At 74.3% G+C, this 53,317-nt stretch carries 46 protein-coding genes (1 of these 46 cut by a window edge); 25 read left to right on the top strand and 21 right to left on the bottom strand.

Features of this window, described 5'->3' with window-relative positions:
- The 5 genes from D459_RS0122640 to clpB all read left to right on the top strand — a co-directional run.
- Positions 1 to 500 (top strand): Hsp70 family protein (locus tag D459_RS0122640; RefSeq protein ID WP_026120668.1); only part of this gene is annotated, 500 nt, incomplete at its 5' end.
- Between the two features lie 38 nt (positions 501 to 538).
- Positions 539 to 1,261, top strand: coding sequence for a nucleotide exchange factor GrpE (gene grpE, locus D459_RS0122635; protein ID WP_017595294.1), 723 nt, complete (start codon positions 539 to 541; stop codon positions 1,259 to 1,261).
- A gap of 96 nt (positions 1,262 to 1,357) precedes the next feature.
- Entirely contained in the window at positions 1,358 to 2,518 is a 1,161-nt protein-coding gene (gene dnaJ, locus D459_RS0122630) for a molecular chaperone DnaJ (RefSeq protein WP_017595293.1), read from the top strand.
- Positions 2,519 to 2,523: 5 nt separating this feature from the next.
- Complete coding sequence (locus D459_RS0122625) at positions 2,524 to 2,973, top strand: heat shock protein transcriptional repressor HspR (protein WP_020380295.1); 450 nt, start codon at positions 2,524 to 2,526, stop codon at positions 2,971 to 2,973.
- A gap of 108 nt (positions 2,974 to 3,081) precedes the next feature.
- Positions 3,082 to 5,688: an ATP-dependent chaperone ClpB gene (gene clpB / locus D459_RS0122620; RefSeq protein WP_017595291.1), complete on the top strand. Its 2,607-nt coding sequence runs from the start codon at positions 3,082 to 3,084 to the stop codon at positions 5,686 to 5,688.
- A gap of 61 nt (positions 5,689 to 5,749) precedes the next feature.
- Here clpB and D459_RS0122615 read toward each other — a convergent pair whose 3' ends face one another.
- From D459_RS0122615 to D459_RS0122595, 5 genes are all read right to left on the bottom strand, one after another.
- The gene (locus D459_RS0122615) at positions 5,750 to 6,010 is read right to left on the bottom strand and encodes a type II toxin-antitoxin system RelE family toxin (protein ID WP_017595290.1); all 261 of its coding nucleotides are present in this window, start codon (positions 6,008 to 6,010) and stop codon (positions 5,750 to 5,752) included.
- Positions 6,007 to 6,273, bottom strand: coding sequence for a type II toxin-antitoxin system Phd/YefM family antitoxin (locus tag D459_RS0122610; RefSeq protein WP_026120667.1), 267 nt, complete (start codon positions 6,271 to 6,273; stop codon positions 6,007 to 6,009). The genes D459_RS0122615 and D459_RS0122610 overlap by 4 nt, the downstream gene beginning before the upstream one ends.
- A gap of 85 nt (positions 6,274 to 6,358) precedes the next feature.
- Entirely contained in the window at positions 6,359 to 6,805 is a 447-nt protein-coding gene (locus D459_RS32425) for a helix-turn-helix domain-containing protein (RefSeq protein WP_017595288.1), read from the bottom strand.
- A 180-nt stretch (positions 6,806 to 6,985) separates the two neighbouring features.
- Entirely contained in the window at positions 6,986 to 7,594 is a 609-nt protein-coding gene (locus tag D459_RS0122600; protein WP_017595287.1) for an ATP-dependent Clp protease proteolytic subunit, read from the bottom strand.
- Entirely contained in the window at positions 7,591 to 8,280 is a 690-nt protein-coding gene (locus D459_RS0122595) for a ClpP family protease (RefSeq protein ID WP_040710837.1), read from the bottom strand. The genes D459_RS0122600 and D459_RS0122595 overlap by 4 nt, the downstream gene beginning before the upstream one ends.
- 354 nt (positions 8,281 to 8,634) lie before the next feature.
- Between D459_RS0122595 and D459_RS32420 the strand changes: the two genes are divergently transcribed.
- The 7 genes from D459_RS32420 (at position 8,635) to D459_RS0122560 (ending at position 20,216) form a co-directional block, all read left to right on the top strand.
- Positions 8,635 to 9,612, top strand: a complete 978-nt coding sequence (locus D459_RS32420; protein ID WP_169558467.1) for a DMT family transporter — start codon at positions 8,635 to 8,637, stop codon at positions 9,610 to 9,612.
- Between the two features lie 70 nt (positions 9,613 to 9,682).
- Positions 9,683 to 10,330 (top strand): OB-fold-containig protein, encoded by a 648-nt coding sequence (locus D459_RS0122585; protein WP_017595285.1) that lies wholly within the window; start codon positions 9,683 to 9,685, stop codon positions 10,328 to 10,330.
- A gap of 188 nt (positions 10,331 to 10,518) precedes the next feature.
- Entirely contained in the window at positions 10,519 to 12,537 is a 2,019-nt protein-coding gene (locus D459_RS0122580; protein WP_017595284.1) for a flotillin family protein, read from the top strand.
- A gap of 7 nt (positions 12,538 to 12,544) precedes the next feature.
- Positions 12,545 to 17,563, top strand: coding sequence for a DNA repair ATPase (locus D459_RS0122575; protein WP_017595283.1), 5,019 nt, complete (start codon positions 12,545 to 12,547; stop codon positions 17,561 to 17,563).
- A 141-nt stretch (positions 17,564 to 17,704) separates the two neighbouring features.
- Positions 17,705 to 18,268, top strand: coding sequence for a Uma2 family endonuclease (locus D459_RS0122570; RefSeq protein WP_017595282.1), 564 nt, complete (start codon positions 17,705 to 17,707; stop codon positions 18,266 to 18,268).
- 7 nt (positions 18,269 to 18,275) lie between these two features.
- Positions 18,276 to 19,040 carry a helix-turn-helix domain-containing protein gene (locus D459_RS0122565; protein ID WP_026120665.1) on the top strand — a complete coding sequence of 255 codons (765 nt, stop codon included), beginning with the start codon at positions 18,276 to 18,278 and terminating at the stop codon, positions 19,038 to 19,040.
- Between the two features lie 63 nt (positions 19,041 to 19,103).
- Entirely contained in the window at positions 19,104 to 20,216 is a 1,113-nt protein-coding gene (locus D459_RS0122560) for a winged helix DNA-binding domain-containing protein (RefSeq protein ID WP_017595280.1), read from the top strand.
- 255 nt (positions 20,217 to 20,471) lie between these two features.
- Here the strand turns inward: D459_RS0122560 and D459_RS0122555 are convergent, their stop codons facing one another.
- Complete coding sequence (locus D459_RS0122555) at positions 20,472 to 21,212, bottom strand: TetR/AcrR family transcriptional regulator (protein WP_017595279.1); 741 nt, start codon at positions 21,210 to 21,212, stop codon at positions 20,472 to 20,474.
- 190 nt (positions 21,213 to 21,402) lie between these two features.
- Between D459_RS0122555 and D459_RS0122550 the strand changes: the two genes are divergently transcribed.
- On the top strand, positions 21,403 to 22,839 hold the full coding sequence (locus tag D459_RS0122550; RefSeq protein WP_017595278.1) for a serine hydrolase domain-containing protein: 1,437 nt from the start codon (positions 21,403 to 21,405) through the stop codon (positions 22,837 to 22,839).
- Between the two features lie 22 nt (positions 22,840 to 22,861).
- Here D459_RS0122550 and D459_RS0122545 read toward each other — a convergent pair whose 3' ends face one another.
- From D459_RS0122545 to D459_RS32415, 3 genes are all read right to left on the bottom strand, one after another.
- The gene (locus tag D459_RS0122545) at positions 22,862 to 23,770 is read right to left on the bottom strand and encodes a MerR family transcriptional regulator (RefSeq protein ID WP_017595277.1); all 909 of its coding nucleotides are present in this window, start codon (positions 23,768 to 23,770) and stop codon (positions 22,862 to 22,864) included.
- Between the two features lie 123 nt (positions 23,771 to 23,893).
- A complete protein-coding gene (locus tag D459_RS0122540; protein WP_017595276.1) occupies positions 23,894 to 24,472 on the bottom strand; it encodes a Uma2 family endonuclease in 579 nt (192 codons plus the stop codon).
- 246 nt (positions 24,473 to 24,718) lie between these two features.
- A complete protein-coding gene (locus D459_RS32415) occupies positions 24,719 to 25,666 on the bottom strand; it encodes a helix-turn-helix domain-containing protein (protein WP_017595275.1) in 948 nt (315 codons plus the stop codon).
- Positions 25,667 to 25,838: 172 nt separating this feature from the next.
- Between D459_RS32415 and D459_RS0122530 the strand changes: the two genes are divergently transcribed.
- A complete protein-coding gene (locus D459_RS0122530) occupies positions 25,839 to 26,879 on the top strand; it encodes an NAD(P)-dependent alcohol dehydrogenase (RefSeq protein WP_017595274.1) in 1,041 nt (346 codons plus the stop codon).
- A 243-nt stretch (positions 26,880 to 27,122) separates the two neighbouring features.
- Here D459_RS0122530 and D459_RS0122525 read toward each other — a convergent pair whose 3' ends face one another.
- The 6 genes from D459_RS0122525 to D459_RS0122500 form a co-directional block, all read right to left on the bottom strand.
- Positions 27,123 to 27,671 (bottom strand): TIGR03086 family metal-binding protein, encoded by a 549-nt coding sequence (locus D459_RS0122525; protein ID WP_017595273.1) that lies wholly within the window; start codon positions 27,669 to 27,671, stop codon positions 27,123 to 27,125.
- An 84-nt stretch (positions 27,672 to 27,755) separates the two neighbouring features.
- Positions 27,756 to 29,291, bottom strand: coding sequence for an MFS transporter (locus D459_RS0122520; protein ID WP_017595272.1), 1,536 nt, complete (start codon positions 29,289 to 29,291; stop codon positions 27,756 to 27,758).
- Between the two features lie 129 nt (positions 29,292 to 29,420).
- Positions 29,421 to 30,107: a response regulator gene (locus D459_RS0122515; protein ID WP_017595271.1), complete on the bottom strand. Its 687-nt coding sequence runs from the start codon at positions 30,105 to 30,107 to the stop codon at positions 29,421 to 29,423.
- A gap of 13 nt (positions 30,108 to 30,120) precedes the next feature.
- Positions 30,121 to 30,534, bottom strand: coding sequence for a hypothetical protein (locus D459_RS0122510; protein WP_017595270.1), 414 nt, complete (start codon positions 30,532 to 30,534; stop codon positions 30,121 to 30,123).
- A complete protein-coding gene (locus D459_RS0122505; protein ID WP_017595269.1) occupies positions 30,516 to 30,800 on the bottom strand; it encodes a hypothetical protein in 285 nt (94 codons plus the stop codon). The genes D459_RS0122510 and D459_RS0122505 overlap by 19 nt, the downstream gene beginning before the upstream one ends.
- A gap of 48 nt (positions 30,801 to 30,848) precedes the next feature.
- Positions 30,849 to 32,090 (bottom strand): sensor histidine kinase, encoded by a 1,242-nt coding sequence (locus D459_RS0122500; RefSeq protein WP_017595268.1) that lies wholly within the window; start codon positions 32,088 to 32,090, stop codon positions 30,849 to 30,851.
- A gap of 738 nt (positions 32,091 to 32,828) precedes the next feature.
- On the opposite strand from D459_RS0122500, the gene D459_RS0122495 reads away from it, so the two are divergent.
- The 6 genes from D459_RS0122495 to D459_RS0122470 all read left to right on the top strand — a co-directional run bounded on the left by D459_RS0122495 (position 32,829) and on the right by D459_RS0122470 (position 42,414).
- Complete coding sequence (locus D459_RS0122495) at positions 32,829 to 34,256, top strand: family 2B encapsulin nanocompartment shell protein (protein WP_017595267.1); 1,428 nt, start codon at positions 32,829 to 32,831, stop codon at positions 34,254 to 34,256.
- 6 nt (positions 34,257 to 34,262) lie between these two features.
- Positions 34,263 to 36,512, top strand: coding sequence for a terpene synthase family protein (locus D459_RS37405; RefSeq protein WP_017595266.1), 2,250 nt, complete (start codon positions 34,263 to 34,265; stop codon positions 36,510 to 36,512).
- On the top strand, positions 36,509 to 37,942 hold the full coding sequence (locus D459_RS0122485) for a family 2B encapsulin nanocompartment shell protein (RefSeq protein WP_017595265.1): 1,434 nt from the start codon (positions 36,509 to 36,511) through the stop codon (positions 37,940 to 37,942). The genes D459_RS37405 and D459_RS0122485 overlap by 4 nt, the downstream gene beginning before the upstream one ends.
- A gap of 64 nt (positions 37,943 to 38,006) precedes the next feature.
- The gene (locus tag D459_RS0122480) at positions 38,007 to 39,071 is read left to right on the top strand and encodes a family 2 encapsulin nanocompartment cargo protein polyprenyl transferase (protein ID WP_017595264.1); all 1,065 of its coding nucleotides are present in this window, start codon (positions 38,007 to 38,009) and stop codon (positions 39,069 to 39,071) included.
- A gap of 522 nt (positions 39,072 to 39,593) precedes the next feature.
- Entirely contained in the window at positions 39,594 to 40,850 is a 1,257-nt protein-coding gene (gene ispH / locus D459_RS0122475) for a 4-hydroxy-3-methylbut-2-enyl diphosphate reductase (protein ID WP_017595263.1), read from the top strand.
- Positions 40,851 to 41,061: 211 nt separating this feature from the next.
- The gene (locus D459_RS0122470; RefSeq protein ID WP_017595262.1) at positions 41,062 to 42,414 is read left to right on the top strand and encodes a dihydrolipoyl dehydrogenase family protein; all 1,353 of its coding nucleotides are present in this window, start codon (positions 41,062 to 41,064) and stop codon (positions 42,412 to 42,414) included.
- Positions 42,415 to 43,695: 1,281 nt separating this feature from the next.
- On the opposite strand, the gene D459_RS0122460 is transcribed toward D459_RS0122470, so the two are convergent.
- Positions 43,696 to 45,072 carry a glutamate decarboxylase gene (locus D459_RS0122460; RefSeq protein WP_017595261.1) on the bottom strand — a complete coding sequence of 459 codons (1,377 nt, stop codon included), beginning with the start codon at positions 45,070 to 45,072 and terminating at the stop codon, positions 43,696 to 43,698.
- Positions 45,073 to 45,240: 168 nt separating this feature from the next.
- On the bottom strand, positions 45,241 to 45,549 hold the full coding sequence (locus tag D459_RS0122455) for a DUF6221 family protein (protein ID WP_017595260.1): 309 nt from the start codon (positions 45,547 to 45,549) through the stop codon (positions 45,241 to 45,243).
- 134 nt (positions 45,550 to 45,683) lie between these two features.
- On the opposite strand from D459_RS0122455, the gene D459_RS0122450 reads away from it, so the two are divergent.
- Positions 45,684 to 46,400 (top strand): PhzF family phenazine biosynthesis protein, encoded by a 717-nt coding sequence (locus D459_RS0122450; protein WP_206540791.1) that lies wholly within the window; start codon positions 45,684 to 45,686, stop codon positions 46,398 to 46,400.
- Between the two features lie 194 nt (positions 46,401 to 46,594).
- Here the strand turns inward: D459_RS0122450 and D459_RS0122445 are convergent, their stop codons facing one another.
- The 4 genes from D459_RS0122445 to D459_RS0122430 all read right to left on the bottom strand — a co-directional run bounded on the left by D459_RS0122445 (position 46,595) and on the right by D459_RS0122430 (position 51,175).
- A complete protein-coding gene (locus tag D459_RS0122445; RefSeq protein ID WP_017595258.1) occupies positions 46,595 to 47,998 on the bottom strand; it encodes a dihydrolipoamide acetyltransferase family protein in 1,404 nt (467 codons plus the stop codon).
- Between the two features lie 19 nt (positions 47,999 to 48,017).
- Entirely contained in the window at positions 48,018 to 48,995 is a 978-nt protein-coding gene (locus tag D459_RS0122440) for an alpha-ketoacid dehydrogenase subunit beta (protein ID WP_017595257.1), read from the bottom strand.
- 3 nt (positions 48,996 to 48,998) lie between these two features.
- The gene (pdhA, locus tag D459_RS0122435; RefSeq protein WP_017595256.1) at positions 48,999 to 50,114 is read right to left on the bottom strand and encodes a pyruvate dehydrogenase (acetyl-transferring) E1 component subunit alpha; all 1,116 of its coding nucleotides are present in this window, start codon (positions 50,112 to 50,114) and stop codon (positions 48,999 to 49,001) included.
- Between the two features lie 464 nt (positions 50,115 to 50,578).
- The gene (locus tag D459_RS0122430) at positions 50,579 to 51,175 is read right to left on the bottom strand and encodes a sigma-70 family RNA polymerase sigma factor (protein WP_017595255.1); all 597 of its coding nucleotides are present in this window, start codon (positions 51,173 to 51,175) and stop codon (positions 50,579 to 50,581) included.
- Between the two features lie 320 nt (positions 51,176 to 51,495).
- Between D459_RS0122430 and purS the strand changes: the two genes are divergently transcribed.
- From purS to D459_RS0122410, 4 genes are all read left to right on the top strand, one after another.
- A complete protein-coding gene (gene purS, locus D459_RS0122425; protein ID WP_026120662.1) occupies positions 51,496 to 51,738 on the top strand; it encodes a phosphoribosylformylglycinamidine synthase subunit PurS in 243 nt (80 codons plus the stop codon).
- A 100-nt stretch (positions 51,739 to 51,838) separates the two neighbouring features.
- A complete protein-coding gene (locus D459_RS0122420; protein ID WP_017595253.1) occupies positions 51,839 to 52,255 on the top strand; it encodes an ATP-binding protein in 417 nt (138 codons plus the stop codon).
- Between the two features lie 141 nt (positions 52,256 to 52,396).
- Positions 52,397 to 53,101 (top strand): phosphoribosylformylglycinamidine synthase subunit PurQ, encoded by a 705-nt coding sequence (gene purQ, locus D459_RS0122415; protein WP_026120661.1) that lies wholly within the window; start codon positions 52,397 to 52,399, stop codon positions 53,099 to 53,101.
- Positions 53,098 to 53,317, top strand: partial view of a hypothetical protein gene (locus tag D459_RS0122410; protein ID WP_026120660.1) — the 5' end (the start) only. The gene runs 281 nt beyond the window's last position; only the first 220 of its 501 coding nucleotides appear in the window; it begins with the start codon at positions 53,098 to 53,100; its stop codon lies beyond the right edge, outside the window. Before purQ ends, D459_RS0122410 begins: the two co-directional genes overlap by 4 nt.

The following is a 53,317-nucleotide window of genomic DNA, read 5'->3' as shown; positions in this document are numbered from 1 at the left end:
TCGACGCCAACGGCATCGTCAACGTGACCGCGAAGGACCTGGGCACCGGCAAGGAGCAGTCGGTCACCATCTCCGGCGGCTCGGCGATGTCCAAGGACGACATCGACCGGATGGTCCGCGAGGCCGAGCAGTACGCCGAGGAGGACCGCAAGCGCCGCGAGGAGGCCGAGGTCCGCAACAACGCCGAGTCCCTCGTCTACCAGACCGAGAAGGTCATCAAGGACAACGAGGACAAGATCCCGGCCGAGGTGAAGACCGAGACCGAGACCGCCGTGGGCGAGCTCAAGAAGGCCCTGGAGGGCTCGGACATCGAGGCCATCCGCTCCGCCAGCGAGAAGGTCGCCCTGGCCAGCCAGAAGATCGGTTCGGCGATCTACGGCCAGCAGCAGGCGGCCGACGGCGCCGCCGGCGCCGGTGCCGCGCAGGACCAGGAGGAGCCGGACGTCGTCGACGCCGAGATCGTCGACGAGGACAACGGCAAGCGCGACGGGAACGCCTGACCGGCGGCCGGACTCTTCGAGGCAAGGAGGCGCAGCGAATGGCGCTGCCGGAGAACGGTAACGGCGAGAAGGGGGAAGGGCCGGTGATCCGCGACAAGCGGCGCATCGATCCGGAGACCGGCGAGCTGCGGACCCCGGAGGGGGAGGCGCCGGAGGCGGCCGCCGAGGAGGAGGCCGGCGCCGGCGCCCAGGAGCCGGTGATCGACGCGGAGGCCGTGGCGGCCGTCGAGGCGGACGTCCGGGTCTCCGAGCTCACCGACGACCTCAAGCGGCTGCAGGCGGAGTACGCCAACTACCGCAAGCGGGTCGATCGCGACCGGCAGGCGGTGAAGGAGCAGGCGCTGGCGCAGGTCCTCGGCGAGCTGCTGCCGATCCTCGACGACATCGGGCGGGCCCGCGAGCACGACGAGCTCAACGGCGGCTTCAAGTCGGTCGGGGAGTCGCTGGAGTCGCTGGTCACCCGGCTGGGGCTGAAGAAGTACGCGGACAAGGGCGACGAGTTCGACCCCAACGTGCACGAGGCCCTGACCCTCGTCCCCCAGCCCGGGGTCGAGGTGCCGACGGTGATCGAGGTGTTCCAGCCCGGGTACCTCATCGGCGAGCGGGTGCTCCGCCCGGCCCGGGTGGTCGTGGCGGGCCCCGCCGAGGAGGAGGCCCCCGCCCCCGCCGCGGACGGGGACGCCGCCCCCGAGGGGGAGGCCGCCGCGGAGGAGGAGGCCCCCGGGGCCGGCTCCGCCGACGGCGGGCAGCAGGAGAAGTAGGAGAAGTCCCCCGCCCCGGGCGCATGGCCGCGCCCGGGGCGGGGGACGCCGGTAGCGGGACACAGCGGACTCGGAAGCGGGAGAAGGCACGCGTCGATGAGCACCAAGGACTACCTCGAGAAGGACTACTACAAGGTCCTCGGAGTCTCGAAGTCGGCGTCCCAGGACGAGATCAAGTCCGCCTACCGCAAGCTCGCCCGCGCCAACCACCCCGACGCCAACACCGGCGACGCGCAGGCCGAGGAGCGCTTCAAGGAGATCTCCGAGGCCTACAGCGTCCTGTCGGACGAGAAGCGCCGCAAGGAGTACGACGACGCCCGCTCCCTGTTCGGCGGGTCTTACCGGCCGGGCGGGGGAACCGGTGCGGGCGGATTCGACCTCGGGGACCTGTTCGGCGGGGCCGGCGGCGGGGGGACCGGCACGCCGGGCGGCGGCGAGCGGCTGAGCGACCTGTTCGGCGGGCTGTTCGGCGGGCGGGGCCGGTCCGCGTCCTCGCGGCGCGGCGCCGATGTGGAGACCGAGACCACGCTGACCTTCAACGAGGCGGCCGAGGGCGTCACCCGGTCGTTCGCGCTGAGCAGCGACGCCGCCTGCCCGACCTGCAAGGGCAGCGGCGCCCGGGCGGGCAGCGCGCCGAAGGTCTGCCCCAAGTGCGCGGGCACCGGCCACGAGAGCAAGAACCTGGGCGGCTTCTCGCTGTCCGAGCCGTGCAGCGAGTGCAAGGGGCGCGGTCTGGTCACCGACGACCCCTGCCCGACCTGCAGCGGCAGCGGGCGCGGCAAGAGCACCCGCAGGATTCAGGCCCGCATCCCCGCCGGCGTCTCCGACGGCCAGCGGATCAAGATCGCGGGGAAGGGAGCGCCGGGTGAGAACGGGGGACCGGCCGGAGACCTCTATGTGGTGGTGCACGTGCAGAAACACCCGGTGTTCGGCAAGTCCGGGGAGAACCTGACCATCACCGTCCCGGTGACCTTCCCGGAGGCCGTGCTCGGCGCGGACATCCGGGTGCCCACGATGAACGGGGTGTCGGTCACCGTGAAGATCCCGCCGGGCACGCCCAGCGGGCGGACCCTGCGGGTGCGCGGCAAGGGCTCCCGGCGCCGCGACGGCACCCTCGGCGACCTGCTGGTCACCGTCGAGGTGCAGGTGCCGCAGAACCTCGGGAGCGAAGCCCGCGAGGCGCTGGAGAAGTACCGGGCCGCCACCTCCGACCAGGATCCGCGCCGCGGGCTGGAGGCCCGGGCCAAGGGAGCGTGAACACGATGAACTACGGCGGCGTCGGCGACGACATCCCGGTCTACGTGATCTCGGTCGCCGCCGAACTCTCCGGACTCCACCCGCAGACGCTGCGCCAGTACGACCGGCTGGGCCTGGTCCGTCCGGGCCGGACCTCCGGCCGCGGCCGGCGCTACTCGATGCGCGACATCCGGCTCCTCCGCGAGGTGCAGCGGCTCTCCCAGGAGGAGGGCATCAACCTCGCCGGGATCAAGCGGATCCTGGAGCTGCAGCAGGAGGTGGAGGAGCTCCGGGAGACCGTGTTCCACCTGCACAACGAGCTGGAGGCGGCGCGCAGCGCGGTCGCCCGGCGCGGCGGCGCGCCCCGCCCCAAGGGGGGCGAGCTGATCCCGGTGCGGCGCACCCGGGTGACCATCTTCAACCCCGCGGCGCACCCGGGCCGCCCCCAGGACGGGCAGGGCGACCAGGGCGAGTGACCGGCCCCCTCGGCGGGGCCGGCGCGGCGGCCGGGGGCGCCGGTGCGCCCCGGCCCGGACCGATTTGCACGACCGTTCGATGATTCGCGTGAAGGGGGCGGCGAACAGATGAACTACAAACTCACCACGAAGAGCCAGGAGGCCCTGTCGGCGGCGATCCGCCGGGCCACCGCCGACGGTGCTCCGCAGGTCGAGCCGGTGCACCTGCTCGCCGCCCTGCTGGAGCAGGGCGAGGGGATCATCCGGCCGCTGCTCAAGGAGGTCGGGACCGACCCGGACTCGCTCGCCGGGCGGACCGACCAGGCGCTGGCCGCGCTGCCCAAGGCCAGCGGGAGCACGGTCAGCGCGCCGCAGAGCTCCCGCCAGCTCATCGTCTCGCTGAACACCGCCGCGCAGCGCGCCCAGCAGATGGAGGACGAGTACGTCTCCACCGAGCACCTGCTGGTCGGGCTGGCCGCCGACGGCGGCGAGGCGGCCCGGCTGCTGAACGACGCAGGCGCCACCCCCGAGGCCCTGCTGGACGCCTTCGAGCGGGTCCGCGGCCCGGGGAAGGTCACCTCGCAGAACCCCGAGGAGACCTACCAGGCGCTGGAGAAGTACGGGGTCGACCTGACCGCGCAGGCCCGCTCCGGCGCGCTGGACCCGGTGATCGGCCGGGACACCGAGATCCGCCGGGTGGTGCAGGTGCTGTCCCGGCGGACCAAGAACAACCCGGTGCTGATCGGCGAGCCCGGCGTGGGCAAGACCGCCGTGGTGGAGGGGCTGGCGCAGCGGATCGTCGCCGGCGACGTGCCCGAGTCGCTGCGGGACAAGCGGCTCATCTCGCTGGACCTGTCCGCGATGGTGGCGGGCGCCAAGTACCGGGGCGAGTTCGAGGAGCGCCTCAAGGCCGTGCTCAACGAGATCAAGGAGAGCGACGGCCAGATCATCACCTTCATCGACGAGCTGCACACCATGGTCGGCGCGGGCGCCGCCGAGGGCGCGATGGACGCGGGCAACATGCTCAAGCCGATGCTGGCCCGCGGCGAGCTGCGCATGGTCGGCGCGACCACGCTGGACGAGTACCGGGAGCGGATCGAGAAGGACCCGGCCCTGGAGCGCCGGTTCCAGCAGGTGCTGGTGGGCGAGCCGTCCGCGGCCGACACCATCGCGATCCTGCGCGGGCTCAAGGGCCGCTACGAGGCGCACCACAAGGTGCAGATCGCCGACTCGGCGCTGGTCGCCGCGGCCACCCTGTCGGACCGCTACATCACCGCGCGGTTCCTCCCGGACAAGGCCATCGACCTGATCGACGAGGCCGCCTCCCGGCTGCGGATGGAGATCGACTCCCGCCCGGTGGAGATCGACGAGCTGCAGCGGACCGTGGACCGGCTCAAGATGGAGGAGATGGCGCTGGACAAGGAGTCCGACGCCGCCTCCCGTCAGCGGCTGGAGCGGCTCCGCGCCGACCTGGCCGACCGCCAGGAGGAGCTGAACGCGCTCAACGCGCGCTGGGAGCAGGAGAAGGCCGGGCTGAACCGGGTCGGCGAGCTCAAGACCCGCCTGGACGGCCTGCGCACCCAGGCCGAGCGGGCGCAGCGCGAGGGCGACTTCACCGAGGCGTCCCGGCTGATGTACGGCGAGATCCCCGAGGTGGAGAAGCAGCTGGAGGAGGCGGCCTCGGCCGAGGCCGAGGCGGAGGCCGGCCCGGACGCGATGGTCAAGGACGAGGTCGGCGCGGACGACGTGGCCGACGTGGTCTCCTCGTGGACCGGCATCCCGGTCGGCCGGCTGATGGAGGGCGAGACCTCCAAGCTGCTCCGGATGGAGGACGAGCTGGGCCGGCGGCTGATCGGGCAGCGGGCCGCGGTCGCCGCGGTCTCCGACGCGGTCCGCCGGGCCCGCGCGGGCATCTCCGACCCGGACCGGCCCACCGGCTCGTTCCTGTTCCTCGGCCCGACCGGTGTCGGCAAGACCGAGCTGGCCAAGGCGCTGGCGGAGTTCCTCTTCGACGACGAGCGGGCGATCGTCCGGATCGACATGAGCGAGTACTCGGAGAAGCACTCGGTCTCCCGGCTGGTCGGCGCGCCCCCCGGGTACGTCGGCTACGAGGAGGGCGGCCAGCTCACCGAGGCCGTGCGGCGCCGCCCCTACACGGTGGTGCTGCTGGACGAGGTGGAGAAGGCGCACCTGGAGGTCTTCGACACGCTGCTGCAGGTGCTGGACGACGGCCGGCTCACCGACGGCCAGGGCCGGGTGGTGGACTTCCGCAACACCCTGCTGATCCTCACCTCGAACCTGGGCTCGCAGTTCCTGGTCGACCCGCAGCTGGAGAACGGCGCCAAGCGGGAGAAGGTCATGCAGGTGGTGCAGAACACCTTCAAGCCGGAGTTCCTCAACCGGCTGGACGACGTGATCATGTTCGAGGCGCTGTCCACCGAGGACCTGACCCGCATCGTCGACCTGCAGGTGGACAAGTTGAGCAGGCGGCTGGCGGACCGCCGGCTCGACCTGGACGTCACCGCCGCGGCCCGCGAGTGGCTGGCGCTCACCGGCTACGACCCGGCCTACGGCGCCCGCCCGCTGCGCCGCCTGGTGCAGGCCGCCATCGGCGACCCGCTCGCCAAGGAGCTGCTCTCCGGCGAGCTGGCCGAGGGCGACACCGTCCGGGTGGACCTGGACGAGACCGCCGACCGGCTCACCGTCTCCCGCGCCGAGCAGCCCGCGGGGGTCTGACCCCGGCCGGCACCGGGCAGAGCCGAACCGGGCCGCCTTCCCGACGGGGAGGCGGCCCGGTTCAGTCGTAGATCCCCGAGCGGTGACCGACTTTCATCACCCAGATGATCAGCCGTCCTGCTTCAACGGTGTAGATGACCCGGTAGTCCCCCACTCTGAGCCTGCGCAGATCCGGATCGCCGACCAGTGCGGTGGTGTTGAAACCGAACGGATCACTCTCCAACTCACCCAGTTTGCGCAGGATCTTCATCGCAGTGGCCCGGGGAAGCTTGCGCAGCTCCGCGCGGGCTTCAGGGCGGAAGACCGTCTTGTACCCCGTCATTCCGGCCGCGCCAGCGTTTCCGCCATGACCTCTTCAAGCGGGATTCCCGGCTCGGGGTTGGCCATCCGCTCCCGGACCATGCGGATGATGGCCTGCTCCTCGTACTCCTGGAAGCGGCGGAGCATATCGATCGGAACGACGGCGGCCACCTCTCTCCCGCGCCTGGTGATCACCGTCGGCTCGTCTTCCCTGTCCGCTCGGTCGACGACATCGGCCAAGTGGTCACGGACCTGCCGGATGGACTCGACGGGAATCTCGCTCATGGAACCGATGGTACACATGGACCACTTGGTTCCACGGCCTTTCGCTCCAGAGAGCGCACCATCCGGAAGTACGCCGGGGATCCCCTCAGGCGGCCAGCAGCAGGGCGCGGGGGCCGCCGAAGCGGGCGGCGCCGGCGGACGGGCGGGACGGGATCGCCTCGGCCGAGGCCAGGTCCAGGTGGAGGCCGCCGATCAGGTCGATCAGCCGGAGCCCGAGGGCGCGCCGGATCGCCGCGAGGACCTCGGAGGACGGCTCCTTGCGGCCGCGCTCGACCTCGGAGAGGTAGGGCAGCGACACCTGGGCGGCGTCGGCGACCTCGCGCAGCGTCCGCCCCTGCTCCAGGCGGACCCGGCGGAGCAGCGCGCCGACCGCCTCGCGCATCAGCGGCTCGTCGTCCTGCTCCTCGGACGGCGGCGCGGGCCGGGGAGCCCCGCCGGGCAGGGAGAAGCCGACCGGGAAGCCGCCGGGGCGCTGCTCCGCGCCGTCCTCGGCGGCCTCGTCGAGAACGGGGCGCAGGACGCGCTCGGTCATGGGTGCCTCCGCTGTGCTCGGCGCGGTGCTCGGGTCCGTCGTCCCCCCGACGATAGTTCCGGGCCCCCTCCCCCGCCATGGGGTGCCGCCCCGTTCTGCGCACGGCAGAACGCCCGGGACCGCGCGCACCGCCCCGCCCGCGGGGAGGGGGCCCGCGGGCGGGGCGGTGCGGGACTCGGGTCAGGCGGCGCGGGCCGCCGGGGAGCGGGCCTCGATGATCCCGTCGATCAGGCCGTACTCCTCGGCCTGGGCGGCGGTGAAGATCTTGTCCCGGTCGGTGTCCTCGCGCAGCCGCTCGGTGCTCTGGCCGGTGTGCCGGGCGAGGATGTCCTCGATCTGGGACCGGACCCGGAGGATCTCCGCGGCCTGGATCTCCAGGTCGGCGGCCTCGCCCTGGCCCTCGGTGGAGGGCTGGTGGAGCAGGACCCGGGCGTGCGGGAGCGCGGCGCGCTTGCCCGGCGCGCCCGCCGCGAGCAGCACCGCGGCGGCCGAGGCCGCCTGCCCCATGCACACCGTGGCCACGTCGGAGCGGACGTACTGCATGGTGTCGTAGATGGCGGTCAGCGCGGTGTTCGAGCCGCCCGGCGAGTTGATGTAGAGCTGGACGTCCCGCTCCGGGTTCTCGTGGTCCAGGTGGAGCAGCTGGGCCATCACCACGTTGGCCACCCCGTCGTCGATCGGGGTGCCGATGAAGATGATCCGCTCCGCGAGCAGCCGGGAGAACACGTCGTAGGCGCGCTCCCCGTCCGGCCGCCGCTCCACCACGGTGGGCACGGTGTAGGTGCTCATTCGCCCGCTCCCTTCGCGTCCGCCGCCTGCCGCACCGCCATGCCGACGCCGCCCGGGGCGCCGAAGCCGAACCGGCGCGCGGTGTCCCCGCCGATGTCGGCGACGCTCTCCACCACCTTGTCGATGAAGCCGTACTCCTCGGCCTGCTCCGGGGTGAACCAGCGGTCCCGCCGCTGGTCCTCGGCGACCCGCTCCAGGCTCTGGCCGGTGTGCTCGGCGATCAGCCGCTGCATGGTCTTCTTGGTGTAGGCCAGGTTCTCCGCCTGGATGGCGATGTCGGCCGCGGTCCCGGCCAGCCCGCCGGAGGGCTGGTGCATCATGATCCGCGCGTGCGGCAGGCTGTACCGCTTGCCCGCCGCGCCCACGCAGAGCAGGAACTGGCCCATGCTGTAGGCCGACCCCATGACCAGGGTGGCCACGTCGTTGGGGATGAACCGCATGGTGTCGTAGATGGCCATCCCGGCGGTGACCGACCCGCCCGGGCTGTTGATCAGCAGGATGATGTCCCGCTTGGGGTCCTCCTCCGCGAGCAGCATCAGCTGCCCGCTCACCCGGTTGGCGACCGCGTCGTCCACGGCCGCGCCGAGCAGCACGATCCGGCCGTGCAGCAGCCGCGTCGCGATCTGGTCGTCGATGCCGCCGACCGGGCCGGCCTCCGCGGTCGCCCGCAGTGTGTCCGCAAGCATGTGCTCCTCCTCGCCCCGGCCCTGCGGCGGGCACCCGCCCACCGCGTCCGGTCCTCCCACCCTGCGGCGGCCGCGCCCCCCGATGCCACGGTTTCTGCCGGGGGGAGATCTGCTCCCGGCAGACCACCGCGCCGACCTGCGGTCCCCTCTTCATGGCGGCCCCGTTCCGGGGTACGGTCGCGGTGCGGAGCGCCGCCGCGGGAGGCGCGTGCGGACCGCTCCGGCGGCCTCCGGCCGGCCGCGCCCGCACCGGCCGGGCCCGGTGTGTGAGGCCGGTCATACGACGCCTGACGTACGCCGAAGACGCCCGAAGGGGGACGACAGCGGACGTCTCGCCCCGGGAGGGTCGGGGGCATGGAGATCGGGATCTGGATCGGGATCGTGCTGGGCGTGCTCTCCACGGCCTGCTACAGCGCCGCGGCCGTGGCGCAGCGGCGGCTGGCCGTCGCGCTGCCCGAGCCGCTGACCGGCGGGCGGCCGCTGTCGCGGCTGCTGCGGCACCCGCTGTGGTGGACCTCGGCCGTGCTCAACGCGGGGCGGGCCGGGCTGCAGGTGGCGGCGCTGGCCTTCGCGCCGCTGACCGTGGTGCAGCCGCTCGGCGTCCTGGTCCTGGTGTTCGGTCTGCCGTGGTCGGCGCGGCTCGGCGGGCGGCGGGTCACGCCCCGGGAGTGGCGCGGCGCGGTGCTCACCGTGCTGGCGCTGGCGCTGCTGCTGTGGGCGGCGGTGACCGGGGGCCGGAGCCGGCCGATGGACGCCTGGACCTCGGCGGCCGTGGTGGTCGGGGCCCTGGTGCTGATCAGCGGCCTCGCCTGGGCCGCGGGGCGGGCGTCCTCCCTCCGAATGCGCAGCTGCCTGCTCGGGGCCGGCGCGGGGACCGCATTCGGGGTGGCCTCGGCGACCACCAAGACCGCCATCGCGGTGGCGGCCGCCGACGGCGCCGCGTTCCTGCTGCACCCCGCCGCGTGCGGCACCGCGGCGATCGCGGTCCTCGGCCTGCTCCTGGCGCAGGCCGCCTACCAGGGCATGGAGCTGGGCGCCCCGCTCGGCGTCACCGCCGTCGCCAACCCGGTCGCCGCCTCCGCGGTCGGCGTCGCCTTCATGGGCGAGTCCTACACCGCCGGGTGGACCGGCGCCGGGATCGCGGTGCTGTGCGGGATGCTCGCCGCCTACGGCATCGCGCTGATGTCGGTGCCGGACGGCCGCCTCCCCGCCCGGGGCGGCGGCCGGGAGGGTCCCCGGGGGCGCCGCCCGGCCCGGCCCGGCCGGCCGTCCCGCGGCCGGTTCCGGTCAGCGGACGGGGCGGCTTCGGCCCGGCAGGAGGGCCTCCTATAAGGTCGTCGGGCATCCGCACCGCCCGCACCGGGCGGTGCGCCGGAAGCCGGAGGGAGCGGCGGGGCGGAGCATGGGCGAGTTCCTCGACGCGGCACTGGGGTTCCCCACGGCCCTGTTCTCCTTCGCCATGGCGGCCGTACTGGTCTACTGGGTGCTGGCGCTGCTCGGCGCGCTCGACGTCGGCCTGCTCGACTCCGACGCCGGGGACGGCGACGGGCCCGGCCCGGCCGCGCTGCTCGGCGCCGTCGGGCTCCGCGGAGTGCCGGCCACCGTCTCCCTGTCCCTGCTCATCGCGCTGGCCTGGTTCTTCAGCCTGGTTGGGAACGTCGTGATCGATTCCCTCGCGGGGTCGCTGTCCACCCCGGTCCTCATCGTCCTCGGCATCCTCGCCCTGATCATCGCCGCCACCCTGGCCTGGGGCGTGACCAGCGGCATCGTCATGGGGGTGCGCAGATTCCTCCCCGGCGTGCGGGCGGCGCGCACCTCCGGCGAGCTGGTCGGGCGCACCTGCACCGTGCGCACCCTGCGGGTGGACCGCGAGTTCGGGCAGGCCGAGGTGGTCTCCGGGGACGGCTCGACCATGCTCATCCAGGTGCGCACGATCGACGACGAGCCGCTCGCCTCCGGCGACACCGCGCTGATCTTCGACCACGACGCCAAGGCCGGCTTCTTCCGCGTCTCCCGGTTCGATCCGGCCCTGGACCCCGGGGAATCCTGAGCCCCCTGGTTCCCCCGAGGCCGCTTGCGGCCAGGCGGGACGCGGAACCGGGGGGTGCCCGGCCGCGTCGCACCCGGTGGGTCGGAACCGAGCAGAGCGGCCCCGGGGCCCGCCCCGCCGCTCGCTCCCGCACCGGATCCGCGGCCCGCCGCACTCATCCCCTCGGCAGGTAGGGAGACCAGCCCCGTATGGAAGCCATCGGCATCGCCGGCGGTGTGCTCATCGCCGCCCTCGTCCTCATCGCGATCGTGCTCCCGATCATCCTCATCCGCCTGTTCCGCAAGGTGAAGCAGGGTGAGGCGCTCATCATCTCCAAGGTCCGCGATGTCGACGTGACGCTGACCGGCGCGGTCGTCCTCCCGGTGCTGCACAAGGCCGAGCTGATGGACATCTCGCAGAAGTCCATCCTGCTGGAGCGCTCCGGAAGGAACGCTCTGACCTGCAAGGACAACATCCTCGCCGACATCCGGATCAAGTTCTTCATCCGCGTCAACCCGGAGAAGACCGACATCCTGCGGGTCGCCAAGAACATCGGCGTGGAGAACGCCAGCAGCCAGGAGAAGCTGCAGGACCTCTTCGACGCCAAGTTCGAGGAGGCGCTGAAGACCGTCGGCAAGTACTTCGACTTCGAGGACCTCTACACCCAGCGCAAGGAGTTCCGCGACCGGATCGTCGAGGTCATCGGCAACGACCTGTACGGCTACGTCCTGGAGGACGCGGCCATCGCCGACCTCAAGCAGACCCCGCTGGACCAGCACGACCCGAACAACATCCTCGACGCCGAGGGCATCACCAAGATCACCGAGCGCACCGCCCTCCAGCACCGGCGCACCAACGAGCTGGAGAACGAGCGCGACAAGGAGATCAAGCGGAGCGACACCGAGACCGCCGAGACCCTGGCCGAGCTGGAGCGCCAGGAGGCCGAGGCGAAGGCCCGCGCCAAGCGCGAGATCGAGACGATCCAGGCCCGCGAGGAGGCCGAGACCCAGCGGGTCCAGGCCGAGGAGACGCTCAAGGCGCGCGCCGCCCAGCTCCGCACCGAGGAGCAGCTCGGCGTGCAGCGGGAGAACCAGCAGCGCGAGATCGCCGTCGCGGAGAAGAACCGCGAGCGCGTCATCGCGGTGGAGTCGGAGCGGATCGAGAAGGACCGGCTGCTGGAGGTCGTCGCCCGCGACCGCGAGGTGCAGCTCTCCACGATCGCCAAGGACAAGGAGGTCGAGGCGGAGAAGCGCGAGGTCGCCGACGTCATCCGGGAGCGGGTCGCGGTGGACAGGACCGTGGCCGAGCAGGAGGAGGCGATCAAGCGGCTGCGCGCGGTCGAGGAGGCCGAGCGGGAGCGCCAGGCCATCGTCATCAAGGCCGAGGCCGAGGCGCAGGAGAACCTGGTCAAGGACATCAAGGCCGCCGAGGCCGCGGAGGAGGCGGCCAAGCACCGCGCCGCCGAGGAGCTCACCCTGGCCGAGGCCCGGCAGCAGGCCGCCGACCTGGACGCCCGTTCCCAGATCCGGCTGGCCGAGGGCAAGCAGGCCGAGGCCGCCGCGGAGGGCCTGGCCGCCGTCCAGGTGCGCGAGTCCGACGCCGCCGCGGTGGAGAAGGTCGGCCGCGCGGAGAACACCGTCGCCCGGGAGAAGGCCGCGATCGAGGCCGAGGCCATCGCCGCGAAGCTCAAGGCCGAGGCGGAGGGCCTGAACGACAAGGCCGGCGCGATGGCCGCGCTGGACCAGGTCAGCCGGGAGCACGAGGAGTACCGGCTGCGCCTGGAGGCGGAGAAGGAGGTCCGCCTGGCCGGCATCGACGTGCACCGGCAGGTCGCCGAGGCGCAGGCCACGGTGCTCGCCACCGGCCTGGAGAACGCCGACATCAACATCGTCGGCGGCGACGGCATGTTCTTCGACCGGATGGTCAACTCGATCGGGCTGGGCAAGGCGGTGGACGGCTTCGTCGGCAACTCCGAGGTCGCGCAGAACCTGGCCGGCCCGTGGCTGAACGGCGAGTCCGACTTCACCGCCGACCTGTCCCGGCTGCTCGGCTCGGTGGACACCGCCGACCTGAAGAACCTCACCGTCTCCGCGCTGCTGGTCAAGCTGATCCGGGGCGGCTCGCCGGAGTCGGACAAGCTGCAGCGGCTCCTGGACACCGCCCGCGAGCTGGGCGTCGCCGACCACAGCGTGGCCGCGCTGGCCGCCCTCGACGGCGCGAAGCGGTGATCGGCGCGTGACCGACGTGCAGACCGACGGGCCCTCCGCCGCGGCGGAGGGCCCCGCCCCCGGTTCCGGCCCGGCCTCCGAGCTCGACGCCGGGACCTACGAGGTCCTCCGCGGCCGCCTCGCCGAGCAGGCGGCCGAGCTGTCCCGGCGCGCCGAGCGGCTGAACGAGCGGCGGCTGGAGGTGTTCGGCTCCAGCAAGCTGCGGCTGCTGGGCACCGAGCGCATCCGCACCGAGCACAACTGCGTGCCGCGGGACATCGTGGCCGTGGGCGGGCTGATGCTGTTCGGCTACAACGTGTTCATCGGCCTCAAACCGGAGACCACCGTCGGCGACGTGTTCGCGCTGCACGCCTTCGAGCGGGAGCACGGCGGCGACGGGTTCCGGTTCGCCGAGGCCGGCCACGGCGAACTCCCCGGCCTGCTCGACGAGGACCGGTTCCGCCGCGACTTCGGCGAGCTGTACCGCTACTACAAGGACACCCGGCTGATGCAGCTGCGCCGGGTCGAGGGGCGGCTGCTGGCGGTCTTCCAGACCGGGCCGCGCACCGACGACACCCGGGTGCTGCGCTGGTCGGTCACGCCCCGCGGCGAGGTCTCCTACCGGGACAACCGGGGCGACAGGGACCACGTCTTCCCGTCCCCGTACGACTTCGACTGGACCGAGACCACCCGGGAGGACCACGTCCTCGGCCGCCACCCGCACATCTCCGTCCGGGGGAAGGTGTTCGTGGAGACGGTCGGCGGCGACCTGACCGTCAAGGTGGAGAACAACACCGAGGTCGGCGAGGGCGTCTACAGCGAGCCGGTGGCCGAGCCGCTGCAGAGCCTGGCCGACGCCGAGGTGCACTACGCCGAGGTGGGGCCGCTGGTCCTGCTCCGGGTCCGGCCCTACAACGAGGACGACCACCGGTACCTGGTGTTCAACACCCGCACCAAGGAGGTGGTCCGGCTCGACGGGATCGGCCGGGCCTGCCGGCGGCTCCCCGAGGACCAGGGCATCATCTTCCCCGGCGGCTGCTACCTGGCCACCGGCGCGGTGAAGACCTTCGACACCGACATCGCCGACCTGGAGTTCGAGCGGACCATCCGCTCGCCCAACGGCGAGGACGTGCTCTACGCCTTCCACGGGCGCGCGGAGGGGCGCAGCCTGCTGCTGCCCTACAACGTGATCCGCAAGGAGGTCGCCAACCCGATCGACTGCCACGGGTACTCGCTGTTCGACGACGGCACCCTGGTGGTGTTCCGCAGCTCCGGCGACGAGCCGACCCGGGTGCACCCGCTGCAGGTGTGGGCCACCCCGTTCGTCTCCGACGTGCACGCCGCGGCGCAGCCCGCGGGCACCGGCCCGCTGGAGCGGATCGGCAACGCCGACCTGGTCCGCGGCATCTCCGACTGCCTGTCGGTCACCCGGATGGTGGACGAGATGTCGCCGTCCACCGCGGTGTTCGAGGCGCTCATCGCCGCCTGCCGGCGGCTCGGCGACCACTACCACTGGCTCGGCGAGGAGGAGCTGGGCGCCCTGGCCGGCCCGGTCCAGGAGGTGCGCGCCACCGCCGGGCAGGTACTGGAGGAGTTCGAGAAGGTCCAGGCGCTGACCGCGCAGGCGGCCGAGGCGATGGGCGCCGCCGAGGCGGAGGCGGCCGCGCTGGTCCGCCGGGCCCGCGCGGAGGACGGCGGCTCCGCCGACGCCTGGGTCGGCCTCCTGGCCGAGCTGCGCCGGGCGCAGGGCCGGGCGGTGGCCCTCGGCGAGATGCGGCACGTCGACGCCGACCGGGTGGACGGCCTGCAGCGGCTGCTCGACGAGGAGCTGGACGCCACCGGCCGGCGCGCGGTGGAGTTCCTCCGCGGCGAGGAGGCGTTCGCCGCCTACCACGTCGAGGTGGAGCGGCTGGCCGCCGAGGCGGAGGCGATCTCCTCGGTCGCCGGGGCCGCCCCGGTGGCCGACCGGCTGGCCGAGCAGACCGAGGGCCTGGAGGTGGTCACCGAGGTCGTCGGCGCCCTGGACATCGGCGACGCGCAGGTGCGCACCGCGGTGCTGGAGCGGATCGGCGAGGTGGCCGGGGCGGTCAACCGGGCCCGCGCCGCCCTGCAGGCGCGCCGCCGGGAGCTGATGGACTCCGAGGGGCGCGCCGAGTTCGCCGCCGAGTTCGCGCTGCTCGGCCAGGCGGTGACCGCGGCGCTGGCCGCCGCCGGCACCCCGGACGCCTGCGACGAGCAGCTCGGCCGGCTGATGCTGCGGCTGGAGAACCTGGAGTCGCGGTTCGCCGAGTTCGACGACTTCCTCACCGACCTGTCCGCCAAGCGGGAGGACGTCTACGAGGCGCTGTCCGCGCGCAAGCAGGCGCTGCTGGACGAGCGGGCGCGCCGGGCCGACCGGCTGGCCGCCTCGGCCGAGCGGATCCTGTCCGGGGTGCGCCGCCGCGCCGCGGCCCTGGAGACGGTCGACGACGTCAACACCTACTTCGCCTCCGACCCGATGGTGGCCAAGCTCCGCTCGACCGCCGAGGAGCTGCGCGGCCTGGGCGACACGGTGCGCGCCGAGGAGCTGGACGGCCGGGTCAAGGCGGCCCGGCAGGAGGCCGGGCGGGCGCTGCTCGACCGGATCGACCTCTACGACGACGGCGGGGAGACGCTGCGGCTGGGCCGGCACCGGTTCGCGGTCAACACCCAGCCGATCGACCTGACCATGGTGCCGCACCGGGGCGAGATGGCCGTGACGGTGACCGGCACCGACTTCCGGCAGCCGGTGCGCGACCCGGAGTTCCAGGCCACCCGGGAGTTCTGGGAGCAGTTGCTGCCCTCGGAGTCGCCGGAGGTGTACCGGTCGGAGTACCTGGCCGCGGCGGTCCTGGCGGACGCCGAGGCGGGCGCGGACGGCCCGTCGGTGGCGGAGCTGTCCGAGGCCGCGCTGGGCGACGGCGGGGCGCTGGCGCCCCTGGTGCGCGCCGCCGCCGAGGCCCGCTACGACGAGGGGTACGAGCGCGGCGTGCACGACCACGACGCCGCGCTGATCCTCCGCGAGGTGCTGCGGCTGCGGGCCGCCGCCGGGCTGCTCCGGCACCCGGCGCGGGCGCGCGCCGCGGCCCGGCTGTTCTGGGCGTTCGGCGCCGCGCCGGAGGCCCGGGAGCCGTGGCGGACCCGGGCGGTCTCGCTGGCCCGGGCCCGGGACGCGTTCGGGCTGCGCGGCTCGCCGGCGGTCGGCGCCCTCCGCGCCGAGCTGGCCGGCGCGATCGGCGCGTTCCTCGGCGGGGCGGGGCTGCCGGACGCGCCCGCGGCGGCGGCCGGCGGCTACCTGTTCGAGGAGCTCTCCCAGGCCCCGGCGGGCTTCGGCACCAGCGCGGAGGCCCGCGCGCTGCTGGAGGGGTTCCGGGCGGCGCTGGGCGGCCCGTCGTCCGCGGCGCACAAGGAGTTCGCCGCCGACCTGGCCGCGCTGGGCGGTCTGGCCGAGCGGCACCAGCTCGCCTCGGCCTGGCTGGGCGGCTACGCGGCGACGCTGGACGGCGCCGCGCCCCCCGCCGACGTGCTGGAGGAGGCGGTCGCGGTGGAGCTGTGCGGGGCCGAGGTGCAGCAGTACGACTCCTCCACCGAGCTGTCCGCGACCGTGCAGGGGCTGCTCGGCACGCACCCGCGGATCGCGGAGCGCCGGCTGGAGCTGCGGCTGGACGAGTTCCTGGAGCGCACCCGGCGGTTCCGCGAGGAGCGCGCCCCGGCGTTCCGGGAGTACCTGCGCCGCCGCAACGGACTGGTCGAGGCGGAGCGGTCCCGGCTGCGGCTGGAGGAGTACACGCCCAAGGTGATGAGCGGCTTCGTCCGCAACAGGCTGCTGGACGACTCCTACCTGCCGCTGATCGGCGACAACCTGGCCAAGCAGCTGGGCTCGGCCGGGGACGGCAAGCGGACCGACAACAACGGCCTGCTGCTGCTCATCTCCCCGCCCGGCTACGGCAAGACCACCCTGATGGAGTACGTGGCGAGCCGGCTCGGCCTGGTGTTCGTGAAGGTCAACGGCCCCGCGCTGGGGCACGCGGTGACCTCGCTGGACCCGGCGGACGCGCCGGACGCCACCGCCCGCCAGGAGGTGGAGAAGATCGGGTTCGCCCTGGAGATGGGGAGCAACGTGCTCCTCTACCTGGACGACGTCCAGCACACCAACCCGGAGCTGCTGCAGAAGTTCATCTCGCTCTGCGACGGCCAGCGCCGGATGGAGGGCGTCTGGGAGGGCCGCACCCGCACCTACGACCTGCGCGGCAAGCGGTTCGCGGTGTGCATGGCGGGCAACCCCTACACCGAGCAGGGGCAGCGGTTCCGGATCCCGGACATGCTGGCCAACCGGGCCGACGTGTACAACCTCGGCGACGTGCTCTCCGGCAAGGAGGACGTGTTCGCGCTCAGCTACATCGAGAACGCGCTGACCGCCAACCCGGTGCTGGCGCCGCTGTCCGGCCGGGACCGCGGCGACATCGAGCTGCTGGTGCGGATGGCCGGCGGGGACGACTCGGTCCGCCCGGACCGGCTCTCCCACCCGTACTCGCAGGTGGAGCTGGAGCAGATCCTGGCGGTGCTGGGCAAGCTGCTCCGGGTGCAGCAGGTGGTGCTCGCCGTCAACCGGGCCTACATCGCCTCCGCGGCGCGCTCCGACGACGCCCGCACCGAGCCGCCGTTCCGGCTGCAGGGCTCCTACCGGAACATGAACCGGCTGGCGGAGAAGGTGGTGCCGGTGATGAACGACGCCGAGCTGGAGGCGGTGATCGACGACCACTACCTCGGCGAGGCGCAGACCCTCACCTCCGGCGCCGAGGCCAACCTGCTCAAACTGGGCGAGCTGCGCGGCACCCTCACCCCGGAGCAGGCGGAGCGGTGGGCCGAGGTGAAGGCCGGCCACCTGCGCGCCAAGGCGCTGGGCGGCGATGACGACCCGCTCTCCCGCGCGGTCGGCGCGGTCGGCCTCCTCGCCGACCGGGTCGGCGACGTCCACTCCGCCATCGAACGCGCCGCGGACCGCTTCCCGGGCCCGGAGCGGGGCTGAGCGGACGGATCTCCGGCGGGGCCGCTCCGGCGGCCCCGTCTTTCCCGTCCGCGGCAGGGCACCGCAGGCTACGCTGAAGGCATGACCGCGCAGCCGGAATGCACAGCCCCCGGGATGGGACCGGGCGGGCTTCCGGGATGGATGCATCCGCCCCGCGACGAGGGGTGGATCGCCGAAGACCTGGACAAGCTGCCCGAAGCTCCCAGGCACACCGAACTCATCGACGGAGCCCTCGTCTTCATGATGTCGCCGCAGCGGTCCTGGCACGGCCAGACCGTCACCTCGATGACCGTCATGCTCAAGCGGCAGGCGCCGGAGGGCACGACCGTGGAGCGCGAGATGACCGTCAAGCTCGACCGGTACAACCGCCCCGAGCCGGACGTGCTGTTCGCCCCGATCCCGTTCGAGTCGAAGCGCACCTGCTTCGCCGCCTCGGACGTCGCGCTCGCCGTCGAGGTCGTCTCCCCCGAATCGGCGCACCGGGACCGCAAGGTGAAGCCGGGCAAGTACGCGGGCGCGGGGATCGCGCACTTCTGGCGGGTGGAGAACGAGGACGACGTCCCGGTGGTGCACACCTATGAACGGGACGCCACCACGGGCCTCTACGCGCCTACGGGCGTCTTCCGGAAGCGCCTCGAGGTCTCCCTGCCGTTCCCGATCAGCGCCGACCTCGAGCGCCTTCTGCCCACGATGGGGCTGGGGTAGCGGCCCCGTGTCCTGGTACACCCCGGTCCCAGTGGCCGCCGACCTCTCCGCGGAGCTGGCCACCGGGTGGACCGCGCGCGCCGGCGGGGCGCACACGCTGGTGCCGGACGGCTGCGTGGACGTGCTCTGGCTGAGCACCGGCCGGATCGTGGTGTGCGGGCCGGAGACCTCCGGGTGGTCGTTCGAGCTGCCCGCCGGGACCGAGGCGGTGGGGGTGCGGTTCCGCCCCGGGCTGGCCGCCGCCGCGCTGGGGCTGGACACCCCCGGGTCGCTGAACCGGCGGATCGAGCTGGCCGACGTGCTCGGCGCCCGCACCCAGCGGATCCTGCTGGAGCGGATGGACGCGGCCTGCACCGCGGAGCACCGGCTGCACCTGCTCCAGGACGGGGTGCGCGAGCGGCTGCGCACCGTACCGCCGCCGCCCGCGGTGCACGGGTCGGCGCGGACCGCCGCGCTGGTCTCCGGGATGCTCGGCGACGACCCGTCGTCGCCGGTGGCCGAGCTGGCCCGCGCCGCCGGGCTCAGCGAGCGCCAGCTGCACCGGCGCTGCACCTCCGCGTTCGGCTACGGCCCGGCGGTGCTCCGCCGCATCCTCCGCCTGCAGCGCTTCCTCCGCCTGGCCCGGCACCCCGCCGCCACCACCGACCTGTCGGTCCTGGCCTCGATGGCCGGCTACGCCGACCAGCCGCACCTGAACCGGGACTGCAGGGCCCTGGCCGGCGTCCCGCCCCGCGCCCTGCTCGGCCTGGAGCTGAGCCACGCCACCGGCTGACCGCCCCGCTCCCCGCCCGGATCGCGGACGGAAAACGTCCGCGTCCCGGGGGATGATCCGGGCATGGAGAACGGCAGCGGGAATCGGATCGACCGCCGGACGCTCAACCGGACGGCGCTGGAGCGGCAGTGGCTGCTGCGGCGCGAACCGCGCTCGGCCCTGGACGCGGTGCGCCGCCTGGTCGCCGTGCAGGCCCAGGAGCCCAACCCGCCCTACGTCGGGCTGTGGACCAGGCTGGCCGCCTTCGAGAAGGACGACCTGGCCCGGCTGCTGCACGGCCGGGCGGTGGTGCGCTCGTCGATCCTGCGCGGCACCCAGCACATGGCCGCCGCGGAGGACTTCCGCTGGATCCGCCCGCTGGTCCAGCCGGTCCTGGAGCGGATCTGGAGGGGCGCGTTCGGCAAGCGCAGCCCGGGCCTCGACCCGGAGGAGGCGGCCAAGATCGCCGCGGAGCTGCTCGCGGGCCGCACCCTGTCCCGCCCCGAACTGGCCCGGCTGCTCGCCGAGCGGTGGCCGGACTGCGACCGCACCGCCCTGGGCCAGCTGGCGCAGCTGATGCTGCCGCTGGTCCACGTACCGCCGAGCGGGCTGTGGGGCCGGAGCGGCCGCACCCCGTTCACCCTGGCCGAGGAGTGGACGGGCGCCCCGATGGAGCCCGGACGCCCGGTGGCCGACCTGATCCGCCGCTACCTGGCGGCGTTCGGCCCGGCCTCGGTCCGCGATTTCCACGCCTGGTCGGGGCTGAGCCGGACGCAGCAGGTGTTCGAGGGCCTCCGCCCGGAGCTGCGCACCTTCACCGACGACGCCGGCCGCGAGCTGTTCGACCTGCCGGACCTCCCGGTGGTCCCCGCGGACGCCGAGGCGCCGGTCCGCCTCCTGCCCGCACTCGACAACCTGCTGGTCGCCTACCACGACCGCACCCGGGTCATGCGGGACGACGTCCGCCGCCGCGTCTGCATCGGCGCCGTCGTCGCCCCGACCGTCCTGGTCGACGGCGAGGTCCGCGCCATGTGGCGGGTGGCCGAGCAGGGCGGCTCGGCCGTCCTCACCATCGAGGAGTTCACCCCCGCCCAGGGCGAGACCCGCGGAGCCGTCATGGAGGAAGGAGCCCGCCTGCTGGGCTTCTGGGCCCCGGAGGCGGAGGACTACGACATCCGCTTCACCCGGGCGGAGTAGCGGGGCGGCCCCGCGCGCGCGCGGGGAGCACTCCCGGACCTCGTCAGGCTCGCCGAGAACCCCCGGACCATCCCCGCCTGCGCGGGGCGCGGGGCTTGTCGGCCTGGAGGTCTTCCGGGCGAGTGGGCCTTTTCCATTCACTTCGCATTCAGGCGCCGGTGAGCGCGCACTCCGATCCGCCCGCCCGATGGCGGCGCCCGCAGCCGAGCCCCGGTCCGCAGCAGGAACGCCTCGCCCCGCGCCGCAGGGCGCCGGTCAGCCGTCCGTCCGCCCGAGTCGCGCCTCCAGGCCGTCGAGGACCCGCTGCAGGCCGTACTCGAAGGAGGCGTCGCGGACCTGCGCCGGGTCCTCCCCCTCGTCGGCGAGGTAGCGGGCGTGCAGCCGCCGGTAGGGGCGGGCCGCCTCCTCGGCGGCGGGGCGCAGGCGGCGGAGCCACTCGTCCTCGCCGATCCCGCTGCGGGCGACCGTGGTCTTCCACGCGGCCTCGCTGCTCGCCGAGCCCAGCACGAAGGCCATCAGGGTGTTGAGCGCGCCGTCGGCGTCGACCGGGTCGAAGCCCCCGGCCTCGAACAGGGCGAGCATCCCCTCGTGCAGCCGCATCACGTTCGGCCCCAGGTAGGCCATTCCGATCTGGCCGATCAGCGGCGCGATCCAGGGGTGCCGCAGCACCACCGAGCGCGCGCTCCGGGCGCACACGGCCGCGGCCCCGCGCCACTCCTCCGGGGTGTCGGCCGGCGGCGCCTCGATCTCGCCGTAGACCTCGTCCACCACCAGTTCGAGCAGCTCGTCGCGGTTGGCCACATGCCGGTAGAGCGAAGTGGCCCCGGCGTTCAGCCTGCCGCCCAGGCGGCGCATGCTCAGCGCGTCGAGCCCCTCCCCGTCCAGCAGCCGGACCGCCTCGGCCACGATCTGCTCCCTGCTCAGCGCGGGCTGCTCGCGCCGCTTCCGCGGCCGGGTCCACGCCGAGGCGATGGGGCGCCCGCCGTCCTCCGCCATGCCCTCTCCTCCCGTTCCGGGCCACCGTAGCGCACACCGTTCGCCATTGCGCACACCCATCCCGATGAGTACAGTGTGCGCAATTCGGCGAACAGTGTGCGCATCGTTTCTCCGGGCCTCGGAAGGCCGGAAGGGCGCCTCGTCCCGGCACCTGTCCGCCCTGCCCCCGGCTCCGAGGAGGAGAAGGACCATGACGCGCCGCGCACCCGATCCCGCCCGCTGGCAGGCCCTGCTGGACGAGCTGCTCGCCGCCCACCGCGTGCCCGGCGCCGCCCTGGCCGTACTGGTCGACGGGGAGGTGCACGAGCTGGCCGGCGGGGTCCTGCACCAGGGCACCGGCGTCGCCGCGACCCCCGACTCGGTCTTCCAGCTCGGCTCGATCGCCAAGGTCTACACCGCCTCCCTGGTCATGCGGCTGGCCGACTCCGGGGCCCTCGACCTGGACGCGCCGGTGCGCGACGTCCTGCCGGACTTCGCCGTGGCCGACCCGGGCGCCTCCGCGTCGGTGACCCCCCGGCAGCTGCTCTCGCACACCTCCGGCATCAGCGGGGACTTCACCCTGGACACCGGGCGCGGCGACGACTGCCTCGCCCGCTACGTCGAGGCGTGCCGGGACGTCCCCCTGGACTGCCCGCCGGGGACGGCGGCCTCCTACAGCAGCACCGGGTACAACGTCCTGGGCCGGATCGTCGAGGTGCTGACCGGCCGGGTCTGGGACCGGGCGCTGAAGGAGCTGCTGCTCGACCCGCTCGGCCTGGAGCAGACCATGACGCTGCCCGAGGAGGTGCTGAGGTTCCGCGCGGCCATGAGCCACCTGGGCGGACCGGGCGGCCGGCCCGAGCCGGCGCCGGAGTGGAACGCCATGCCGCGCTCCTCCGGCCCCTACGGCGGGGTCTGCGCCACCGCCGGCGACGTGGTCCGGCTCGCCCGGATGCACCTGGACGGCGGCACCGCCCCGGACGGCACCCGGGTGCTCTCCCCCGGAAGCACGGCGGAGATGCGCCGCCGCGCGGTGCGCGTCCCGGACAGGTGGACGGTGGGCGCGGACGGCTGGGGGCTGGGCTGGACCCTGTACGACTGGGACGGCGTCCCCGGCTTCGGCCACGACGGCGCCACCCTCGGGCAGTACTCCTACCTGCGCGCCGTCCCGGAGGCGGGCGTCGCCGCCGCCCTGCTGACCAACGGCGGGGCGGCGCGGCGGCTCTCCGCCGGCCTCTTCCGCGAGCTCCTCGCCGAACTCGCCGGGGTGCGGACGCCGGAGCCCTTCGGCCCGCCGGCGCGGCCTCCCGCGATCGACCCCGCCCCGTTCGTCGGCGCCTACCTGCGCGAAGGCGTCACCACCAGGGTGGCCGAGCACCCCGGCGGGCTGCGCCTGGTGTACGAGCTCACCGGCGGCATGGCGGCCTTCTCCGCCCCGATCGAGGTGGAGCTGGTGCCGGTCGCCCGGCAGACCGCCCCGGGCCCGGACGGGGCACCGGTAACCGAAACGGTCTTCGCCGCCTCCGGTGCGGGCACCGCGTTCAACGAGGACTGGATGCCGGTGGTCTTCTCCACTCTTCCGGACGGCACCCCGTACGTCTCCATCGGCATGCGGACGGCACCGAAGGAGGCCCCGGCCATGCCCTGAGCGGCGGGGCCGGGTGGCGGGTCTAGGCGGCGGGCGGGTCCTGGGCGGCCAGCTCTTCGACCAGTTCCGCGCAGCGCAGGCGGGCCGGGGAGAGGTCGTAGGGCATCTTGCCGACGGCTTCGTACGCGCTCATGGAGCCGGCCTCCCGCCTGCCGGAGCCGACCCCGGCGTCCCCGGTCTCCCCGGTGGCGGCAGGGTGCAAGGCGTCCCAGGCGTCGAAGAGGGCATCGTCGTCCTCGTCCAGGCCGGACTCCTCGATGGCGGCCTGCAGGGCGCTCTCGAAGGCGTGCCGCTCGGCGGCCACCCGGGCCACCCTCGGATCATCGACGGCGACGCCGTCGTCGAGCGCCTCCTCGGCCGCATCGATGCGGTCGGACTCCTCCCGCAGAGCGGGGTGCGCGGCCAGGACGATGAGGCGGGTGGCCTGGAGGGCCGCGCCGAGCGGACCGAAGATCCGCTCGGTGACCAGCAGGCCGTCCAGGTCCGCCTGGCGCAGGGCCCCCTCGGGCAGGCCCTTGAGGCGTTCGGTGACGAAGTCGGAGAGCAGGCCCATCCGGCTGCCCTCGGTGCGCATCCGCCGCACGGCGGCCCGCTGCCGCCGCAACTCCGCCTCCTGCTCGGCGAGGGTCTCCTCCAGCCGCTCCAGGACGCCCGCGACCTCGTCCCCGCCGTCCGCACCGGCGGAAGCCGCGCCGGCGGCGAAGGCGTCCCGGATGTCGTCCAGGGCGACCCCGGCCTCGGCCGTCCTGCGGATCCACAGCAGGCGGATCATGTCCTCGTACCCGTAGCGGCGGCGGTCACCGCCGCCCCGCTCGGGCTCGGGGAGCAGGCCGATCTCGTGGTAGTGGCGGATCGCCCGCGGCGTGGTGCCGGCGAAGGCCGCCGCATCACCGATCCCGACCCGGCGGGGCGGCATGAAGGACGAGAGCATGAGCGGGGACCTTTCCTCAAGGAACCGGGGCACGGGTCCACTGGACCACATGCCGCCACGGAAGGTGCAAGCCCATCCGCACCGCCCCGCGCCGAACCGAAGACGGATCGACGGGGTTCCCGGTCACATGTCGCCGACGGCGGTCAGATCGATGTCGACCGGGAAGGGGAGGCCGAGCTTCAGCCGCTCATGGTGGATACCGGTGAGCCCGTACGCCTCCGTGGCCTCGTCCAACTCGTAGACGTAGACGACGGGCCGCCCTTCCTTCAGCTCCACCCGCCAGAAGTGCTCGATCCCGGCCTTCGCGTAAAGCTGCGGCTTGCGCTCCCGGTCGCGGCGCTCCGACTCCGGTGAGACGACCTCGATCGCCAGCACGACCGCCTCGGCCGGGTACGCGGTTCCGCTCCCCTCGACCCCGGGAGCATGCCGCACCACGATCGCATCCGGTTCGGGCCGCTGTCGCTCGTCGAGCACCACCGAGATCTCCCGGCGAACCCGGTGGCCCTCAGGGGCCTCTGCCCGAAGACCGGCCACCAGAAGGTCGATCACCAGCGAGTGCAGGATGCTCTGCGGGCTCACGAGAATGAGACTCCCGTCGATGAGCTCAGTGTGCGGGGGCAGCCCGGGGAGCCTATCGAGATCGTCGGCTCGGAATCCTTGAGACGGCGGAAGCAGCCATTCGGGAATCGACTGAGCGCGCATCTGCCCTCCCGCTCTTCCCATGGGGAATGCTCTGAATCTACCGGCAGGATGCCCCTGGACACCGAGGCCATCCCGCTTCGGCTGGAGTGACCTAATAGTTGATCGGAACCCTATCAACTGTCAGCGGCATCTCCTCGTTCGAACAAGGCGGGAACTCACCTATCCAGGTTTTCCGAGCACAGCCCCATTTTCGAACACTTTACTCAAGGACCTCCGCTCCGCCCTCGCTTCCTCTCCCGTGAACGGTCACTCGCTCCGCGAGCGTGAGGGCGGTTCCTCCTTCAGGGTGTCCACGCCCCAGCTGGCGAGGAGGCGGAGGGCCTCGGCCGAGGGGGAGCCCGGTTCGGCGTGGTAGGTGAACAGGGACTGGGCCGAGTCGTCCGGGAGGTGGAAGGTCTCGAAGGCGAGCGTCAGGTCGCCCACCACCGGGTGGTGGAAGCGCTTGGTGCCGTGCCCCTTCTCCCGGACGTTGTGCGCGGCCCAGAGCAGGCGGAAATCGTCGCTCTTCACCGACAGCTCCCCGACCAGCGCGGACAGCTTCGGGTCGTCCGGGTAGCAGCCCGCGTCCATCCGCAGGTGGCTGACGATGTCGGCCGCCTTCGATTCCCAGTCCACGAACAGCTCCCGGTAGTCCGGGCGGAGGAAGATCAGCCGCGCCCAGTTCCGCTCCTGGGCGGGCAGCTCGCCCCAGTCGCCGAAGAGCGCCGCCGCCATCCTGTTCCAGGCGAGGATGTCCGACCGGCGCCCCGCCACGTAGGCCGGGACGCCCTCCATCGTGTCCAGCAGCTGCCGCAGCGCGCCCCGCACCCGCTGCGTCCGCGCCTCCGCCTTCTTCTTGTGCCGCTTCGGTTTGGCGAGGTGGGTGAGGTGCGCGTGCTCGGCCTCGGTCAGCCGCAGCGCCCTGGCGATCGAGTCCAGCACGTCCGCCGAGACGTTGCGCCCGTTGCCCTGCTCCAGGCGGGTGTAGTAGGCCGCGGACACCCCGGCGAGCTGCGCCAGCTCCTCCCGGCGCAGCCCCGGCACCCTCCGGTAGCGGCCGTAGTCCGGCAGTCCGACGTCCTCCGGCTTCAGCCGCGCCCTGCGGGTGCGCAGGAACTCGCTGAGCTCGGACCTGCGGTCGATCTGCCCCTCTTCCGCCCCGGACTCCGAACCGGGGCCGGCCGGCCCGCTCCCCTCGCCCGATCGTTCTTCCATGCCGTCCAGTATTCCCCGTGTCAGCTGCGGGAACGTGATCCTGTCAGTGGTAGGAACAGCGGTCGTAGGCAGAACCGAGGCCTGGGAGAACCCGGAGCGCCGCGGCACGCTCGGTACCGTGCCCGGTTCAGAGGGAGACCGGGCGCGGACCGATTTCTAGGAGCACTCACCGATGACCACCATCGCCGCTTACGCCGCGCCCGCGGCCAAGGCCCCGCTCGAGCGCACCACCGTCGAGCGCCGCCCGGTCGGCGAGTTCGACGTCCTGATCGACATCAAGTACGCGGGCATCTGCCACTCCGACATCCACCAGGCCCGGGAGGGGTGGGGCGAGGCGATCTTCCCCATGGTCCCCGGGCACGAGATCGCCGGCGTGGTCGCCGAGGTCGGCCCCGGCGTCACCCGGTACGCGGTCGGCGACCGGGTCGGCGTCGGCTGCTTCGTCGACTCGTGCCGCGAGTGCGAGTACTGCCTCAAGGGCGAGGAGCAGTACTGCGCGAAGGGCGCCACCAACACCTACAACGACCGGGACGGGAACGGGGAGCCCACCTACGGCGGGTACTCCCGCGCCGTCGTGGTCGACGAGAACTACGTCCTCCGGATCCCGGACGAGCTGCCGCTGGACGTGGCCGCGCCGCTGCTGTGCGCGGGCATCACCACCTACTCGCCGCTGAAGCGCTGGAAGGCCGGGCCCGGCAAGAGCGTCGCCGTGGTGGGCATGGGCGGCCTCGGGCACATGGGCGTCAAGATCGCGCACGCGCTGGGCGCCGAGGTGACCGTGCTCAGCCAGTCGCTCCGCAAGGAGGAGGACGGGCTCCGGCTGGGCGCCGCGCACTACCACGCCACCGGCGACCCGGCGACCTTCGAGAAGCTGGCCGGCTCGTTCGACCTGATCCTGTCCACGGTGTCCGCGCCGCTGAACCTGGACGCCTACCTGTCCCTGCTCAAGCCGGACGGCGCCCTGGTGAACGTGGGCGCCCCGGAGGAGCCGGTGTCGATCAACCTGTTCTCGGTCATCGGCGGCCGCAAGACGCTCGCCGGGTCGATGATCGGCGGCATCGCCGAGACCCAGGAGATGCTGGACTTCTGCGCCGAGCACGGCTTCGGCGCCGAGATCGAGCTGATCCGGGCGGACGAGATCAACACGGCCTACGAGCGCGTGCTCGCCAGCGACGTCCGGTACCGGTTCGTCATCGACGCGTCGAGCATCTGAGCCGAGGGGCGCTCCCCGCGCCTCCGCGGGGGCGCCCTCCTCCGCCGCCCGGCCGCGATCCCGGCTCGGGACCGCCCCCGCGCACGCGGGAGGCGCTCCCGAGCCGGCGGGCCGCGGCGATCACCGAGGGGACCGCCCCTGCGCACCCGGGAGGCGTCCCGGCCGGCCCGGGGTCCTTCCCCGGTTCACGGCGGCTCTCGGCCGCTTCCGCCCCCCCCCCCGCCGGGCCGGCCGGCGTCCGGGTCAGGGCCTCCGGCCGAAGAAGGCCAGCAGGCGGTCCTGCTCCGAGGCGTCGTCCGGGACCGGGACCGCCGGGCCGCAGACGCCCTCCATCCGGATGGCGTCGCCCCACTCGTGGGAAGCGGTCCACAGCCTGTGGACATCGTCGGCGGGAAGGGCCTCGTCCTGGCCGGTGGCCCGGGCGATGTCCCAGGCGTGGACGAGCAGGTCCGCGCCGAGGAACTCGTCGACGGTCCTCTCGATGCTGGTGCGGCCGAAGTACCCGTCGTACTCCCTGCCCGCCCGCTCCGGGTCGTCCAGCAGGTCCTGCATCGCGGCGACCGCCTCGGCCCAGGCCTTCCCCGGGTCGTCCGCGGCGGTGCGCGGGAGGTCCAGCCCCACCCCCGCGTAGCCGGGCATGTTGCGGTGGTTGTCCAACATGTGGTCGAGCACGTCGCGGGCGGTCCACCCGTCGCAGGGCGACGGGGCGTCCCAGCCGTCCTCGGGGACGGCCTCCACCCGGCGGGTGAACTCGGCGGCGCGGACACGGTATCGGTCGGAGATCTCGCTCATGGGCCCAGTCTCCGCTCCCGGTGCGGCCCGGGGCTTGGACGGATCGGACGTCCTCGCCCCGGGCTCCGGCCGCCGGATCCCGGATCAGCGGTCGGCGGCCTCGGAGCGGTCCGCCCTTCCGGCCCCTCCGCTCCCGGCGGCCCCGTCGGACCCCGGGGACGCGGGCCGGCGGGCCCTCGCCAGCAGGACGAACACCACCGCCGCGGTGACCAGCACCAGCCCGGCCGCGGTCCACGAGACGATCACCCACGCCGCGGTCAGGTGGTCGGCGAGCGCCGCGCCGTCCGGGCCGGACAGGTCGCCGGCGGTGGCCCGCGCCCCCGCGTCCGCCGAGCCCGCGCGGGCCGCGACGATGCCGCTGAGCGCCGCCCCGAAGACCGCGATGACCAGGGCCTCCGCCCCGCCGCGGATGGTGTTCAGGAACCCCGCGGCCATGCCCACCCGGTGCGGGTCGACGGTGCTCATCGCCTGCCCGTCGGTGATGCCGAAGGACAGCCCCATGCCGACGCCGATCAGCAGCAGCGGCGCGGCCAGCCCCAGTGGGGCGATCCCCGGGTGGAGCAGGGCGAGCCCCGCGTTTCCCGCCGCCACCAGCAGCAGCGCCGCGGTGATCAGGCCGCGGGGCGGGACGCCCCTGGCCACGAGCGAGCCGCCGAGCGGGGGCACGACCAGCACCGGGGCGGTGAGCAGGAGCATGGTCAGGCCGGCCGCCTGCGCCGAGGCCCCCTGCACGCCCTGCAGGTAGGTGGGCAGGAAGACCAGGACGCCGAGGAAGCCGACCGAGGTGATCAGCGTCGCCAGGCACCACGCCGAGAACCGGCCGTCGCGGACCAGGCCCAGGTCCAGCACCGGCTGCGGCACGGCCCGCTCGATCAGCACGAACACCACCAGGAGCAGCAGCCCGGCGGCGAGCGCGCCGGCCACCGGGAGCGCCGTCCAGCCCAGCTCCGGCCCCTCGATGACCGCGTACATCACCAGTGCCAGGCCGGCGACGAAGGCGGCCGACCCCGCCCAGTCCACCCTGGGCTTCGCCGACGCCCGCGACTCCGCCATGAACACCGCCGCGACCAGCACCAGCACGCCCACCGCGACGTAGCAGAGGAAGGAGGCGCGCCAGCCCAGCGCGCCCACCAGCAGCCCGGCCAGGGTCGGGCCGACGGCGATGCCGACCCCCGCCATGGTGCCCATCGCGGCGAACGCCCGGGTGCGCGCCGGCCCGTCGAAGGCGGTGGCGAGCAGCGCCCCGCCGCCCGCCATCACCGCGGCGCCGCCGACCCCGGTGGCCAGCCGCGCCGCGTCCAGCAGCAGGATGCCGCCGGCCAGCGCGCTCACCAGGTTCCCGGCCGCGAACACCGCGGCGCCGGCGGCGAACAGCAGCCGGCGGCCGAACAGGTCCGCCAGTGAACCGCAGACCAGGGTGAACGCGGCGAACGTCAGGTTGTAGCCGGCCACCACCCAGTGCAGCGCCGCTCCCGAGGCGCCCAGTTCCGCGCCGATGCCCGGGACCGCCACCGCCGTCCCGGCGATCGACATCGCCACCACCAGCACCCCGAGCATGACGCCGAGCAGCGTCATCACCGCACCGACCCGCCCGCGGGGGCGTCCGCGTTCCGCCGTCATCCGGTTCTCCTCCGTCGTCGCCTCCCCGAATCCTCAAACCCCAACCATTGTTGAGGTCAAGGGGATGCGACGCGGGTCACACCCGGGCGGAGGGCGGGAGCGGAGGCCGCGCGGCGGACCGGCGGGCGGTCAGGCCCCGTCCTCGGCGGCGTCGCTGGCGAGCAGCGCGATCTGCACCCGGTTGTTCAGGTCCAGCTTGGTGAGGATCCGGGAGACGTGCGTCTTCACCGTCGGCAGGCTCATGTAGAGGCCGGCGGCGATCTCCGCGTTGGAGGCGCCGCGGCCGATCGCCGCGGCGACCTCGCGCTCCCGGTCGCTGAGCGCGGCGAGGCGCTCCCGGGCGCGCCGGCGGCGGGCGGCGGTCTCGTCGACCGGGCCGGTGACGTGCGCGATTAGCCGGCGGGTGACCGCCGGGGAGAGCACCGGCTCCCCGGCGCGCAGCCGGCGCAGTGCGGCGACGATGTCCTCCGGGCGGGTGTCCTTCAGCAGGAACCCGGCGGCGCCGGCGCGCAGCGCGCGCAGCACGTGCTCGTCGGTGTCGAACGTGGTCAGGATGATGACCTCGGGCCCGTCCGGCAGGGCGCGCAGCGCCTCGGTCGCCTCCAGCCCGTCGGTGCCGGGCATCCGGATGTCCATCAGCACCACGTCCGGGCGGGTCCGCCCCACCAGGTCCATGACCTCGGAGCCGTCGCCGGCCTCGCCGACCACCTCCACGTCCGGCGCCCCGCCGAGCATCAGCACCAGCCCGGACCGGACCAGGGCGTCGTCGTCGACGAGCAGCACGCGGACGGGGGGCCGGGACTGGGTGTCGGTCATGGGGCCAGCGTAACTACACCGCAGAGAGGGCGATCCGATCACCGCAGAGCTTCTTCATGTCGTCGACGTCCGACGTCAGCATGACGACAGGGCGCCTCTGCCGCAGAGCGGCCTCGGCGACGGCGGCGTCGATCGCGTACTTATGACCGTGCAGCCCGGCCGACATCAGCAGCGCCGAGGCCGCTTTGGCCTCGTCTTCGCCCACCGGGAGGACGCGAAGCCCGGACAGCACCCACCGCAACCGCGCCTTATCGGTGTTCGCGTGTACGGCTTCGATGATGGTCAGCGAGCAGACGACCGTTTCCACACCCCGCCGACGGGCCGCTTCGACCACGGCACGCACCTTTTCGTCGCCACTCAGCAGCTTCGAGAAGCCTTCACCGTCCAGTATCAGAGTCCCTTCCCGACTCAGCTTGCGGCGGGCCACCGCCCCTCCCCACCGAATGCCTCGTCGAAGATCTCCTCTGCCTGCTTCCGTGCCTGGTCGGAAACCGGGCCGTAGCGACACTCCTGATCGGCCAGGTACTCATCGAGGATTCGGCCGCGCAGCTCGCGTTCGACCGCCTCCGCAACGAAGGCGGAGAACTCTCGCTTTCCGATGCGTTCACGAATCGCTTCAGCGGTTCCTTCGGGCAGCGACAAGCTGACCCGAGTCGCCGGCCCTTCACCGATCCCATAACTCTCTGCGACCATGAATCAACTTTATCAAAGAAGTAGGAATCGAACGGGGGTCTTCGCCCGTCAGGACGGCCAGGGCAGCCGGGCCCGCACCCGGAAGCCGCCGTCCGGGGTGGGGCCGTGCTCCAGTTCGCCGCCGACCAGGGCGGCGCGCTCGGCCAGGCCGATCAGGCCCTGGCCGGAGCCGGCCGGGAGCCGCGGGGCGGCCTCGGCGGCGGGGCCGGAGGAGACCTCCACGGTCAGCCCCTCCTCCCGGCCGCCCTCCAGCACCACCCGGACCTCGGCGCCCGGGGCGTGCTTGCGGGCGTTGGTCAGCGCCTCCTGGACGATCCGGTAGGCGCTGCGGGCCAGCGTGCCCGGGGCCCGCTCCGCGTCCGCGCCGCCGACCCGGTCGTCCAGCCGGACCCGCATGCCCGCGTCCGCGGACTCCGCCACCAGCTCCTCGACCCCGGCCAGGGTCGGCTGCGGGCGGTCGGCGCCGGCGCCCTCGTCCTCCTCCCCGGAGCGGAGCATTCCGATCACCTCGCGCAGGTCCTGCAGGGCCTGGTGGGCGCTCTCCCGGATCACCCCGGCGGCCCGCGCCACCTCCTCCCGGGAGGCGTCGGTGCGGTAGGCCAGCGCGCCGGCGTGCACGCTGAGCAGGGACAGCCGGTGCCCCAGGGCGTCGTGCATCTCCCGGGTGATGCGCTCCCGCTCGGCCCGCCGGGCCTGCTCGGCGAGGAGCCGGGCCTCCCGCTCGGCCAGCCGGACCTGCTCGGCCCGGAGCTCCGCCTCCCGCTCCGCGCGCACCGCCCGCTCGCGGAGCGAGCCGATCAGCCGCCGCCGCGCGCCGACCAGCATCCCCCAGCCGATCACCGAGAAGGCGACGACCGCGGTGAACACCGCGCCGAACAGCAGGTTGCCCCAGAGCGGGAGGGTCAGGTCGCGCCAGATCAGCGTGTTGGCCGCGCCGCAGGCGACCGCGAGCAGGCCGAGCAGGAGCGCGGTGCGCGGCGGCCGGCGCGCGGCGGCGCCGTACAGCGCCACCAGCATCGCCCCGGCGGCCGCGCCGGAGACCGCGGAGAGCAGCACCGTGGCCAGGGCCACCGGCACCGGCCGGCCGCGGCGCGCCCACACCAGCAGGCAGCCGGCGGCCCAGCCGTAGAAGTCGGCGGTCACCGCCCAGCCGGGCACGGCCATCGGGGCGTCGTCGAGCTCGTAGGCCAGCACCACCAGCCCGGCCCAGACCACCGCGAACAGGAACGCCGTCACGTCCAGTGCCCACTCCCGCGCGGTCCTGCGCCGCGCGCGCCGCTTCGGCTCCATCGGCGCCCCTTCCCCGCTCCGGCCCTGCGCGTCGGATCCAGCCCGCGGAGGGGAGGCGTCGCCGCCCGCCACCGCCCTCGCATTCTCCTGGACGCTCCCGCGTTCTCGGCGGTTTCCGGGGCGGCGCGGATCACACGCGTTCGGCCCGGAGCGCGCTCCGGCGCACCCGCCCCCGGGACGGCCGGCCCGTCCGGCGGGGGCCGCTCGACGCGACCGACCGAACCGTTTCCGCCTTACATCTACCGATATAAGACTCGAAACAGACTTTCCTCTCACACGCCGCTGAACACTCGAACTATTTATTTCAGAAAATCGGAATCGGTCTCCCCAAGGGCGGGGATTCTCCCCGGGGAGAACCGTGCGCACCACGGAACCCGGATTTCCCCGACCGGATCGGATTCGGACTTCTTACATCGTGTCCGCAACCCCACCCCTGCAAGATCACCACTGTTCACAGCACCCCTCTCGCGCCGCAGCCGAGCGATCCGCCATGTCCGAATGGCGCCGCCCCGCCGCACTTCCGGGTTTTTCCACAACCCCTGTTTCCGATCGGCCGCATGCCGCCGGAAACGCGGTGATACAACGGGGGACGACCGAGCGCGCTTCCCGCCCGGGAAGCGGAAAGGCGGATTCTCCACCGACCCCCGACGGCGCCCCGCGCCCCGGCCGCCCCCGCTCGGGCGAACCCCCGAATCAACGACCCTCTTTTTCCTGAGCACGCAGAAACGGCGGTGCACTGTGACCGAGCAGCTCGAATCCGAGAGCGGCGCGCAGAGCGGCGGTGCCGAGCAGTCCCGACTCAGCCTGGGGACGGCGGCCGCACGCAACCTGGCGACGACCACCAAGACCCCGCCGCAGATGCAGGAGATCTCCTCGCGGTGGCTGCTGCGCCTGCTGCCCTGGGTGCGCACCGCCGGCGGCGCCTACCGGGTGAACCGCCGGCTCAGCTGCGTGGTGGGCGACGGCCGGGTCTCCTTCACCAACACCGGCGCCGACATCTCGGTCGTCCCGCAGGAGCTGCGCGAACTGCCGCTGCTCCGCGGCTTCGAGGACGACGCCCCGCTCGCCGCGCTGGCCGACCGCTTCGAGCAGCGGGAGTACGCGGCGGGCGAGCCCATCGTGCAGGCGGGCGACGCGGCCGAGCACGTCCACCTGATCGCGCACGGCAAGGCCAACGAGATCGGCACCGGCGAGTTCGGCGACCCCGTCGTGCTGGAGACCCTGGTCGGCGGCGACCACTTCGGCGACCTCTCCCTCGTCGACGAGGACGACCGGTGGGAGATCACCGTCAAGGCGGTCACCGCGACCACCGTGCTCTCGCTGCACCGGTCGGACTTCCAGCAGGTCGCGGAGAACTCCCCGGCGCTGCGCGAGCACGTGTCGGCGTTCCTCGCCGGCCGGGACACCCCGAGCAACGAGCACGGCGAGGCCGCGATCGGCATGTCCTCCGGGCACACCGGCGAGCCCGACCTGCCCGGCACATTCGTCGACTACGAGCTCTCCCCGCGCGAGTACGAGCTGAGCGTCGCGCAGACCGTGCTGCGCGTGCACACCCGGGTCGCCGACCTCTACAACGAGCCGATGAGCCAGGTCGGCGAGCAGCTCCGGCTGACCATCGAGGCGCTGCGCGAGCGCCAGGAGCACGAGATGGTCAACAACCGCGAGATCGGGCTGCTGCACAACGCGGACATGTCCCAGCGCATCCCCACCCGCACCGGGCCGCCCACCCCCGACGACATGGACGAGCTGCTCAGCCTGGTGTGGAAGGAGCCCACGTTCTTCCTCGCCCACCCGCGCGCCATCGCCGCGTTCGGCCGGGAGTGCTCCGAGCGCGGCATCTACCCGCAGAGCGTGGAGTACGCCGGGAACCACGTCCCGGCCTGGCGCGGGGTGCCGATCTTCCCGTGCAACAAGATCCCGGTCTCCTCCACCCGCACCTCCTCCATCATGCTGATGCGCGCCGGCGAGGAGAACCAGGGCGTGGTCGGCCTGAACCAGACCGGCCTGCCGGACGAGTACGAGCCCGGGGTGTCCGTGCGCTTCATGGGCATCAGCGAGAAGGCGATCATCTCCTACCTGGTCAGCACCTACTACTCGGCCGCGGTGCTGGTGCCGGACGCGCTGGGGATCCTGGAGCACGTGGAGATCGGCCGAGAGGGCTCCTGAGCCGCGATGCACCCCTACGAGATCCCGGCGTTCTACACGCCCCACCCCGCGCGGCTGAACCCGCACGTGGAGGCCGCGCGGGCCCACTCCAGAGCCTGGACGGAGGAGATGGGCATCCTCGACGACACCGGCCCGGACGGCTCCCCCGTCTGGACCCGGGCGAAGTACGAGGCGCACGACTTCCCGCTGCTGGCCGCCTACACCCACCCGGACTGCTCCGAGGAGGTCATGGGGCTGGTCGCGGACTGGTACGTGTGGGTGTTCTACTTCGACGACCACTTCCTGGAGATGTTCAAGCGCGGCCGGGACCGCGAAGCCGCCCAGGCCTACCTGACCGGCCTGCGCGCCTTCATGCCGCTCGACCCGGAGGCGGAGGTCCCGGAGACCTCCGCCCCGGTCGAGCGGGCCCTGGCCGACCTGTGGCGGCGCACCGCCCCGGCGATGTCGGTCGACTGGCGCGAGCGGTTCCTCGGCTACACCCGCAACCTGACCGACGAGTCCCTGCGCGAGCTGGTCTCCATCGCCTCGGGCGAGGTCGCCAACCCCATCGACTACCTGCAGATGCGCCGCCGGGCCGGGGGCGCCGAGTGGTCCGCCGGGCTGGTCGAGGCGGCCCTGGGCGCGGAGCTGCCGGCCCGCGTCGCCCGCACCCGCCCGCTGCGGGTGATCACCGACTCCTTCGCCGACGCCGCCGGCATGCACAACGACGTCTACTCCTACCAGCGCGAGGTGGAGGAGGAGGGCGAGCTGGACAACGGCGTCCTGGTGATGGACACCTTCTTCGGCTGCGGGCCGCAGCGCGCCGCGGAGATCATGCGCGACGTGGTCGGCTCCCGGATGCGGCAGATCGAGAACACCGCCGCCACCGAGCTCCCGGAGCTCTTCGCCGAGCACGGCCTGGACGCCGAGGAGTGCGGCCGGGTGCTGCGCTACGTGAAGGGCCTGCAGGAGTGGTTCTCCGGCACCGACGAGTGGCACCTGCGGTCCGGCCGCTACCCGGGTGCGGCGGCGGCCGGCGCCCCCGGGGGCCCGCCGGGCGCCGAGGGCCTGGGCACGGCCGCGGCGCGCGCCGCGGCGACGCTCTCCCTGGGGGCGCGCGCACTCGCCGCCGCGCACGCCCCGGTGCCGCGCACCCCGGCCGAACCGGTCCGGGTCCCGGCGTTCACCATGCCCTACCCGCACCGGGTCAGCCCGCACCTGGAGGCGGTCCGGGCGCGCTCCCGGGACTGGGCACGCCGGACCGGCCTGCTGGACGGCCCGGTCTGGGACGGGGCGGCCTTCGACGCCGCCGACCACCCGCGGTTCGCGGCGCTCACCCACCCCTGGGCCGACCGCGACACCCTGGAGCTGGTCGCCGGCTGGCACCTGTGGAGCTCCTACCTGGACGACCTGTTCGCCCAGGAGTTCAAGGTGCCCCGGAACGTCCCGGGGGCCCGCGCCTACCTGGAGGCGCTCCGGGCGTTCATGCCGCCGGACCCGGCCACCGCCCCGGTACCGGCCGACCCGGCCCAGCTAGCCCTCGCCGACCTGTGGCGGCGGACCGCGCCGGTGCTGCCGGAGGCGGCCCGGCGGGAGTTCCCCGGCCTCGTCCGGGAGTTCACCGAGTCCTGGCTGTGGGAGCTCGGCAACGACGTCCAGCACCGCGTCCCGGACCCGATCGACTACATCGAGATGCGCCGCCGCACCGGCGGCACCGCGCTCTCCCTGGCGCTGGCCCGGCTGGCGCTCTCCGGCCCGGAGGGCGAACCGCTCCCCGAGGAGTTCCTCGCCTCCGACCAGGTCCGCTCGCTCACCGAGTCGTGGTCCGACATCGGGCCGCTCCGCAACGACATCGCCTCGTTCCGCAAGGAGATGGAGGAGGAGGCCGAGGTCAACAACGGGGTGCTGGTGGCGCAGCGGTTCTTCGGGATCACCGCGCAGCAGGCCGCCGACGTCCTGGCGGACGCGGCCGACGCCCGGCTCCGCGAGTTCGACCGGGCCTCCCGGCACGACGTCCCGGCGCTCTGCGCGGAGCTCGGCCTGGACGGGTCCGCCCGGTCCCTGGTCGACCGCTACATCGAGGCGCTGCGGCTGTGGCTCGCCGGGCACCGGGAGTGGACGCTGACCACCGGCCGCTACCGGGCCGGCGCAGCCGGGCCGCGCCACCCCGCCCTCAACCGCCTGCTGGGCGGACCGCGCGGCCTGGGCACCTCGGCCGCCCGGCCGCCCGGCCGGCGAGACCTCGACCCCCGACCGAACGGACGGTGCGCATCATGACCCTCACCCCGGAGACGGACGCCGCCGACGGCGGAGCGGCCCCGCGGCAGAGCCTCGACACCCGGGCCGCACGGCAGCTGTCCACCACCACAAAGACGCCCCCGCAGACCCGGGAGACCTCGCCGCGCTGGCTGCTGCGGATGCTGCCCTGGGTGGAGGTGCCCGGCGGCGCCTACCGGGTGAACCGGCGGCTCACCCACCAGGTGGGCGACGGCCGCGTCCCCGTGGTCGGCGAGCGCACCGACCCCCGGCCGCTCCCGGCCGGCCTGCGCGAGCTGACCGTGCTGCGCGGGCTGGACGAGGGGGCGGACGGCGGCATGGCGGCGCTGTGCGCGGTCGCCGACGCCTTCACCGCCGCGCGGTACCACCCCGGCGACGTGATCGCCGAGGCCGGCCGCCCCGCCGACCGGGTGCTGCTGATCGCGCACGGCCGGGTCCGGCGGACCCGCTCCGGCGAGCACGGCGACCCGGTGCTGCTGGGCACCATGACCGCGGGGGAGGTGGCCGGCTCCACCGTGCTCGGCGCCGACGGCTCCGGGACCGGAGGCGCCTGGCCGGAGACGCTGCGCGCCGCCACCCCGTGCACCGTGCTGGAGCTGACCCGCGACGCCTTCCAGCGGCTGCGGGACCGCTCTCCGCTGCTGGACCGGCGGGTGCGCGCCGCCACCGGGGCCCCGCCCCCGGACGGCAACAAGCACGGCGAGGCCTCGATCGCCATGGCCTCCGGGCACACCGGCGAGCCCGTCGTCCCGGGGACCTTCGTCGACTACGACCCGGCGCCGCGGGAGTACGCGCTCGGCATCGCGCAGACCGTGCTGCGCGTGCACACCCGGGTCGCCGACCTCTACAGCGAGCCGATGGACCAGCAGGAGCAGCAGATCCGGCTGACCGTCGAGGCGCTGCGCGAGCGCCAGGAGCACGACCTGGTCAACGACCCCGGTTTCGGGCTGCTGCACAGCGCCGACGCCAAGCAGCGCATCCCGGCCCGCAGCGGCCCGCCCACCCCGGACGACCTGGACGACCTGCTCTGCCGGCGGCGCCGGTCGGACTTCTTCCTCGCGCACCCGGCGGCGATCGCCGCGTTCGGCAGGGAGTGCACCCGGCGCGGGGTGCTGCCGGAGACCGCCCTGGTCGCCGGGCGCACCGTCACCGCCTGGCGCGGGGTTCCCCTGCTGCCCTGCGACAAGATCCCGGTCAGCCGGACCCGGACCACGTCGGTGCTGGTGATGCGGACCGGCGAAGAGCACTCCGGGGTGGTCGGGCTGCACCGCACCGGGCTGCCCGACGAGTACGAGCCGGGCGTGTCCGTGCGGCGGATGGACATCGGCGGCCAGGCCGTCCGGCGGTTCCTCGTCACCGCCTACCACTCGGCCGCCGTGCTGGTCCCCGACGCCCTCGGCGTCCTGGAAGGGGTCGAGCTCGGCCGCTGACCGCCCGCGCCCGACGGCCGACCCCAGCGCCACCGACCCGACCGCCGAACGAACGGGAGGCCCCGTGACCGCCATCGACTCCGCCACCGAGCCGGCCGCCGGCCCGGCCGGCGCCGCCCGCACCACCACCGAGATCCTGACCGGCGCCCGCGACCTGGTCGCCCCCGCGCTGCGCGAGGCCGCGGACGGCCTGCCCGAGCCGATGCGCCGCATCGCCGGGTACCACTTCGGCTGGTGCGACGCCGAGGGGCGCCCCGCCTCCGAGGACGGCGGGAAGGCACTCCGCCCCGCCCTGGTGCTGCTGGCCGCGGAGGCGGTCGGCGGCACCGCCCGCGCGGCGCTGCCCGCCGCCGTCGCGGTGGAGCTGGTGCACAACTTCTCCCTGCTCCACGACGACGTGATGGACGGCGACACCACCAGGCGGCACCGGCCCACCGCGTGGAGCGTGTTCGGCCCCAGTCCGGCGGTGCTCGCCGGGGACGCCCTGCTCACCCTCGCCTTCGAGGTGCTGGCCGGCGACGGCCGCCCGCGCGCCGCGGAGGCCGGGCGGATGCTGGGCGCGGCGGTGCAGGCGCTGGTCGGCGGGCAGGCCGCCGACCTGTCCTTCGAGCGCCGCAGCGACGTCGACCTGGCCGAGTGCACCGCCATGGCCTGCGGGAAGACCGGGGCCCTGCTGGGCTGCTGCACCGCGCTGGGCGCGCTGCTCGGCGGCGCCGAGCCGGACCGGGTGGACGCGCTCCGCGACTTCGGCGCGGATCTGGGGCTGGCCTTCCAGATCACCGACGACCTGCTCGGCATCTGGGGCGACCCGGCGGCCACCGGGAAGCCGGTCCACTCCGACCTGCGCAGCCGGAAGAAGTCGCTGCCGGTGGTCGCCGCCCTGACCTCGGGGACCGACGCCGGCGAGCGGCTGGGCGCGCTGATGGCCGGGGAGGAGCCGATGACCGGCGAGTCGGCGGCGCACGCGGCGGAGCTGGTGGAGGCCGCCGGGGGCAGGGCCTGGTGCGATGAGCGCGCGGCGGAGCTGCTGGAGCGCGCCGCGGCATCGCTGGACGCCGCCGCCCTGCACGGGGCGCCCCGCGAGGAACTGGCGGCCCTGGCCCGCCTCGCCGCACACCGCGATGGCTAGGGGTCCCCGGCCCGGCCCGGACGCCCGGGCCGGTTCCGGAACCGGCCGGCCCGGCACCGGCACTCTGCGGCGGCCCAGCCCCGCCCCCGCGCACAAGGCTCCGGGGCGGGACGGGGACCAGGGCCCCGCGCGGGGCGGGCGCGGACGGGCCGCCCCGCCGACGGCCGGAAGCCCGTCCCACCGGCCTCCGCGGCCGGAAGGGTCAACGCCGGCGCCGCTCGCCCGCCGCAGTCCGCAGGACGGCCGGAACCCCGCGCAGGGCGGACACGGACGGGCCATCCCACCGGCCCCGTGGCCGGGAGGGTCACCGCCGGCGCCGCTCACCCCCAGAGCAGCCCGCAGGACGGCCGGAGCCACCGCACGGAGCACGCCGGACGGGCCGCCCCGCCGACAACCGGAACCCGGTCCCGCCGGCCCCGCGGCCGGGAGGGCATCGCCCGCTCCGCTCGCCCACCGCAACCCGCAGGACGGCCCTGGTCCGCAACGCAGTCCCGCACACCGACCCCTGAGGAGGCCCTGCCCATGCCCACCAGCGACTTCGACGCCGCTGACGGGGGACCACCCCCGCGGGTGCTCGTCGCCGACGCCCTGCTGCCCGCCGACGGCCCGGCGGTGCCCTGCCCGGCGGGCGTGCTGCTCGCCGGGGAGCTCGCGCGGGCCGGCGCCGCGCACCGGAGCGGTCCGATCCCGCTGCCCGGGCCGGGGACCGAGGAGGGGGTGCTGACCGCCGTGTTCGACGGCCCGGACGGCGGGACCGCCGGGCTCGGCGCGGCGGCGGCCCCGGACGATCCCGCCGCCGGGGAGGCCGCCCGCGCCGCGTTCGGCGCCTGGCGGGCGGTGGCCGGTGTCCCGCGGCGGGTGCTGCTCGCCGCACCGCGCTCGTTCTGCGCCGGGGTGGAGCGGGCCGTGGAGGCGGTCGAGCGCGCCCTGGAACAGCACGGGCCGCCGGTCTACGTGCGCAAGCAGATCGTGCACAACTCCCGGGTCGTCGCCGAGCTGGAGGAGCGCGGCGCGGTCTTCGTGGACGAGCTGGACGCCGTCCCGGAGGGCGCGGTGACGGTCTTCTCCGCGCACGGCGTCTCCCCTGCGGTCCACGCCGAGGCCGAGCGCCGCCGGCTCGGGGTGATCGACGCGACCTGCCCGCTGGTCTCCAAGGTGCACGCCGAGGCGCGGCGGTTCGCCGGGCGGGGGGACACCGTCGTGCTCATCGGGCACGCCGGGCACGAGGAGGTGGAGGGCACGCTGGGCGAGGCGCCGGAGCGGACGGTGCTGGTGGAGAACGCCGAGCAGGCCGCGGCCCTGGAGGTGGACGACCCCGGCCGGGTCTCCTACCTGACCCAGACCACCCTGGCGGTGGACGAGACGGCCGGCGTGGTGGACGCGCTCCGCGACCGCTTCCCCGAGCTGCGCGGCCCCGACTCCGCCGACATCTGCTACGCCACCACCAACCGCCAGGAGGCGCTGTCCGCGATCGCCGCCGAGACCGACCTGGTGCTGGTGGTCGGCTCGGGCAACTCCTCCAACTCGGTGCGGCTGGTGGAGCTGGCCGAGCGGCACGGGACCCCGGCCCACCTGATCGACGGCCCCGCCGACATCCGCCCCGGCTGGCTGGAAGGGGCGGCCGCGATCGGGCTCACCGCCGGCGCGTCGGCACCGCCGGCACTGGTGGACGAGGTCATCGCGGCGCTGCGCGGCCTGGGCCCGCTCTCTGTGACCGAGCACGAGACCACCCGGGAGACGGTCCGCTTCTCCCTGCCGTCCCCGGTCCGCCGCGGCTGAACCGCGCCCCCGCACGGCCGCCCCCCGGCCCGTGCGGCCCCGGCGGAGGGGCGGGGCTCCCGGTCGGCGCGCGCACCGGCGGCGGCCGCCGAGGTGATGCCCGGCCGTGCGGCGCGTCCCGCGGTACCGCCGGCCCCGAGCGGGGTAGCCGGGACCCCGGGCGGGGTAGCACAGGACTCTGAAGGCGTACGGCACCGGGCGGGGAGGCGGCATGGTGGAGCGGTTCGACGCGATCGTCATCGGGATGGGGCCGGGCGGGGAGACGGTCGCCTCCCGGCTGGCCGCCGCCGGGCGGCGGGTGGCCGTGGTGGAGAAGGAGCTGATCGGCGGGGAGTGCGGCTACTACGCGTGCATCCCGTCCAAGGCGCTGCTGCGCCCTCCCGAGGTGCGGGCCGAGGCGCGGGGCGCGGCCGGGACCGCGGAGCCCGCCCTGGACTGGGAGGGGATCCGCGACTACCGGGACGCCATGGTGCGCCACCGCGACGACTCCCGGCAGGTCGCAGGGTACGAGGAGCAGGGCGTCGAGGTGGTCAAGGGCGAAGCCCGGCTGACCGGGCGCGACCCGTGGCGGGTGGCGGCGGGGCGGGAGCTGACCGCGCCGGAGGTGGTGCTGGCCACCGGGTCGTCGCCGCTGGTGCCGCCGGTGGAGGGGCTGGACTCGGTCGAGGTGTGGACCAACCGGGAGGCGACCGCGCTGGACCGGATCCCGTCCTCGGTCGCGGTGATCGGCGGCGGCGCGGTCGCGGTGGAGATGGGCCAGTTCCTCGTCCGGATGGGCGCCCGGGTGGTGCTGCTGGAGCGCGGCGGCCACCTGCTCGGCCGGGAGGACCCGCGGCTCGGCGCGGCGGTGGCCGAGGCGCTCCGCGCCGACGGGGCGGACGTGCGCACCGGCACCGCGGTGCGGCGGGCCCGCCGCACCGCCGACGGGTCGGCGGTGCTGGAGCTGGACGGGGGCGGCGAGGTCTCCGCGGAGGTGGTGCTGGCCGCCACTGGTCGGGTGCCGAACACCTCCGGTCTGGGCCTGGAGGAGCTGGGGGTGCCGGTGGGCCGGCGCGGGGTGGAGGTGGACGACCGGTGCCGCGTCGCCGAAGGGCTGTGGGCGGTCGGCGACGCCACCGGCACCGCGCTCCTCACCCACGTGGCGAAATACCAGGGCCGGGTGGTCGCCGACAACCTGCTCGGCCGCGAGCGCCACGCCGACTACACCGGGGTGCCCCGGGTGCTGTTCACCGACCCCGAGGCGGCCGCGGTCGGCCTCACCCCGGCCCAGGCCCGGGAGATGGGGCTGAAGACCTCCTACGCAGAGATCGACCTGACCGCCGAACTGGCCCGGCCGTGGACCTACTCCACCTCCCCCACCGGCCGTCTCGGGGTGCTGGCCGACCACCGACACGGGGTGCTCCTCGGCGCCTGGGCCCTCGCCCCGATGGCGGGCGAGTGGATCCACTCCGCAGCTCTGGCGATCCGCGAGCGAATCCCGATCGACCGACTCACCGACGGCATCGCCCAGTTCCCCACCTACAGCGAGGGCTACCTGGTCGCCCTGGAACGCCTGGAGCCCTGACCTGCAACGACGCGAAACAGGTAGGAGTGGGACGAGCCCTCCGGTCAAGCGCGGCGCCTCGCGGGGCGGGGGTTCAAGCGGGCAGCGAAGGCGGGAGGGGGACCGGCCGGTCGGCCGAGCGCGGCGCCTCACGGAGTGCAGGTTCAAGCAGGCGGCGACGGCGGAGGTAGGGGCGGGGCTTGGCACTCCAGCCGGGCGCGGCGCCTCACGGAGCGGAGGTTCAAGCGGGCAGCGAAGGCGGGAGGGGGACCGGCCGGTCGGCCGGGCGCGGCGCCCCGCAGAGCGAAGGTCAAGACGGGCAGCGACGGCGCCAGTGGGGGCGGAGCGGAGGCGATCGCCCGGGCGCGGCGCCTCACGGGGCGGGGGTTCAAGCGGGCGGCGAGGGCGGGAGGGGGGCCGGGCGCCGCGTTCACCGGCCCGGCCCGCGCCCACCAGGGGGCCTTATCCCCTATGCCGGGTTTGCGGCAGGTATCGGGCGGAGGCAGGGGCGGCCTGCGCACCGCGAGAGCACCCCGTTTACATCTACCAGCGAGTAGTAAGCCCCGAGCCCCCCGCCGACCCCTCGCCGATTACCCAGAGTGGCCAATCGGAGGGACGAATACGACATCTCGTTCCCCCGCCACCCCTTCCCGGGTTCCAGCCCCCTGCCTTGCGGCCTTCCGGGCGCCTCGAACCCCCGAACACCGGCCCGATCGAGGCGATTCGGGGCTTCCGGGGGCCGATCCGGACCGGGATGCGCGCCCGGGAATCACCGGGGTGCTCTCGCGGTGCGCAGGGCGCCCCACACCGCCATCACCCTGCGTATTCACCCAGGTCAGAGAGGGGTAGCGGTTTCGGAGGCGGCCGGCCCCGGCGCCCGGGCGACGCGGGCACGGCGATCCCGCCCCACAAGAGGCCGCACCCGGGTGACCGCCCCCGCCACGCCCCCACCTGCGCCGTCGCCGCCCGTCTTGACCTTCGCTCCGCGAGGCGCCGCGCCCGACCGACCGGCCGGTCCCCCTCCCGCCTTCGCTGCCCGCTTGAACCCTCACTCCGCGAGACGCCGAGCCCGGGCGACCACCTCCGCCACGCCCCCACCTGCGCCGTCGCCGCCGGTTTGAACCTCGACTCCGTGAGACGCCGCGCCCGGGTGAGGCGCCCGCCCCGCCCCCACCTCTGCCATCGCCGCCGGCCTGAACCTTCGCCCCGTGGGGCGCCGCACCCGACCGACCGGCCGGCACGCCCCACCGCTGCCGTCGCCGCCCGGCCGACCCCCGGTCCGGTGCGGTCTCTGCGCGTCCTTCAGTGGTGGAAGCCGATCCGCTCGGCGCCACTGCGTGCGCCGGAGGACAGCTCTTCCAGTGACCGCCGCATGTCCTCGGCGAGCAGGGCCGCCTTGTCGGCGCTGACGCCGTGCCGGATCAGCACCCGCTGGACGACGGTGCGGTCCCGGTCGGGCGGCAGCGGGTAGGAGGGCACCTGCCAGCCGCGGGTGCGCAGCCGGTCGCTCAGGTCGTACAGGGTGAACCCGGCCCCCGGGTCGGCGAGGGTGTAGCTGACCGCGGGCAGCGCGCCGCTCCCCGGGTAGACCAGGGAGAACGGGCCCATGCCGGAGATCTCCTCGGCCAGCCTCGCGGCGGTGTCCAGGCAGCGCTGCTGGACCTTCCGGTAGCCTTCCCGGCCCAGCCGCACGAAGTGGTAGTACTGCGCGATGACCTCGCCGCCGGGGCGGCTGAAGTTGAGCGCGAACGTCGGCATGTCGCCGCCGAGGTAGTCCACCTGGAAGACCAGGTCATCGGGGAGCAGGTCGGCGGTGCGCCACACCGCCCAGCCGACGCCCAGCGGCGCCAGCCCGTACTTGTGCCCGGAGGCGTTGATCGAGGCGACCCGCTCCAGGCGGAAGTCCCACTCCAGCCCGGGATCGCAGAACGGGGCGACGAAGCCGCCGCTGGCGGCGTCCACGTGCAGCGGGACGTCGAGGCCGGTGTCCTGCTGGATCGCGTCCAGCTCCGCCGCCAGCCCGGCGATCGGCTCGTAGTCGCAGGTGTAGGTGACGCCCAGGATGCCGACCACGCCGATGGTGTTCTCGTCGACGTAGGCGCGGAGCTGGTGCGGGCGCAGCCCGGTCTCCCCCTCCTCCAGGGGCACCCGGCGCAGCTCCACGTCGAAGTAGCGGGCGAACTTCTCCCAGCAGATCTGGACCGGCCCGCAGACCAGGTTGGGCCGGGAGGCGTCGGCCCCGGCGGCGCGCCGGCGCTCCCGCCACCGCCACTTCAGCGCGAGGCCGCCGAGCATGGCCGCCTCGCTGGAGCCCGTGGTGGAGCAGCCGACGGTGTTCCGGGGGTCGGGGGAGTTCCACAGGTCGGCGAGGATGCGCACGCAGCGCGACTCGATCTCCGCGGTCTGCGGGTACTCGTCCTTGTCGATCATGTTCTTGTCGAGGTTCTCCGCCGTCAGCCGCCGGGCCTCCTCCTCGGCCCAGGTGGTGCAGAAGGTGGCGAGGTTCTGCGAGGAGTCGCCGTCCAGCGAGAGCTCGTCGCGCACCAGCGCGTAGGCGACCCGGGGGTCGGCCTCCCGGTCGGGCATCCGGTGGCGGGGCAGCGGCTCCCCGCTCAGCGGCGCGGCGTAGACGTCGTCCGGGCGCCCCTCGGCGGCGCGGCCGGCCTCGTGCGGAGCCATGGGCCCTCCTTACCGCCCGGGGCCGGGCGCCCCGGGCCGTCGCCGTTCCGGACCGGCGACCCGCTGCGCACGCTATTCACGGCCCCGCTCCCCCGGCGGCCCCCGCCGCGCCCCTTGACCGACTCCGCACCGGGCGGTTACCCGCCCCGGACGTCACGGCTCCGGGCGTCACACCGCCCAGGAGCGGTCGTAGTCCGGGTGGCCCGCGTAGGCCGCGGCGAGGTGCTCCACCGCCTTCCGCCAGGCGTGCAGCGCGCCCCATGCCTCGGGGGTTCCGGGGGTTCCGCCCCGGCTGCCGCTCGCACCGGCGACCGCGCTCATCTGCTCCCGGTGGGCCCGGACGTACTCGTTGACGATCCGCCTCTTGGCCGCGACGTCGGCGCGGGCCCGGCCGGGTCCGCCGGTTCCGGGCGAGGCGGCGTGCGCGGCCCGCTCGTCCTCGTCCAGGCGCGCGCTGAGAAAGTCGACGATGGTCACCCGGGGGTGCTCCCTTCGCGGGTTTCGGTGGCCTTACCGCGTCGTATACCACCCCGCGCGGCCGGGGGCACCCCTCCGGCGCGGCCGGAGACGGACATTTCAACCGGGCCGAGGGAAGCTGGTTGAATCTACCCGTGAATCCGAAGAGCATCTCTGAGACCGCCATTGAGCTGCACGTCGTGCGCGTCTTCTGCGGCGATGGCGGGACCGGCGGCAACCCGCTCGGCATCGTCCCGGACGGCGCGGCCGTGCCGGACCGGGCGCGCCGCCAGGCCCTCGCCGACCGGCTCGGCTTCAGCGAGACCGTGTTCATCGACGACCCGGGATCGGGGGCGGTGGACATCTACGCCCCCGGCGCCCGGCTGCCGTTCGCCGGGCACCCGCTGATCGGGGCCGCCTGGCTGCTGCGCCGCACCGGCCTCCCGGTGGAGGGCCTGGTCACCGAGGCCGGGCCGGTGTCCGCCTGGGAGGACGGCGGCGCGGAGGGCACCGGCTGGATCCGGGCCCGCCCGGAGTGGGCGGCGGGGCGGCGCACCGAGCGGTTCGGCTCGGTGGCGGAGCTGGAGGCGCTGGACGGCCCGCCGGAGGGCGACGGCTGGCTGTACGCGTGGGCATGGCTGGACGAGCCGGCCGGCCGGGTGCGCGCCCGCGGTTTCCCGCGCCGCCCCGGCGGCGTCGCCGAGGACGAGGCCACCGGCGCCGCGGCCATCGTGCTCACCGCCGAGCTGGGCCGCCCGCTCGACGTCCACCAGGGCCGCGCCTCGCTGATCCGCACCCGGCCGGGCCCCGGCGGCACCGTCGAGGTGGGCGGCCGGGTCGTCCCGGTGGAGACCCGCACCGTCGAGGCCTGAGCCGCCCCGGGGCGGTCCGCGGGCCGGAGGCCCGGCCGCCTCTCCCGGATCCCGGGGACGGGCCGCGTCAGACCGCAGGGGCGGCGGTCCCGGCCGCCGGAGCGCGGCGGCGGGCCGGGCCCTGGGCCGGACGCGAAGGGCCCCGGGCCGGTCGGTGCCGGTCCGGGGCCCCGTTCTCGGCGGGCGGGAAGGGGTCAGCCCCAGCTGAGGGCGGTCCCCTCCGGGTCCTCGAGGAAGGCCCCGACGTCGCGGAGGACCTTCGAGCCCAGCTCGCCGTCGACCAGCCGGTGGTCGAAGGAGAGCGACAGGGTGGTCACCTTGCGCAGCTTGAGCTCCCCCTTGTGCGCCCAGGGCATGTCGCGGATCTGGCCGAAGGCCAGGATGGCCGCCTCCCCCGGGTTGAGGATGGGGGTGCCCGCGTCCACGCCGAAGACGCCCACGTTGGTGACGGTGATGGTGCCGCCGGTCATGTCGGCCGGGGTCGTCTTCCCGGCCCGCGCCGTCTCGGTCAGCTCCTGCAGGCCCTTCGCCAGCTCCGGCAGCGGCTTGGCGTGCGCGTCCTTGACGTTCGGCACGACCAGGCCGCGGTCGGTGGCCGCGGCGATGCCCAGGTTCACGTAGCGCTTGACCACGATCTCCTGCGCCTGCTCGTCCCAGGCCGCGTTGATCTCCGGGTGCCGGCGCACCGCGGTGAGCAGCGCCCGCGCCACCAGCAGCAGCGGGGACACCTTGACCCCGGCGAACTCCGGCCGCTCGCGCAGCCGGCGCACCGCCTTCATCGTCTTGGTGACGTCCACCTGCAGGAACTCGGTGACGTGCGGGGCGGTGAAGGCGCTGGACACCATCGCCGCCGCGGTGCGCTTGCGCACCCCCTTGATCGGGATGCGCTCCTCCAGCGCCGACCGGTCGGCGGCCGGGGCCGCCGGAGCCGCCGCGGCCGCGGCCGGGGCCTCGGCCGCGACCTCGGGGGCCGGGGCCGCCCCGGCGGGCTCCCCTTCGGCGGCGCGGCGCACGTCCTCCCGGGTGACCAGGCCGCCCTCGCCGGTCGGGGTGACCGTGCGCAGGTCGACGCCGAGGTCCTTGGCGAGCTTGCGCACCGGGGGCTTGGTGAGCACCGGGCCGGCCGGGGACGCCTGCTCCGGCACCGCCGGGGCGGGGGCCGGGGCCGGCTCGGGGGCGGGCTCGGCGGGCGGGGCGGCGGCGCCGCCGTTGGCGGCCGCCGCGGCCGGGGCCGGCCGGCGGCGCGGGCGGCGCTGCGTGGACGCCGCCTTCTCGCCGTAGCCGACCAGCGGCTTCTCCCGCTCCTCGGTCTCCTCGGCGGCCCCGTCCCCGGAGCCGTCGCCGCCGGTGCCGTCGTCCACCGCGATGATCGGGGTGCCCACGTCGACCGTGGCCCCCTCCTCCACCAGCAGCTCGGTGACGGTGCCGGCGAACGGGCTGGGCAGCTCCACGGCGGCCTTGGCGGTCTCGATCTCGCAGATCATCTGGTTGACCTCGACCCGGTCGCCCGGCTTGACGTACCACTGGAGGATCTCGGCGTCGACCAGCCCCTCACCGACGTCGGGCAGCCGGAAACGCTGGACTCCACTGTTGGCCATGTCTTCTCCGACTCCCTGATCAGTACGCGAACGCTCGGTCGACGCCGTCCAGAACCCGGTCCAGGTCGGGCAGGTAGTGCTCCTCCAGCCTGGACTGCGGGTAGGGCGTGTCGAACGCGCCGACCCGGATCACCGGGGCCTCCAGGTGGTAGAAGCAGTCCTCGGTGATCCGCGCGGCGATCTCCGCGCCGACGCCGTTGCCGACCGGCGCCTCGTGCGTGATGACCACCCGCCCGGTGCGGCGCACCGAGGCGGTGACGGTGTCGTAGTCGACCGGGGAGATCGACCGCAGGTCGATCACCTCGATGGAGTGGTCCTCGTCGGCCTCGGCCGCCTGCAGCGCGGTCTTCACCATCGGGCCGTAGGCGATCAGGGTGGCGTCGGTGCCGGGGCGGGCGATGCGGGCCGCCCCCATCGGCTCGGCGGACTCCGGGGACGCCGAGGTGTCCACCGCCGCCTTCTCGTAGTAGCGCCGCTTGGGCTCCAGGAAGACCACCGGGTCGTCGGAGGTGATGGCCTGCTGGATCATCCAGTAGGCGTCCACCGCGTTGGCGACGGTGACCACCCGCAGCCCGGCGGTGTGCGCGAAGTAGGCCTCCGGCGACTCGCTGTGGTGCTCGACCGCGCCGATCCCGCCGCCGTAGGGGATGCGCAGCACGACCGGCATGCTCAGGGTGCCCGCCGAGCGGCGGCGCATCTTGGCCAGCTGGGTGAAGGTCTGGTTGGCGGCCGGGAAGAAGAAGCCGTCGAACTGGATCTCGCAGACCGGCCGGTAGCCGCGGAGCGCCAGGCCGATGGCGGTGCCGACGATGCCGGACTCGGCCAGCGGGGTGTCGATGACCCGCTCCGCACCGAAGTCCTTGTGCAGCTGGTCGGTGACGCGGAAGACACCGCCGAGCCGGCCCACGTCCTCCCCCATCACCAGCACCTTGGGGTCGTTCTCCATCGCCCGGCGCAGGCCCGCGTTGATGGCCTTGCCAATGGTGAGGTCGGTCATCGCTCAGCGGCCCCCTTCGGCACCGGCGCCCTCGAAGGACGCGAGGTAGTCGGCGAACTCCGCCCGCTGGCGGTCCAGTCCGGTGTGCGGCTCCGCGTAGACCTCGTCGAAGATCTCCAGCGGGGCGGGGTCGGGCAGCTCGCGGCATTCGCGGCGGACCCGCTCGCCGAGCGCGTCGGCCTCGGCCTCGACGCCGGCGAAGAAGTCCTCGCCGGCCAGGCCCTGCTTCTCCAGGTAGGCGCGGAGCCGGGAGATCGGGTCCTTGCGCTTCCACTCCTCCAGCTCGGCGGAGGCCCGGTAGCGGCTCGGGTCGTCGTTGGTGGTGTGCGCGCCCATCCGGTAGGTGAACGCCTCGATCAGCGTCGGCCCCTGGCCCTCGCGGGCGCCGTCCAGCGCGGCGCGGGTGACCGCCAGCGAGGCGAAGACGTCGTTGCCGTCGATGCGGATGCCGGGGAAGCCGAAGCCGGCGGCGCGCCGGTAGATCGGCACCCGGGACTGGCGCTCCAGCGGCTCGGAGATGGCCCACTGGTTGTTCTGGCAGAAGAACACGACCGGCGCGTTGTTGACCGCGGCGTAGTTGAACGCCTCGTTGGTGTCGCCCTGGCTGGTGGCGCCGTCGCCGAAGTAGGAGATGACCGCCTCTCCGTCCTCGCCGACCGCGCCGTCGCGCTGGACGCCCATGGCGTAGCCGGTGGCGTGCAGCGCCTGGCTGCCGATGACGATCGTGTACAGGTGCAGCCGGTGCTCGTTGGGGTCCCAGCCGCCGTTGGTGACGCCGCGGAACATGCCCAGCAGCTCCCGCGGGGGGACCTCGCGGCACCAGGCGACGCCGTGCTCGCGGTAGGAGGGGAAGGCCATGTCGCCGTCGCGCAGCGCCCGGCCCGATCCGATCTGGGCCGCCTCCTGGCCGAGCAGCGAGGCCCACAGCCCGAGTTCGCCCTGGCGCTGCAGCGCCACCGCCTCGGAGTCGAAGCGCCGGACCAGGACCATGTCCCGGTAGAGCCCGCGCGCCTCCTCGCCGCTGATCTCGAAGGGGTAGTCGGGGTGCGTCCGCAGCTCCCCTTCCGGGGTCAGGAGCTGGACGAGCTCCGGTTCCTCATGCGCGGTGTTGTCCGACACCTGTCGCTCCTCGGGTTCTCGGGGCCGACGTCGCGAGGGTGAGCGCTGATCGGCCGATCCTCCACCCGCTCACCCGGGGTAACGGGTCTTGGCGGGCAGCCCTCCGCATATCGTGACAGAACTCACCACGCCCAGCGCAAGCCCCGGCGCCGCCTTTTCGCCTGGGGCCCCATGATCCACGACCCCGGAAAAACCGCAACTACCAGGACTTCCTAGCAACAGCAAGGCCGTCCGAAGAAAATTTCGGGCGTCCTATGACCGGTTCCGAAAAGCCCCGGAAACGGCGGCGACCGGTCCGCGCCGAACGCGGACCGGTCGCAGGGAACCGAACCATGAGTCACCGAGAGTGACGATAAGGGGTGGCGACGATCACCCGTGGTCACCCGAGGGGACCGTCGCGCGGGCCGGGGGCGGCCCGGGTGCCGCAGAGGGGCGGGAGGGGCGCCGGAGGGGCCGGCGCGGTCTCACTCGCCGGAGCGCGGCGCGGGGGCGTAGTCGACGAGCTGCTCGCGGAGCTGACGGCGGGCCCGGTGCAGCCGGGACATCACCGTGCCCAGCGGGGTGCCCATCCGCGCGGCGACCTCCTTGTAGGGGTAGCCCTCGACGTCGACCAGGTAGACGACCATGCGGAACTCCTCGGGCAGCGCGGCGAGCGCGGCGCGGACGCCGGAGTCGGGCATGTGGTCCAGGACCTCGGCCTCGGCCGAGCGCGGACCCGAGGAGCTGTGCGCCTCGGCCGCGGCGAGCTGCCAGTCCTTGATCTCGTCGGTGGAGTCCTGGCGCGGCTCGCGCTGCTTCTTGCGGTAGCCGTTGATGAACGTGTTGGTGAGGATGCGGTACAGCCAGGCGCGCAGGTTGGTGCCGGCGCGGAACTGGTGGAAGTTGGCGAACGCCTTGGTGAAGGTCTCCTGGACCAGGTCCTCGGCGTCGGCGGCGTTGCGGGTCATCCGCAGCGCGGTGGGGTAGAGCTGGTCGGCGTACGGGGTGACCGCGGTCGCGAAGTCCAGGGTCTCGGTCTCGCCGTTCTGCTGCTCGGTGCGGTCCAGTTCGATGGTCGTCAAGACTCCCCCTTAGAGACGACCGGCCGTTCAATACCGATCGGTATCGAACTGTTAGACGCGCAGACTAGCGCGCAATGATGACACCTTTGGCGGTGATAAGGGTCACTCGGTGCCGCCGATGCCCGTATCGTCGCCGTTTCGTGACCCGGGATGCGGTATAGGACACCCTCCGCCGCGGCCGCTCCGGGGCCGGATCCGACCGCGCTGACCTCGGCGGACCGGGGCCGCCCCGTGCCCCGGGCCGGACACCGGTGCCGTACGCTTTTCCCGCGCGGCGCAGCCCGCGCGGCACCAGCGGACAAATCAGCGTGGAGGACCCCGTGGCCCGCGTCATCGTCGACGTCATGCTCAAGCCCGAGATCCTGGACCCCCAGGGCCAGGCGATCGTGGGCGCCTGCGGGCGCCTCGGCTTCGCCGGCGTCGAGCAGGTCCGCCAGGGCAAGCGGTTCGAGGTGGAGATCGAGGGCGAGGCCGACGAGGCCCGCCTGGCCGACGTCCGCCGCCTCGCCGAGACGCTGCTGGCCAACCCGGTCATCGAGGACTTCGAGCTCCGGGTGGAGTAGCGCCCGATTGGCGTGCGGTACCCGTTCGGCTCCATTTGCTCCGTTTCGTCCACCGGTCCCCGGGCATCGCTCTAGTGAGGCCGACGGTGAGGACTTCCCCATGGACGACGGAATCTCGTTCGCCCTGCCCGCGGAGCCCGGTTCCCTGCCGGTGATGCGCCGCATCCTCGGACGGGCCCTCAGCGAGCGGGGCATCACCGGAGACCGCGCATTCCGCCTGCTCACCGCCGCCACCGAGGCGTGCACCAACGCCGTCGAGCACGGCTCCCGGGGCGCCTACCGGGTGGAGGTCCGGTTCGGCCCGGCGGACTGCCTGATCGCCGTCGCCCACCGCGGCCCGGGCTTCGCCGTCCCCGCCCCGCGGATGCCCGGCCCCGAGGCCGAGTCCGGGCGCGGCCTGCCGATGATGCGCCGCCTGGTGGACGAGGTCGACCTCGACTGCCCGCCTCCGGGCCGGACCGGGCGCACCCTGGTCCGGCTCCGCGAACGGCTGCCCGAGCGCGAACCCTGCCCGTGACCTCGGGGGGCGGGCCCACCGCTCCCCCCGGTGCGGGTAACCTCATGGGGGAGCTCCGCCCGCCGCCCACCCTCACCCGGTCGTGGCCGCGGCGGCCGCGGCCACCAGCGACTCATACCGACGAAACTTCGGAGAGTGCCCATGACAGCCCGTGTGGGCGTCGTCACCTTCCCCGGCTCCCTCGACGACAAGGACGCGGCGCGCGCCGTCCGGATCGCAGGAGCTCAGCCCGTCCCCCTCTGGCACGACGACGCCGACCTCAAGGGCGTCGACGCGGTCGTGCTCCCGGGGGGCTTCTCCTACGGGGACTACCTCCGCTGCGGGGCCATCGCCCGGTTCGCCCCGATCATGACGGAGCTGGTGCCGGCCGCCCGCTCCGGGGCCCTGCCGGTGCTGGGCATCTGCAACGGCTTCCAGATCCTCTGCGAGAGCCACCTGCTCCCGGGCGCGCTGACCCGGAACGAATCGCTGCACTTCATCAACGTCGAGCAGCGGCTCCGGGTGGAGTCGGCCGGCACCGCCTGGACCAACCGGTACACCGCCGGCGAGGAGATCCTGGTGGTGCTGAAGAGCGGTGAGGGCCGCTACACCGCCGCCCCGGACACCCTGGACGAGCTGGAGCGCACCGGCCGGGTGGTGGTCCGCTACACCGGCGGGGCCCCGAACGGCTCCGAGCGCGGCATCGCCGGGATCACCAACGAGCACGGCAACGTGGTCGGCCTGATGCCGCACCCGGAGCACGCCGTCGAAGCGCTCACCGGCCCCTCCGAGGACGGCCTGGGGTTCTTCACCTCGGTCCTGGCCCACCTGGCCGACGGCGTTCCCGCGGGGTCGTCGGCGCGATGATGGCGCTGCTGCGGTCCAGGCGGACGATGCTGGTCCTCGTCGGCCTGGTCGTGGTCGGGATGGTCGCCACCGGCGCGGTCGGCCTGATCAACGCGCTGAACGCACCCGACCCCCAGGGGGCCGACGGCGGGCAGAGCGCGGCGCCGCCGCGCGACGCCCCGCCGGTGGGCGCCCTGGGCGGCGCCCCGGACCCGGTCGACTACGTCGACCTGGACC

This window comes from Nocardiopsis potens DSM 45234, assembly GCF_000341105.1.
Lineage (GTDB): Bacteria > Actinomycetota > Actinomycetes > Streptosporangiales > Streptosporangiaceae > Nocardiopsis_A > Nocardiopsis_A potens.
The sequence above is the reverse complement of the archived record's forward strand: the minus strand, read 5'-3'. Positions and strand labels throughout refer to the sequence as shown.

What these genes read in the sequence shown, in the direction of transcription:
- grpE (WP_017595294.1), top strand. Translation starts at nt 539, where the DNA reads ATGGCGCTGCCGGAGAACGGTAACGGCGAGAAGGGGGAAGGGCCGGTG.
- dnaJ (WP_017595293.1), top strand. Translation starts at nt 1,358, where the DNA reads ATGAGCACCAAGGACTACCTCGAGAAGGACTACTACAAGGTCCTCGGA.
- D459_RS0122625 (WP_020380295.1), top strand. Translation starts at nt 2,524, where the DNA reads ATGAACTACGGCGGCGTCGGCGACGACATCCCGGTCTACGTGATCTCG.
- clpB (WP_017595291.1), top strand. Translation starts at nt 3,082, where the DNA reads ATGAACTACAAACTCACCACGAAGAGCCAGGAGGCCCTGTCGGCGGCG.
- D459_RS0122615 (WP_017595290.1), bottom strand. Translation starts at nt 6,010, where the DNA reads ATGACGGGGTACAAGACGGTCTTCCGCCCTGAAGCCCGCGCGGAGCTG.
- D459_RS0122610 (WP_026120667.1), bottom strand. Translation starts at nt 6,273, where the DNA reads ATGAGCGAGATTCCCGTCGAGTCCATCCGGCAGGTCCGTGACCACTTG.
- D459_RS32425 (WP_017595288.1), bottom strand. Translation starts at nt 6,805, where the DNA reads ATGACCGAGCGCGTCCTGCGCCCCGTTCTCGACGAGGCCGCCGAGGAC.
- D459_RS0122600 (WP_017595287.1), bottom strand. Translation starts at nt 7,594, where the DNA reads ATGAGCACCTACACCGTGCCCACCGTGGTGGAGCGGCGGCCGGACGGG.
- D459_RS0122595 (WP_040710837.1), bottom strand. Translation starts at nt 8,280, where the DNA reads ATGCTTGCGGACACACTGCGGGCGACCGCGGAGGCCGGCCCGGTCGGC.
- D459_RS32420 (WP_169558467.1), top strand. Translation starts at nt 8,635, where the DNA reads ATGGAGATCGGGATCTGGATCGGGATCGTGCTGGGCGTGCTCTCCACG.
- D459_RS0122585 (WP_017595285.1), top strand. Translation starts at nt 9,683, where the DNA reads ATGGGCGAGTTCCTCGACGCGGCACTGGGGTTCCCCACGGCCCTGTTC.
- D459_RS0122580 (WP_017595284.1), top strand. Translation starts at nt 10,519, where the DNA reads ATGGAAGCCATCGGCATCGCCGGCGGTGTGCTCATCGCCGCCCTCGTC.
- D459_RS0122570 (WP_017595282.1), top strand. Translation starts at nt 17,705, where the DNA reads ATGCATCCGCCCCGCGACGAGGGGTGGATCGCCGAAGACCTGGACAAG.
- D459_RS0122560 (WP_017595280.1), top strand. Translation starts at nt 19,104, where the DNA reads ATGGAGAACGGCAGCGGGAATCGGATCGACCGCCGGACGCTCAACCGG.
- D459_RS0122555 (WP_017595279.1), bottom strand. Translation starts at nt 21,212, where the DNA reads ATGGCGGAGGACGGCGGGCGCCCCATCGCCTCGGCGTGGACCCGGCCG.
- D459_RS0122550 (WP_017595278.1), top strand. Translation starts at nt 21,403, where the DNA reads ATGACGCGCCGCGCACCCGATCCCGCCCGCTGGCAGGCCCTGCTGGAC.
- D459_RS0122545 (WP_017595277.1), bottom strand. Translation starts at nt 23,770, where the DNA reads ATGCTCTCGTCCTTCATGCCGCCCCGCCGGGTCGGGATCGGTGATGCG.
- D459_RS0122540 (WP_017595276.1), bottom strand. Translation starts at nt 24,472, where the DNA reads ATGCGCGCTCAGTCGATTCCCGAATGGCTGCTTCCGCCGTCTCAAGGA.
- D459_RS32415 (WP_017595275.1), bottom strand. Translation starts at nt 25,666, where the DNA reads ATGGAAGAACGATCGGGCGAGGGGAGCGGGCCGGCCGGCCCCGGTTCG.
- D459_RS0122530 (WP_017595274.1), top strand. Translation starts at nt 25,839, where the DNA reads ATGACCACCATCGCCGCTTACGCCGCGCCCGCGGCCAAGGCCCCGCTC.
- D459_RS0122525 (WP_017595273.1), bottom strand. Translation starts at nt 27,671, where the DNA reads ATGAGCGAGATCTCCGACCGATACCGTGTCCGCGCCGCCGAGTTCACC.
- D459_RS0122520 (WP_017595272.1), bottom strand. Translation starts at nt 29,291, where the DNA reads ATGACGGCGGAACGCGGACGCCCCCGCGGGCGGGTCGGTGCGGTGATG.
- D459_RS0122515 (WP_017595271.1), bottom strand. Translation starts at nt 30,107, where the DNA reads ATGACCGACACCCAGTCCCGGCCCCCCGTCCGCGTGCTGCTCGTCGAC.
- D459_RS0122505 (WP_017595269.1), bottom strand. Translation starts at nt 30,800, where the DNA reads ATGGTCGCAGAGAGTTATGGGATCGGTGAAGGGCCGGCGACTCGGGTC.
- D459_RS0122500 (WP_017595268.1), bottom strand. Translation starts at nt 32,090, where the DNA reads ATGGAGCCGAAGCGGCGCGCGCGGCGCAGGACCGCGCGGGAGTGGGCA.
- D459_RS37405 (WP_017595266.1), top strand. Translation starts at nt 34,263, where the DNA reads ATGCACCCCTACGAGATCCCGGCGTTCTACACGCCCCACCCCGCGCGG.
- D459_RS0122485 (WP_017595265.1), top strand. Translation starts at nt 36,509, where the DNA reads ATGACCCTCACCCCGGAGACGGACGCCGCCGACGGCGGAGCGGCCCCG.
- ispH (WP_017595263.1), top strand. Translation starts at nt 39,594, where the DNA reads ATGCCCACCAGCGACTTCGACGCCGCTGACGGGGGACCACCCCCGCGG.
- D459_RS0122470 (WP_017595262.1), top strand. Translation starts at nt 41,062, where the DNA reads ATGGTGGAGCGGTTCGACGCGATCGTCATCGGGATGGGGCCGGGCGGG.
- D459_RS0122460 (WP_017595261.1), bottom strand. Translation starts at nt 45,072, where the DNA reads ATGGCTCCGCACGAGGCCGGCCGCGCCGCCGAGGGGCGCCCGGACGAC.
- D459_RS0122445 (WP_017595258.1), bottom strand. Translation starts at nt 47,998, where the DNA reads ATGGCCAACAGTGGAGTCCAGCGTTTCCGGCTGCCCGACGTCGGTGAG.
- D459_RS0122440 (WP_017595257.1), bottom strand. Translation starts at nt 48,995, where the DNA reads ATGACCGACCTCACCATTGGCAAGGCCATCAACGCGGGCCTGCGCCGG.
- D459_RS0122420 (WP_017595253.1), top strand. Translation starts at nt 51,839, where the DNA reads ATGGACGACGGAATCTCGTTCGCCCTGCCCGCGGAGCCCGGTTCCCTG.
- purQ (WP_026120661.1), top strand. Translation starts at nt 52,397, where the DNA reads ATGACAGCCCGTGTGGGCGTCGTCACCTTCCCCGGCTCCCTCGACGAC.